The sequence below is a fragment of the Streptomyces sp. NPDC016851 genome (assembly GCF_055562795.1).
The window spans coordinates 1-55,503 of record NZ_JBVHEP010000011.1 but is presented as its reverse complement, the minus strand read 5'-3'; the positions used below and the strand labels follow the sequence as shown (position 1 = coordinate 55,503).

General features: G+C 70.9%; 54 protein-coding genes and 4 pseudogenes (1 of these 58 only partly in view). 20 read left to right on the top strand and 38 right to left on the bottom strand.

Annotated features, from left to right (window positions below; genetic code table 11):
* On the top strand, positions 1–645 hold the 3' portion of the coding sequence (locus tag ACZ3I3_RS19185; RefSeq protein WP_467366532.1) for a hypothetical protein. 267 nt of this gene lie to the left of the window's left edge; the window shows 645 of its 912 coding nt (coding positions 268–912); the start codon falls outside the window, past its left edge; the stop codon is at positions 643–645.
* Here ACZ3I3_RS19185 and ACZ3I3_RS19180 read toward each other — a convergent pair.
* Genes ACZ3I3_RS19180 through ACZ3I3_RS19165 form a run of 4 tightly spaced genes read right to left on the bottom strand, consistent with a single transcriptional unit; the run spans position 615 to position 3,081 of the window.
* The gene (locus ACZ3I3_RS19180) at positions 615–2,465 is read right to left on the bottom strand and encodes an HEXXH motif domain-containing protein (protein ID WP_467366530.1); all 1,851 of its coding nucleotides are present in this window, start codon (positions 2,463–2,465) and stop codon (positions 615–617) included. The two genes, ACZ3I3_RS19185 and ACZ3I3_RS19180, sit on opposite strands and share 31 nt — an antisense overlap.
* Positions 2,462–2,638 (bottom strand): hypothetical protein, encoded by a 177-nt coding sequence (locus ACZ3I3_RS19175; RefSeq protein WP_467366529.1) that lies wholly within the window; start codon positions 2,636–2,638, stop codon positions 2,462–2,464. The genes ACZ3I3_RS19180 and ACZ3I3_RS19175 overlap by 4 nt, the downstream gene beginning before the upstream one ends.
* Positions 2,639–2,681: 43 nt before the next feature.
* Positions 2,682–2,858: a hypothetical protein gene (locus ACZ3I3_RS19170; RefSeq protein ID WP_467366527.1), complete on the bottom strand. Its 177-nt coding sequence runs from the start codon at positions 2,856–2,858 to the stop codon at positions 2,682–2,684.
* A 52-nt stretch (positions 2,859–2,910) separates the two neighbouring features.
* On the bottom strand, positions 2,911–3,081 hold the full coding sequence (locus ACZ3I3_RS19165) for a hypothetical protein (protein ID WP_467366525.1): 171 nt from the start codon (positions 3,079–3,081) through the stop codon (positions 2,911–2,913).
* Between the two features lie 114 nt (positions 3,082–3,195).
* Between ACZ3I3_RS19165 and ACZ3I3_RS19160 the strand changes: the two genes are divergently transcribed.
* Positions 3,196–4,404 carry a hypothetical protein gene (locus tag ACZ3I3_RS19160; protein ID WP_467366523.1) on the top strand — a complete coding sequence of 403 codons (1,209 nt, stop codon included), beginning with the start codon at positions 3,196–3,198 and terminating at the stop codon, positions 4,402–4,404.
* A gap of 36 nt (positions 4,405–4,440) precedes the next feature.
* Here the strand turns inward: ACZ3I3_RS19160 and ACZ3I3_RS19155 are convergent, their stop codons facing one another.
* A complete protein-coding gene (locus ACZ3I3_RS19155) occupies positions 4,441–5,175 on the bottom strand; it encodes a TetR/AcrR family transcriptional regulator (protein WP_467366521.1) in 735 nt (244 codons plus the stop codon).
* Positions 5,176–5,357: 182 nt separating this feature from the next.
* On the opposite strand from ACZ3I3_RS19155, the gene ACZ3I3_RS19150 reads away from it, so the two are divergent.
* Complete coding sequence (locus ACZ3I3_RS19150) at positions 5,358–5,807, top strand: nitroreductase family deazaflavin-dependent oxidoreductase (protein WP_467366519.1); 450 nt, start codon at positions 5,358–5,360, stop codon at positions 5,805–5,807.
* Here the strand turns inward: ACZ3I3_RS19150 and ACZ3I3_RS19145 are convergent.
* Positions 5,791–7,035 (bottom strand): geranylgeranyl reductase family protein, encoded by a 1,245-nt coding sequence (locus ACZ3I3_RS19145; protein ID WP_467366517.1) that lies wholly within the window; start codon positions 7,033–7,035, stop codon positions 5,791–5,793. The two genes, ACZ3I3_RS19150 and ACZ3I3_RS19145, sit on opposite strands and share 17 nt — an antisense overlap.
* Positions 7,036–7,169: 134 nt before the next feature.
* On the opposite strand from ACZ3I3_RS19145, the gene ACZ3I3_RS19140 reads away from it, so the two are divergent.
* The gene (locus tag ACZ3I3_RS19140) at positions 7,170–8,525 is read left to right on the top strand and encodes a M20/M25/M40 family metallo-hydrolase (RefSeq protein WP_467366515.1); all 1,356 of its coding nucleotides are present in this window, start codon (positions 7,170–7,172) and stop codon (positions 8,523–8,525) included.
* 60 nt (positions 8,526–8,585) lie between these two features.
* Positions 8,586–9,304: pseudogene (locus ACZ3I3_RS19135) on the top strand (MBL fold metallo-hydrolase).
* 18 nt (positions 9,305–9,322) lie between these two features.
* Here the strand turns inward: ACZ3I3_RS19135 and ACZ3I3_RS19130 are convergent.
* From ACZ3I3_RS19130 to ACZ3I3_RS19070, 13 genes are all read right to left on the bottom strand, one after another.
* Positions 9,323–10,408, bottom strand: coding sequence for an ABC transporter ATP-binding protein (locus ACZ3I3_RS19130; protein ID WP_467366513.1), 1,086 nt, complete (start codon positions 10,406–10,408; stop codon positions 9,323–9,325).
* 26 nt (positions 10,409–10,434) lie between these two features.
* On the bottom strand, positions 10,435–11,535 hold the full coding sequence (locus ACZ3I3_RS19125) for an ABC transporter ATP-binding protein (protein WP_467366511.1): 1,101 nt from the start codon (positions 11,533–11,535) through the stop codon (positions 10,435–10,437).
* A gap of 28 nt (positions 11,536–11,563) precedes the next feature.
* Entirely contained in the window at positions 11,564–12,556 is a 993-nt protein-coding gene (locus ACZ3I3_RS19120; protein ID WP_356927105.1) for an ABC transporter permease, read from the bottom strand.
* Between the two features lie 74 nt (positions 12,557–12,630).
* Positions 12,631–14,307, bottom strand: coding sequence for an ABC transporter substrate-binding protein (locus ACZ3I3_RS19115; RefSeq protein WP_467366509.1), 1,677 nt, complete (start codon positions 14,305–14,307; stop codon positions 12,631–12,633).
* Positions 14,308–14,384: 77 nt separating this feature from the next.
* On the bottom strand, positions 14,385–15,416 hold the full coding sequence (locus ACZ3I3_RS19110) for an ABC transporter permease (protein ID WP_467366508.1): 1,032 nt from the start codon (positions 15,414–15,416) through the stop codon (positions 14,385–14,387).
* A gap of 304 nt (positions 15,417–15,720) precedes the next feature.
* Positions 15,721–16,764: an NUDIX hydrolase gene (locus ACZ3I3_RS19105; protein WP_467366506.1), complete on the bottom strand. Its 1,044-nt coding sequence runs from the start codon at positions 16,762–16,764 to the stop codon at positions 15,721–15,723.
* A 144-nt stretch (positions 16,765–16,908) separates the two neighbouring features.
* A complete protein-coding gene (locus ACZ3I3_RS19100) occupies positions 16,909–17,109 on the bottom strand; it encodes a hypothetical protein (RefSeq protein ID WP_467366504.1) in 201 nt (66 codons plus the stop codon).
* Positions 17,110–17,176: 67 nt separating this feature from the next.
* A complete protein-coding gene (locus ACZ3I3_RS19095; protein ID WP_467366502.1) occupies positions 17,177–17,413 on the bottom strand; it encodes a hypothetical protein in 237 nt (78 codons plus the stop codon).
* 50 nt (positions 17,414–17,463) lie between these two features.
* Positions 17,464–17,739, bottom strand: a complete 276-nt coding sequence (locus ACZ3I3_RS19090; RefSeq protein ID WP_466200165.1) for a hypothetical protein — start codon at positions 17,737–17,739, stop codon at positions 17,464–17,466.
* Positions 17,740–17,897: 158 nt separating this feature from the next.
* Entirely contained in the window at positions 17,898–20,291 is a 2,394-nt protein-coding gene (locus ACZ3I3_RS19085; protein ID WP_467366500.1) for an ATP-binding cassette domain-containing protein, read from the bottom strand.
* Positions 20,292–20,409: 118 nt separating this feature from the next.
* Positions 20,410–20,823: a VOC family protein gene (locus ACZ3I3_RS19080; RefSeq protein ID WP_467366498.1), complete on the bottom strand. Its 414-nt coding sequence runs from the start codon at positions 20,821–20,823 to the stop codon at positions 20,410–20,412.
* Between the two features lie 10 nt (positions 20,824–20,833).
* Positions 20,834–21,307 (bottom strand): helix-turn-helix transcriptional regulator, encoded by a 474-nt coding sequence (locus tag ACZ3I3_RS19075; RefSeq protein WP_467366496.1) that lies wholly within the window; start codon positions 21,305–21,307, stop codon positions 20,834–20,836.
* Between the two features lie 407 nt (positions 21,308–21,714).
* Positions 21,715–22,668: an ROK family protein gene (locus ACZ3I3_RS19070; RefSeq protein ID WP_467366494.1), complete on the bottom strand. Its 954-nt coding sequence runs from the start codon at positions 22,666–22,668 to the stop codon at positions 21,715–21,717.
* Between the two features lie 160 nt (positions 22,669–22,828).
* On the opposite strand from ACZ3I3_RS19070, the gene ACZ3I3_RS19065 reads away from it, so the two are divergent.
* A complete protein-coding gene (locus ACZ3I3_RS19065; protein WP_467366492.1) occupies positions 22,829–23,893 on the top strand; it encodes a LacI family DNA-binding transcriptional regulator in 1,065 nt (354 codons plus the stop codon).
* A 37-nt stretch (positions 23,894–23,930) separates the two neighbouring features.
* On the top strand, positions 23,931–24,746 hold the full coding sequence (locus ACZ3I3_RS19060; protein ID WP_467366925.1) for a hypothetical protein: 816 nt from the start codon (positions 23,931–23,933) through the stop codon (positions 24,744–24,746).
* Here ACZ3I3_RS19060 and ACZ3I3_RS19055 read toward each other — a convergent pair.
* Positions 24,692–26,782, bottom strand: coding sequence for a serine/threonine-protein kinase (locus tag ACZ3I3_RS19055; RefSeq protein ID WP_467366491.1), 2,091 nt, complete (start codon positions 26,780–26,782; stop codon positions 24,692–24,694). The genes ACZ3I3_RS19060 and ACZ3I3_RS19055 overlap by 55 nt on opposite strands.
* A gap of 154 nt (positions 26,783–26,936) precedes the next feature.
* A complete protein-coding gene (locus ACZ3I3_RS19050; protein ID WP_467366489.1) occupies positions 26,937–28,238 on the bottom strand; it encodes a DUF6986 family protein in 1,302 nt (433 codons plus the stop codon).
* Between the two features lie 194 nt (positions 28,239–28,432).
* Between ACZ3I3_RS19050 and ACZ3I3_RS19045 the strand changes: the two genes are divergently transcribed.
* On the top strand, positions 28,433–29,338 hold the full coding sequence (locus tag ACZ3I3_RS19045; protein ID WP_467366487.1) for an endonuclease/exonuclease/phosphatase family protein: 906 nt from the start codon (positions 28,433–28,435) through the stop codon (positions 29,336–29,338).
* A gap of 56 nt (positions 29,339–29,394) precedes the next feature.
* On the opposite strand, the gene ACZ3I3_RS19040 is transcribed toward ACZ3I3_RS19045, so the two are convergent.
* The 4 genes from ACZ3I3_RS19040 to ACZ3I3_RS19025 form a co-directional block, all read right to left on the bottom strand.
* A complete protein-coding gene (locus ACZ3I3_RS19040; protein WP_467366485.1) occupies positions 29,395–30,357 on the bottom strand; it encodes an electron transfer flavoprotein subunit alpha/FixB family protein in 963 nt (320 codons plus the stop codon).
* A 55-nt stretch (positions 30,358–30,412) separates the two neighbouring features.
* A complete protein-coding gene (locus ACZ3I3_RS19035) occupies positions 30,413–31,201 on the bottom strand; it encodes an electron transfer flavoprotein subunit beta/FixA family protein (RefSeq protein WP_037668292.1) in 789 nt (262 codons plus the stop codon).
* Positions 31,202–31,420: 219 nt separating this feature from the next.
* Positions 31,421–31,912, bottom strand: a complete 492-nt coding sequence (locus ACZ3I3_RS19030) for a flavin reductase family protein (protein ID WP_467366483.1) — start codon at positions 31,910–31,912, stop codon at positions 31,421–31,423.
* A gap of 83 nt (positions 31,913–31,995) precedes the next feature.
* On the bottom strand, positions 31,996–32,409 hold the full coding sequence (locus ACZ3I3_RS19025; RefSeq protein WP_467366923.1) for a thioredoxin family protein: 414 nt from the start codon (positions 32,407–32,409) through the stop codon (positions 31,996–31,998).
* Between the two features lie 78 nt (positions 32,410–32,487).
* Here ACZ3I3_RS19025 and ACZ3I3_RS19020 point away from each other — a divergent pair, with 78 nt between their 5' ends.
* Both ACZ3I3_RS19020 and ACZ3I3_RS19015 read left to right on the top strand, forming a co-directional pair.
* Positions 32,488–32,904, top strand: a complete 417-nt coding sequence (locus ACZ3I3_RS19020) for a DUF4395 domain-containing protein (protein ID WP_467366482.1) — start codon at positions 32,488–32,490, stop codon at positions 32,902–32,904.
* Between the two features lie 184 nt (positions 32,905–33,088).
* Positions 33,089–33,817, top strand: coding sequence for a lysophospholipid acyltransferase family protein (locus ACZ3I3_RS19015; protein WP_467366481.1), 729 nt, complete (start codon positions 33,089–33,091; stop codon positions 33,815–33,817).
* Positions 33,818–33,846: 29 nt separating this feature from the next.
* On the opposite strand, the pseudogene ACZ3I3_RS19010 reads toward ACZ3I3_RS19015, so the two are convergent.
* The 3 genes and pseudogenes from ACZ3I3_RS19010 to ACZ3I3_RS19000 all read right to left on the bottom strand — a co-directional run.
* Positions 33,847–34,113 (bottom strand): annotated as a pseudogene (locus ACZ3I3_RS19010) (telomere-associated protein Tap); the annotation flags it as partial.
* A gap of 285 nt (positions 34,114–34,398) precedes the next feature.
* Positions 34,399–35,121, bottom strand: coding sequence for an alpha/beta fold hydrolase (locus ACZ3I3_RS19005; RefSeq protein ID WP_467366480.1), 723 nt, complete (start codon positions 35,119–35,121; stop codon positions 34,399–34,401).
* A 20-nt stretch (positions 35,122–35,141) separates the two neighbouring features.
* Entirely contained in the window at positions 35,142–36,113 is a 972-nt protein-coding gene (locus tag ACZ3I3_RS19000) for an alpha/beta hydrolase (RefSeq protein ID WP_467366478.1), read from the bottom strand.
* A gap of 317 nt (positions 36,114–36,430) precedes the next feature.
* Between ACZ3I3_RS19000 and ACZ3I3_RS18995 the strand changes: the two genes are divergently transcribed.
* The 4 genes from ACZ3I3_RS18995 (at position 36,431) to ACZ3I3_RS18980 (ending at position 40,428) form a co-directional block, all read left to right on the top strand.
* Complete coding sequence (locus ACZ3I3_RS18995; RefSeq protein ID WP_467366476.1) at positions 36,431–38,323, top strand: amidohydrolase; 1,893 nt, start codon at positions 36,431–36,433, stop codon at positions 38,321–38,323.
* Between the two features lie 146 nt (positions 38,324–38,469).
* The gene (locus tag ACZ3I3_RS18990; protein ID WP_467366474.1) at positions 38,470–39,132 is read left to right on the top strand and encodes a hydrolase; all 663 of its coding nucleotides are present in this window, start codon (positions 38,470–38,472) and stop codon (positions 39,130–39,132) included.
* 53 nt (positions 39,133–39,185) lie between these two features.
* On the top strand, positions 39,186–39,710 hold the full coding sequence (locus tag ACZ3I3_RS18985; RefSeq protein ID WP_467366472.1) for a DoxX family protein: 525 nt from the start codon (positions 39,186–39,188) through the stop codon (positions 39,708–39,710).
* Positions 39,691–40,428: a YoaK family protein gene (locus ACZ3I3_RS18980; RefSeq protein ID WP_467366470.1), complete on the top strand. Its 738-nt coding sequence runs from the start codon at positions 39,691–39,693 to the stop codon at positions 40,426–40,428. The genes ACZ3I3_RS18985 and ACZ3I3_RS18980 overlap by 20 nt, the downstream gene beginning before the upstream one ends.
* Positions 40,429–40,489: 61 nt before the next feature.
* On the opposite strand, the gene ACZ3I3_RS18975 is transcribed toward ACZ3I3_RS18980, so the two are convergent.
* Both ACZ3I3_RS18975 and ACZ3I3_RS18970 read right to left on the bottom strand, forming a co-directional pair.
* Positions 40,490–41,299 carry a helix-turn-helix domain-containing protein gene (locus ACZ3I3_RS18975; RefSeq protein ID WP_467366921.1) on the bottom strand — a complete coding sequence of 270 codons (810 nt, stop codon included), beginning with the start codon at positions 41,297–41,299 and terminating at the stop codon, positions 40,490–40,492.
* 208 nt (positions 41,300–41,507) lie between these two features.
* On the bottom strand, positions 41,508–42,758 hold the full coding sequence (locus tag ACZ3I3_RS18970; RefSeq protein ID WP_467366468.1) for a PucR family transcriptional regulator: 1,251 nt from the start codon (positions 42,756–42,758) through the stop codon (positions 41,508–41,510).
* A 285-nt stretch (positions 42,759–43,043) separates the two neighbouring features.
* On the opposite strand from ACZ3I3_RS18970, the gene ACZ3I3_RS18965 reads away from it, so the two are divergent.
* Positions 43,044–45,851 (top strand): helix-turn-helix transcriptional regulator, encoded by a 2,808-nt coding sequence (locus ACZ3I3_RS18965; RefSeq protein WP_467366466.1) that lies wholly within the window; start codon positions 43,044–43,046, stop codon positions 45,849–45,851.
* Between the two features lie 9 nt (positions 45,852–45,860).
* On the opposite strand, the pseudogene ACZ3I3_RS18960 reads toward ACZ3I3_RS18965, so the two are convergent.
* Positions 45,861–46,034 (bottom strand): annotated as a pseudogene (locus ACZ3I3_RS18960) (IS5/IS1182 family transposase); the annotation flags it as partial.
* A 117-nt stretch (positions 46,035–46,151) separates the two neighbouring features.
* Positions 46,152–46,294 (bottom strand): annotated as a pseudogene (locus tag ACZ3I3_RS18955) (IS701 family transposase); the annotation flags it as partial.
* A gap of 134 nt (positions 46,295–46,428) precedes the next feature.
* On the opposite strand from ACZ3I3_RS18955, the gene ACZ3I3_RS18950 reads away from it, so the two are divergent.
* The 3 genes from ACZ3I3_RS18950 (at position 46,429) to ACZ3I3_RS18940 (ending at position 48,198) form a co-directional block, all read left to right on the top strand.
* Complete coding sequence (locus tag ACZ3I3_RS18950) at positions 46,429–46,737, top strand: type II toxin-antitoxin system PemK/MazF family toxin (RefSeq protein ID WP_369482375.1); 309 nt, start codon at positions 46,429–46,431, stop codon at positions 46,735–46,737.
* Between the two features lie 163 nt (positions 46,738–46,900).
* Positions 46,901–47,257: a PadR family transcriptional regulator gene (locus ACZ3I3_RS18945; RefSeq protein ID WP_086855123.1), complete on the top strand. Its 357-nt coding sequence runs from the start codon at positions 46,901–46,903 to the stop codon at positions 47,255–47,257.
* Complete coding sequence (locus tag ACZ3I3_RS18940; protein ID WP_467366463.1) at positions 47,254–48,198, top strand: hypothetical protein; 945 nt, start codon at positions 47,254–47,256, stop codon at positions 48,196–48,198. The genes ACZ3I3_RS18945 and ACZ3I3_RS18940 overlap by 4 nt, the downstream gene beginning before the upstream one ends.
* A 256-nt stretch (positions 48,199–48,454) precedes the next feature.
* Here the strand turns inward: ACZ3I3_RS18940 and ACZ3I3_RS18935 are convergent, their stop codons facing one another.
* The gene (locus ACZ3I3_RS18935; RefSeq protein WP_467366461.1) at positions 48,455–49,027 is read right to left on the bottom strand and encodes a transglutaminase domain-containing protein; all 573 of its coding nucleotides are present in this window, start codon (positions 49,025–49,027) and stop codon (positions 48,455–48,457) included.
* 172 nt (positions 49,028–49,199) lie between these two features.
* Between ACZ3I3_RS18935 and ACZ3I3_RS18930 the strand changes: the two genes are divergently transcribed.
* Positions 49,200–50,570: a hypothetical protein gene (locus tag ACZ3I3_RS18930; protein ID WP_467366459.1), complete on the top strand. Its 1,371-nt coding sequence runs from the start codon at positions 49,200–49,202 to the stop codon at positions 50,568–50,570.
* Positions 50,571–50,593: 23 nt separating this feature from the next.
* Here the strand turns inward: ACZ3I3_RS18930 and ACZ3I3_RS18925 are convergent, their stop codons facing one another.
* The 3 genes from ACZ3I3_RS18925 to ACZ3I3_RS18915 are packed head-to-tail and all read right to left on the bottom strand — an operon-like array spanning position 50,594 to position 53,849.
* Complete coding sequence (locus tag ACZ3I3_RS18925; RefSeq protein ID WP_467366457.1) at positions 50,594–51,664, bottom strand: threonine aldolase family protein; 1,071 nt, start codon at positions 51,662–51,664, stop codon at positions 50,594–50,596.
* On the bottom strand, positions 51,661–52,410 hold the full coding sequence (locus ACZ3I3_RS18920) for an SDR family NAD(P)-dependent oxidoreductase (protein ID WP_467366919.1): 750 nt from the start codon (positions 52,408–52,410) through the stop codon (positions 51,661–51,663). The genes ACZ3I3_RS18925 and ACZ3I3_RS18920 overlap by 4 nt, the downstream gene beginning before the upstream one ends.
* Before the next feature lie 41 nt (positions 52,411–52,451).
* Entirely contained in the window at positions 52,452–53,849 is a 1,398-nt protein-coding gene (locus ACZ3I3_RS18915; protein WP_467366455.1) for a DUF6421 family protein, read from the bottom strand.
* Positions 53,850–54,098: 249 nt separating this feature from the next.
* Between ACZ3I3_RS18915 and ACZ3I3_RS18910 the strand changes: the two genes are divergently transcribed.
* Entirely contained in the window at positions 54,099–54,782 is a 684-nt protein-coding gene (locus tag ACZ3I3_RS18910) for a glycerophosphodiester phosphodiesterase (RefSeq protein WP_467366453.1), read from the top strand.
* Positions 54,783–54,798: 16 nt separating this feature from the next.
* On the opposite strand, the gene ACZ3I3_RS18905 is transcribed toward ACZ3I3_RS18910, so the two are convergent.
* Both ACZ3I3_RS18905 and ACZ3I3_RS18900 read right to left on the bottom strand, forming a co-directional pair.
* Complete coding sequence (locus ACZ3I3_RS18905; protein WP_467366451.1) at positions 54,799–55,338, bottom strand: GNAT family N-acetyltransferase; 540 nt, start codon at positions 55,336–55,338, stop codon at positions 54,799–54,801.
* 56 nt (positions 55,339–55,394) lie between these two features.
* Positions 55,395–55,503: integrase core domain-containing protein (locus ACZ3I3_RS18900; RefSeq protein ID WP_375916611.1), on the bottom strand; the 109-nt coding region annotated here is incomplete at its 5' end.

The following is a 55,503-nucleotide window of genomic DNA, read 5'->3' as shown; positions in this document are numbered from 1 at the left end:
CTCATCCGCTTCCGCCATCGACACGACACCTTCGTCATCTCGGGCGACGGGAATGCGACGTTGAGGATTTCGTGCGATGTCGAATCGCCGAATGCCGCGGTGGTGCCGTGGATCTCCTTCCCGGTGATCGCGGAGGTACCTCCGGAGAATCCGGCATGGACGAGCGTTTCGGTGCTTCGCGTCAGCGTGGACGGTGTGGAGTCCGATCCGTCCATCGCCTTCATACGCAGGGAGCGCAAGATACCGGCCGACCCGACAGCCCTCGACGGACGGCTGGTCGAGTCGGGCGCCGTTCGCGTACCCGTTTCTCTGGATCCGGGCCGCACTCGTTGCTCCTTCACGGTCGAGCTGGAACTCTGCGGTGCTTTCGGTTTTGTCGAGCGTGAGGAAAAGTGCTACACCGACGTCTCATACGTCACCGAGAGCCTCGAAGTCACGATCACCGGCCGCGACGGCCTCACCATTTCCTCTTCGCCGTATGCGCAGAACCGTGTGGAAGCGCAGCAGTTGGGCATGGAAATGCCCGACGCCCCCGAGTCGCAGTTGCAGTCCCGGTTCTGCCGGACCGCCGACGGCGTGCGATGGAAGACTGCGCAGGCCAAACTCGGATACCGCTACGCCATTCCCGTACGCGGACGCTCATAGCCGTCGTCGCCCGTGGAGAGACGGTCTGCGAGCCAGGTGGCGAGCGTGTCTGGTTGCGGCGTTTCCGTCCCGGCCCGCAACAACCGGTGGACCGCTCGTACGAGTTGGGGTCGTTGCAGCAACAGCGTGGGCCCGGGCCCGGACGCGAGGCAGGACCAGGCCAACGCGAAGCCGATCCAGGACGGGGGGTCGTCCGGGTCACCTGCGATCTCCGCGCGGTAGCTGTCCAGGGCGTCGGCGTAACGGCCGTCGGCGAGCGCGAGGTCGGCGACTGTCGCTCCGGTCGACTCGGCCAGAATCGGGTTCACGGAGGACGAGCCCTCCCGGACCGCGCACCGCAGGAGATCGACGCGAGCGAGGGACCACGAGCCGTCGGGCTGGGACACGAGTGATTCCGTGCATCGGCCTGGTGCGCCATCCTCATCCGGCTCCTGCCATGCGCGGGCCAGACCGGCCACGACACCAGGATCGGGTCGCAGATGGCGCAGGCGCCATCCGGCCCGGTGATCGGCGGTCACGACCTCCGCCACACGATGCTGCGGAGAGGCGTCTCCCCAGGTGACGAGCTGTTCCGCGATCCCATCGAGAAAGCGACGGCCGGCTTCGGTCACAGTCGGTTCGGCCAGCAGGGCACGAGCGGCCTCCAGCGTCGGCTGCAGCCACCGCGCGCAGGTGAACGCGGCGAAGTCGGCGATCGCGTCGTCTCCGGACCTGGCCGCGGCCCGCCAGAACTCCGTCACTCCGAAAAAGGCGTAGACGCCCTGCAGCAACCCTGCGGCAGGGCGCGGGTCGTTACGCCAAGGGGCGTAGAAGAGTCGCCCCTCGTCCTGCCGCGTCAAGGGGACCAAGTGGAGGAGGCCACCCAGCAAGACGTGTTGATACTCGTGAACGAGGATCTCCGCGAGATCCTCGGCCGCGTGGGGCCGGGCAACGTTGATACCCGCGAAGGCCTCGCCACTGGAGGCGGAGATCAGCGGAAAGCGGCTGGTGGAAGGACGTGGGACCACGACGTCCAGACCGGCGCTCATCGCATCCGCCTTGTCGGGAAGGTGACGGCACACGAGGTGCCAGGCCTCGTCGAGCATGCCCTGCCACCTGGTGACCTCGGCATCGTCGAGGCGATGTGGATCGAGCGTCTCGTACAGTCCGCGGTACGGATCCAGGTCGTCCAGCCGCAAGGACAGAACGTGTGAGCCCTCCCGGCACGTGAGGCGTCGCAGTGCCCACCACCCGGTGGCGTCCCGCGAGAGGTCAGGCGGCAGCCGTACCGTGGTGTCGCCGATGTCGATACGGCGATCCCGATCGCAGGACCGGATTCGGGCCACGGACCACTGATCGACGCGGCCGGCCGGCGAGAAGGCCGCGCCCAGGGTGGGCAGCGAGACAGTCCCGCTCCTGGCCGGCACCCGTACGTCCACATCGATCCCTGCGTGCAGGGCGGCCGCGGCGGCGATGCTGTGCAGTTGACCGAGGTGGACCCACGCCGGGGTGGGATCCGTCGGGTGCCCGCGACGCAGATGGCGCAACGTGAAGCCGGCCCACCCGGCGACATACGGGTACGACAGGACCGTCTCCAGCGCCGCTGGTGCGCTCTGCTGGACGCGATCCAGCACCTGCCAGGCCGACTCGGTCGACGGGAGAGGACCTCGGGTCTTCGCAGATGAGGCGGCTTCGTCCCGAATGGCACGTAACAACAACAGCGTACGGCTGCGCTCGGCCTTCCTGACCTCGTGAACGACTTCGGGACCCGCGGCTCCGCGGGCGATGGCGTCGAGGGTGCTCAGGGAGATGCGATGACGGGTAATCCCTGTGCCCGTCAACCGATACGCTCCGCCCCACCGCCGGGTCCCCCCTCGCCGGACGCGGCGATCGCCTGCACCCCCTCAACCTGCAAACCGACCCATTCGGCCCCGCGCCGCACAGCGGTGTCGTCAGTGCCGAGGACATCACCAAGTCGAACAGCCGTGAGATCCGGCAACTGCGATTCGATCACGTCAGCTCCCCTACCAGGAATGCGGTGAGGCGGTTATGGACAATCAGCCGATGCGCTCCGCGCCGCCACCGCCCGTGTCGTCGTTGGACACGGCGACCGCCGGCACCTCGTCAACCTGCGTACCGACCCACACAAGCCCACGACGCACCGCGATATCGTCAATGCCGAGGACATCTCGGAGTCGAACAACCGTGAGATCCGGCAACTGCGATTCGATCACGTCAGCTCCCCTACGCGTAATGGCGGTGAGGCGGTGAGGCGGTGATGGACGGTCAGCCGATGCGCTCTGCTCCCCCGCCCGGTTCACCGCCACCGGAACAGACGGACGGCGTACGATCGCACTGCCCGATCACCCAGTTGAGGCCGGCCATCGTTTGTTCATCGCTGGCATGGGCAAGATCGGTCATCATCACACCGCTCAAATCGGGCAGTTGAGTTTCCAAAGGATTCTCCGTCCTTCTGGGCGAGCGGTCCGAGGTCGCTCATCATCCGAGTATGACTCCACCCACGAAAGCCCGGAAGCCCTGTCGTCGGCCACACATCGGAGCCGCACTCCCATGAGCGAGACTCTGTACGAGGCGCTGGAGCAAGTTCTTCGCGGTTGGCACCGATTCGAGACGGAGCGGGGAAACTCGCCGGTCATCGACTTCGACTGCGCGCCCGCGCCGGCCCCGGCGGCGCTGGGCAGGCTCGAAGCACTGCGGCGTCTGCGTTCGCTCCTCGATGCCGCTCGGAAGGTGGCCGACGGCCGTCTTGTGCGGGAGATCCAGGCTCAACTCGCCTACCTCTCCACACTGCTCGGCGAGCACCTCGCCTTTGACACCTACGTGCGCCGGACCCAGGGCTGCGGCACACGAGGCTGGCCGGCCGACTACGTCACGGAGCGCGGTGATGAGGTTCGCCGTCTTCTGGCCGACGCCGGGATCGCCTGGGGGCCGAATACCGCCCACGACCTCAATCGCGCCGAGGGCATCATCGCCCCTGAAGCGGCGGCCGAAGCGGTCAGCCGTGAGGCGGCCTCGTTCGAGCCGCGCGTACGTGCTGCGGTTGGTGCGACGGCGCCGTACGACTTGACGATCGAAGCGGTTCGGGTCGATGCCTACTGGTCATACTGGCTGGATGGAGCCGGGCGGTCCGTACGACTGCGCATCAATCTCGAACGGGCGGCCCTCACCGTCGTTCAGTCCAGGCTGTTCGCGCTCCATGAGGTTCTCGGCCACGGGCTGCAGAGCGCGGGGTTCCACGCGGCCTTCGCGAGGGGCAAGCAGGAGTGGCTGCCGCTGCTCACGGTGCACTCGCCCTGTCAGGTGGTTCTCGAAGGGCTGGCACAGTCGCTGCCTCTGTTCGTCGCCGCCGACGACCACCAGCTGATGACACGCGTGCGCCTGGAGCACTATCTGCAACTGGTGTGCGCGGAGTTGCACGTGGCCATCCACTCCGGCGTGAGTGCCGATGCCTGCGCGGCCCACGCTGTGAAACGGGTGCCCTTCTGGGACGACACCCAGATCGCGGACATGCTCTCCGACCGGGGCGCGGATCCGCTGCTGCGGACCTACCTGTGGGCGTATCCGGCCGGCTTCGACTGGTTCATGGCCCTGGCCGAGGCTGCTCCCGCGACGGCTGCCGACGTTCTGCGAGCTGCTTATCACCGGCCCCTCCATCCGGCCGACCTCGCTGATCTGTGGCCCGACGGCCCGGTGATCGGAGGCCCCGGCCCCCGCGCGTGGTGGGCCCCCGAGCCCCGCCGGCCTTCCGGCAGTGCATAGTGCTGCGGGCCCGAGGAGTGCGCGGCCGCCGCCGGCTCAGTCGTTGTGAGGTGCGGGGCTCTTCGCGGCAGGCCCCCGCTGCGGATACACCAGCCCCACCCCATGGGCGAGTTGCCCCACCGCATGGCGGAAGAACGCCTCCCGGTCCTCCACCACCCGGTTGAACTGCCCGAACAGCTCGAAGCCGACCAGCCCGTACAGCTGGGCCCAGGCCGCGACGAGCACCGTCACCACCTCAGGCGGGAGGTCCGGCGCGAGGTCGGCGGCCATCCGCTCGGCCTCCGGGCGCAGGTCCGCCGGGAGCGAGGGCCGGGCCAGGCCGAGGCCGCGGTACGCGTCGCGCACGACGCCGATGAGCAGGAGACCGACGCGGGCGGCGGCCGGGACGGTGGTGTCGGGGGCGGTGTAGCCCGGGACGGGCGATCCGTAGATGAGGGCGTACTCGTGCGGATGGCCGAGCGCCCAGGTCCGTACCGCCTCGCACACCGCGATCCAGCGCTGCAGGGGGCCGGAGCCGGCGGCGGCCTCGTGGGCGGCCTCGGCGGCCTCGCCGAGGGAGTCGTAGGCGTCGATGATGAGGGCGGTCAGCAGGTCGTCACGGCTGGGGAAGTAGCGGTACAGCGCGGAGGAGACCATGCCGAGCTCGCGGGCGACGGCCCGCAGCGAGAGCCGGGCGGCGCCGTCGGCCGCGAGCTGTCTGCGGGCCTCGTCCTTGATGGCCGCGGTGACTTCGATCCTGGCCCGGGCCCGGGCGCCGTGTGCGGTGCTCATGCGTGTCATCGTGCCACGAAAGCAGAGCAGTGCACACAAACGAGAGCAGTAATCAAAAAAGAGAGCAGTGCTCTTGCCAACCGGCGCCGACCTCGTAGAGACTGGCACCAGAGAGCGAGAGCAGCGCTCACAAAAGAGAGCACCGCTCCACACCGCCGCTCCACATCGACCAGGGGGACCCCATGTCCGCACACGTCCGCAAGCCCGGCTGGTTCACCGTCAACGTCTTCAACCGGCTCGTCGCCTGGCTGACCCGCCGCGGCATCAGCGTCTGGGGCTCCCGCGTCCTCGCCGTCCGCGGCCGCAAGAGCGGCCAGTGGCGCACCACCCCGGTCAACCTGCTGACCCTGGACGGCCGGCAGTATCTGGTCGCGCCCCGCGGCCACGTCCAGTGGACGCACAACATGCGTGCGGCGGGCGGCGGCGAGCTGCACCTCGGCAAGCACGTGGACACCTTCACCGCGACCGAGGTGGCCGACGACGACAAGACCCCGGTCCTGCGCGCCTACCTCAAGCGCTGGAAGGCGGAGGTCGGGGTCTTCTTCAACGGCGTCGGCCCCGACTCCCCGGACGACCAGCTGCGTCGGATCGCCCCCGACCACCCCGTCTTCGAGATCACTCTGAAGAGCTGATCTCCCCGCCCGTCGCGGCGGGACGGCGGTCCAGCGCGGTCAGGGCCCGCTGGGCCACCGGATACGTGCGGACGATCTCGCCCAGCGACGTCGAGCCCTGCGTGATCTCCTTGAACGCCCGCCAGGCCGGAGGGAAGCTCGTCAGCGCCGCGTGGAACAGGCCGGGGCGGCGCTCGAACACGGTCAGCAGCCGCTTGCCGACGCTCATCTCCACCCCGAGCCCGGCCTTGACCGCGAAGGCGTAGTTGAGGGCCTGCCGGCGGGTGTCCACGGCGTCATGCGCCTCGGCGAGCCGCACCGCCCACTCCCCCGCGAGCCGCCCGGACCGCAGCGCGAAGGAGATGCCCTCGCGGGTCCAGGGCTCCAGCAGCCCCGCCGCGTCACCGCACACCAGCACCCGCCCGCGCGAGAGCGGCGAGTCGTCGGCGCGGCAGCGGGTCAAGTGCCCGGAGGAGATGCTCGGTTCGAAGCCGGCGAGGCCGAGCCGCCCGACGAAGTCCTCCAAGTACCGCTTCGTCGCGGCGCCTTCGCCCCGGGCCGAGATCACCCCGACCGTCAGGGTGTCGCCCTTGGGGAAGACCCAGCCGTAACTGCCGGGCATCGGGCCCCAGTCGAGGAGCACCCGCCCCTTCCAGTCCTCGGCGACGGTCTCCGGCACCGGGATCTCCACCTCGAGGCCGAGGTCCACCTGGTCGACCTTGACCCCGACATGCGCCCCTATGCGGCTGGCGCTGCCGTCCGCGCCGACCACGGCCCGCGCGAGCAGGACCTCGCCGCCCTGGAGGAGCACGGCGACCGTGCGCCGGTCGGGCACCGCCGAGCCGTGCTGCTCGACGCGCTGGACCGTGACACCGGTGCGCAGCTCGGCGCCCGCCTTCTGCGCGTGCTCGACGAGCTGCTGGTCGAACTCGGGCCGGTTGATCAGCCCGAACAGCATCTGCTTGGACCGGCGGGTACGCGTGAAGCGGCCGTTGTTGGAGAACGTCACCGCGTGCACCCGGTCCCTGAGCGGAAGCTCGAAGCCGGGCGGGAGGGCGTCGCGCGAGGGGCCGATGATGCCGCCGCCGCACGTCTTGTACCGCGGCAGCTCGGCCTTCTCCAGCAACAGCACGCGTCTGCCGGCGACCGCCGCCGCGTACGCGGCCGAAGCGCCCGCGGGTCCCGCGCCCACCACGACGACGTCCCACACCTGTCGCACGTCGTCGCCCGAAGAGTTCTCGCTGCTCACGATGGTCTACTGCTCCCGATCAAGCCGCCTGCCCCTGCTGTCTCACGCATCCTACGGCGGACCTGGCCACAGGCCGCTGTGGGAGGATCTACGGCACTCACCGCTACAACGTCGCACCCACGAGGAGCGTGCCCATGTCGTCGCATCCGGTCGCCGAGACCGTCGCCTCTCTGATGCCCAGGGCGAGGGAAGAGCTCACCGAACTGGTGGCCTTCCGGTCGGTGGCGGACTTCGACCAGTTCCCCAGGAGCGAGAGCGAGGGCGCCGCCCGCTGGGTCGCGGACGCGCTCGCCGCCGAGGGGTTCCAGGACGTGGCCCTGCTCGACACCCCCGACGGCACGCAGTCGGTCTACGGCTACCTGCCCGGCCCCGAGGGCGCGAAGACGGTCCTGCTGTACGCGCACTACGACGTGCAGCCGCCGCTGGACGAGGCCGGCTGGGCGACCCCGCCGTTCGAGCTGACCGAGCGGGACGGACGCTGGTACGGACGCGGGGCCGCCGACTGCAAGGGCGGTGTCATCATGCACCTGCTGGCGTTGCGCGCGCTGAAGGCGAACGGCGGTGTCCCGGTCCATGTGAAGGTGATCGCCGAGGGCTCGGAGGAGCAGGGCACGGGCGGTCTGGAGCGGTACGCGGAGGAGCACCCGGACCTGCTGGAGGCCGACACGATCGTCATCGGCGACGCGGGCAACTTCCGGGTCGGGCTGCCGACGGTCACCTCCACCCTGCGCGGTATGACGCTCGTCCGCGTGCGGATCGACACGCTCGCCGGCAATCTGCACTCGGGCCAGTTCGGCGGTGCCGCGCCCGACGCGCTGGCCGCCCTGATCCGGGTCCTGGACTCGCTGCGCGCCGAGGACGGTTCGACGACCGTCGACGGACTCACCGGTGACTCGGCCTGGGAGGGCCTCCAGTACGACGAGGAGCGGTTCCGGCAGGACGCCAAGGTGCTGGACGGCGTGGAGCTGATCGGCTCCGGGACGGTCGCCGACCGCATCTGGGCGCGCCCGGCCGTGACGGTGCTCGGCATCGACTGCCCGCCCGTCGTCGGCGCCACCCCGTCCGTGCAGGCGAGCGCCCGGGCGCTGATCAGCCTGCGGGTGCCGCCGGGCGTGGACGCGGCCGAGGCGACCAAGCTGCTCCAGGCGCACTTGGAGGCGCACACGCCGTGGGGCGCGCGGGTGAGCACCGAGCAGATCGGCCAGGGCCAGGCCTTCCGCGCCGACACCACCAGCCCGGCGTACCAGGCCATGGCGGACGCGATGGCGGTGGCGTACCCGGGGCAGGAGATGCAGTACGCGGGGCAGGGCGGCTCCATCCCGCTGTGCAACACGCTCGCCGCGCTGTATCCGCGTGCGGAGATCCTGCTCATCGGGCTGAGCGAGCCGGAGGCCCAGATCCACGCGGTGAACGAGAGCGTGTCCCCCGAGGAACTGGAGCGGCTGTCGGTGGCGGAGGCGCTGTTCCTGAGCAACTACGCGGCGAGCTGACCGCTCTGCCGACAGCCAAGGCCCTCGTCCTCTGACGGGGGCCTTGCCTACGGTCGTCCGATGGACGTCATCCAGCTCCTCCCCCGCCTCCACTTACTGCGTTTCCCCGTCGGCCAGGCCTACCTGTGGCGCGACGGCGACGACCACGCCGGCCAATCCGAGCTGACGCTGATCGACGCCAGGCCGCCCGGCTCCGGCGCCCCGATCGCCGAGGCCGTGACGCGCTCGGCCGTGATCCGCGGGACGTACGGCGGATCGTGCTCACCCACTTCCACTGGGACCACGCGGGCGGGGCGGGCGAGTTCGCCGCGCTCAGCGGTGCGGAGGTGCTGGCGCATCGGCTGGAGGCGCCCGTCGTACGGGGCGAAGTCCCGGGCCCGGAGCCGGTGTTCGAGGACTGGGAGCGGCCCCTGCGCGAGCAGGCGCTCAGGCACCTGCCCGAGGGCGACCACGTCCGGCCCCGGGCGGTCACCGCGGTGTCGGGCGGGGACGTGCTGGACGTGGGCGGCGGCGCGCACGTCGTCCACGTACCGGGCCACACGCCGGGCAGCATCGCGCTCCATCTCCCGGAGCACGGCGTGCTGTTCACGGGTGACACGGTCGCGGCGTCACCCGTGGACGGCTCGGTGATCCCCGGTGTGTTCAACCTCGATCGCGGTCAGGTCCTCGCCGCCTGCGGGCGACTGGCGGAGCTCGACGCGGAGGTGGCCTGCTTCGGTCACGGGGATCCGGCGCTGGGGCAGGCGGCCCGGGCGCTGCGGAACGCGGCGCGGGGGTAGCCGGCCCCAGGGCGGGACCTAGCCGAGCGCCGGATCGAGGACGATGTCCTCCTCGCGCGGCGCGACCGTCGGCTCCTCGGGGAAGTGGCAGGCGGTGAGATGGCCCGAGGGGCTGCCCTCGGCCCGTACCAGCCGCGGTTCCTCGGTGGCGCACTTGTCCTGGGCCTTCCAGCAGCGGGTGCGGAAGCGGCAGCCGGAGGGCGGGTCGATCGGTGAGGGCACGTCGCCGGCCAGCCGGATGCGTTCGCGTCGCTCGGTGGCGTCCGGGTCGGCTTCGGGCACGGCGGACAGCAGCGCGTGCGTGTAGGGGTGGCGTGGCCGGGTGTAGAGCGACTCCCGGTCGGCGACCTCGACGATCTTGCCGAGGTACATCACGGCGACGCGTTCGGAGAAGTGCCGTACGACGGCGAGGTCGTGGGCGATGAAGAGGAAGGCGATGCCGAACTCCCGCTGGAGGTCCTGGAGCAGGTTGACGACCTGCGCCTGGATGGACACGTCCAGCGCGGAGACGGGTTCGTCGGCCACGATCAGCTTGGGCCGCAGGGCGAGGGCGCGGGCGATGCCGATGCGCTGGCGCTGGCCGCCGGAGAACTCGTTCGGGTAGCGGTTGTAGTGCTCGGGGTTGAGCCCGACCGTCTCCAGGAGTTCCTGGGCGCGCCGCTTGTGGCCCTGGGGCGGGTTGATGCCGTTGAGCCGCATCGGCGTCTCGATGATGGTGCCGACGGTGTGCCGGGGGTTCAGCGAGGAGTACGGGTCCTGGAAGATCATCTGGAGGTTGCGGCGGGCCTGCTGCATCCGTCCGGGGGGCCGGTGGGTGATGTCCTCGCCGTCGAACACGACGGAGCCGCCGGTGGGTTCGAGGAGCCGGGTGATCAGGCGGCCGGTGGTCGACTTGCCGCAGCCGGACTCGCCGACCAGGCCCAGCGACTCGGCCGGTCCGACCGAGAAGTCGATGCCGTCGACGGCTCGTACGGCTCCGATCTGCCGCTGGAAGATGATGCCCTGCCGGAGGGGGAAGTGCTTCTGGAGACCGCGCACTTCGAGGAGGTTCTCGCCGGTGGGGCGGTCGGTGGCCGGCCCGGTGAGGGGCTGGGTGGTGCTCACGGCATGCTCCCTTTCGTCCGCCGCCGTCACTGCGCGGCCCGTGCGGCTGCGGCGCCGCGGTCGTCCGGGCCGGTCCCGCCGCGGATCTCCTGTTTGGCCTCGTCGCTGAGATGGCACGCGGCGAGGTGCCCTGCGGTGCCGGGGACGAGGCGCAGTTCGGGCCGCTCCACGGTGCAACGTCCCTCCGTGGCCCAGCCCTTGTAGGCGCAGCGGGGGTGGAAGGAGCAGCCGTCCGGCAGGTTGATCAGGCTCGGCGGTGTGCCGGGGATCGGGTCGAGCCGTTCGCCGACGTCGCCGGTGAGGTGCGGCATGGACTGCAACAGGCCCCAGGTGTAGGGGTGCTGGGGCTGCTTGAGGACCTCGCGGGTGGTGCCGTACTCGATGCGGCGGCCCCCGTACATCACCAGGATGTCGTCGGCGATGTCGGAGACCACGCCGAGGTCGTGCGTGATGATGACGACGGCGGAGCCGAACTCCTCCTGGAGATCGCGGATCAGGTCCAGGATCTGCGCCTGGACGGTGACGTCCAGGGCGGTGGTGGGCTCGTCGGCGATGAGCAGGGCGGGGTCGCAGACCAGGGACATGGCGATCATGGCGCGTTGTCGCATGCCGCCGGAGAACTGGTGCGGGTAGTCCCTGACCCGGCGTTCGGGCTGCGGGATGCCGACCCGCTTCAGCATCTCCACCGCGCGGTCCTTGGCCTCCTTCTTGGAGACCTTGTGGTGGACGCGGTAGGCCTCGGCGATCTGGGAGCCGACGGTGAAGAAGGGGTGCAGCGCGGACAGCGGGTCCTGGAAGATCATGGAGACCGTGCGGCCGCGCAGTGCGCGCGTCTCGGCCTCGGGCAGGGCGACGAGTTCCCTGCCTTCCAGCCAGATCTCGCCGGAGACCTGTGCGCGGGTGCCCTTGTGCAGTCCGAGCAGGGCCAGCGAGGTCACCGACTTGCCGGAGCCGGACTCGCCGACGATGCCGAGGGTGCTGCCCTTCTCCAGGGTGAAGGAGACGCCGTCGACGGACTTGACGAGGCCGTCCTCGGTGGGGAAGTGCACCCTCAGGTCGCGTACGTCGAGGAAGGGGGCGGGCGCGGGGGTGACGTCCGCGGGCTGCGGTGAGGTCTGAACGGACACGGGTGTTCCTAAGGACGAAAAGAGGGGCTCAGGCGAGGCGGACGCGCGGGTCGACGAGGCCGTACACCAGGTCGACGACCACGTTGGCGAGGACGACGAACGTCGCGGCGAAGAGGGTGGTGCCGAGGATGACCGGCAGGTCGGAGTTCTGGACGGAGTCGACCGCGAGCTTGCCGATGCCGTTGATGCCGAACACGGACTCGGTGATGACCGCGGAGCCGCCGATCAGGGAGCCGACGTCCATGCCGAAGATGGTGATGATCGGGGTGATGGCGGCCCGCAGTCCGTGCTTGAGGACGACGGTGGCGGCCGGCAGGCCCTTGGCGCGGGCGGTGCGCATGTAGTCCTCGGCGAAGACCTCCAGCATGGAGGAGCGGGTGAGCCGGGTGTACATCGCGAGGTAGACGATGACCAGGGTGGCCCACGGCAGGATCAGGCCCTTGAACCAGCCGGCCGGGTCCTCGGTGATCGAGGTGTAGCCGGAGGTCGGCAGGATCTGGAACTTGTCGACGAAGAGGTACAGCAGGAGCAGACCGATGAAGTAGATCTGCACCGACACACCGAACAGGGCCAGCCCGACCGCCGCCTTGTCGGCGGCCTTGCCCCTGCGGACCGCGGCGACGGTGCCGAGGCCCACGCCCAGGACGAGGAACGCCACCGCGGCGCCGAGTCCGAGGGAGAGGTCCGCCGGGAAGTCCTGGAGGAGCGTCGTCAGCACGGGGGTGTCGGTCTGGAAGGAGATGCCGAGGCAAGGCGCCGCGCAGTGGATGCGGACGCTCTGGTCGCCGTAGTCACGGCCCACGACCAGTCCCTTGACGAACTCCCAGTACTGCGTCAGGTAGCTCTGGTCCAGGCCCAGCGAGTGCTTGATCTCCGCGAGACGGGAGGGCGAGCAGGTCTTTCCGCAGGCCAGGAGCGCGGGGTTGGACGGCAGCGCGAAGAAGATGAAGAACGTGATCGTCGTGATCACCAGCATGATCACGGCCGCTGCCAGCAGGCGTCTGATGAGGTAACGAAACATGGGGTGCCGGGACCTGACGTGAGTGGGGTGCCCGCCGGCGGACCGGGCCGCCGGCGGGGTTCAGAGGGGGTGCGTCACTGCTTGATGTAGGCGTGCACCAGGCTGGGTTCGGCCATGATCGAGTCGTCGATGACACCGCCGACCTTCGAGCCGCTGACCTCACTGAAGTTCATGTACATCAGTGGGACCACGGCGGCGTCCTTCAGGATCTGCTCGTCCAGCTCCCCGTAGGCGGCGTTGCGCTTCTCGATGTCGGTCATCTTGCCGATCTTGTCGATCTGCGCGTTGACCTTCGGGTCGTTCAGGTACGAGATGTCGTTGTTGGACTGCGGGAGCTTCTTGATCTGGCGCCCGTCGAAGAGGGTGGGCAGCACGGTGGAGGCGTTCGGCCAGTCCGCGATCCAGTCGCCCCATGTCAGGTCGTACTGGTTCTTCACGTTGTCCACGGTGCTGAAGTAGTTGTTCTTGTCGATCGGGGTGATGTTCACCGTGATGCCGATCTTCGCCAGCGCGGTCTTCACGGCGTCGGCGAAGTGCTCGTGCGTGGGGATGTTCTCCACCGCGAGCGACATCGTCGGCTTGGGGCTGCCGGCCTGCTTCATCAGGGCCTTGGCCTTGGTGAGGTCACCGGCGGGGTTGCTGCTGTAGAGGTTGAAGTCCTTGTGGCCGTCGATACCGGGGGCGAGCATCGTGGTGGCGTAGTTGCCGTAGGCCGAGCCGCCGAAGGCGCCGCGTACGGTGGTCTTGTCGACGGCGTACTCGATCGCCTGGCGGACCTTGATGTCCTTGACCCGGTTCATGTTGATCGCCATGTAGTTGATGCCCGGGGCCGGGATCTTGTAGTAGCGCGACTTGAGTGACGGGTCGTTCGCCATCGTCGTCAGGTCGGAGCCGGCGATCGGCGTCTGTGTGATCGCGGTCTGGGCGGAGCCGCCGTCGGACTTGATCTGCTGGTCGATCGCGGCTTGGTCCTGCCCGAACTTCGCGTCGATCTCGTCCAGGTTCTGCTGCCGGATCGGGTCGGTCGTCCGGCTCCAGTTCTTGTTCCGGACGAGGACCATTTCCTTGTTCTTGGCGTACGACTTGATCATGTAGGGCCCGTCGGACCAGACGTGCGTGTCGTAGGTGGCGCCGGTGTCATGGGCCTTGGGGACCGCCGACCACCCGGTCATGGTGGTGGTCTCGTTGAAGTCGGCGACGGGCTGATTGAGATGGAAGACGAGGGTGTACTTGTCCGGTGTCTGGATCGAGGCCAGCTGCTTGCCCTGGTACGGGCCCTTGTAGGAGTCGCCGCCGACCAGCCACTGACTGGCGTACGGCGGGCCGCCGTTGATGTCCGGGGAGAAGGCCCGCTCGACGCCGTACTTGACGTCCTGCGCGGTGACCTCCGTGCCGTCCTGCCACTTGACCCCGTGGCGCAGGTGGAACGTCCACACCGTGGCGCCCTTGCTGGGCGTGCCCGTGTCGGTGGCCAGGTCGCCGACCAGCTTGGGCGCGGACCCCGTCTCGTTCCATCCGGTCAGGGTGCGCACGAGTTCGTAGTCCATGCTCGAACCCTCGGTGGTGTACGTCCGCTGAGGGTCGATGTGGTTGAAGTCGGCGTCGTCGAGGATCGTCAGCGTGCCGCCCTTGGACGGGGAGCCGCCGGCGCTGTTGCCGGAGGACCCCCCGCATGCGGTGGCCCCCAGGGCGATCACCACGGCAGAGGCCGTGAGAGCGACCGTGCGCGATCTGCGCGTGCTGCGCGTCATTGAGGAAACTCCGTTTCTTACTACGGGCTCGGCGGCCGTTCGTGGGGCCGCCGGGCCGACACTCGGGGGGTGGCTCGTCAGCCGCGCCGGGCGCGGGGATCCAGGGCGTCCCGGACGCCGTCCCCGAGGAGATTGAGCGCCAGGACCAGGAGGAAGAGCAGGACACCGGGCACGAAGAGGTACATCGGGTCCTGGAGGAAGAACTGGGAGGCGTCCGACAGCAGCGATCCCCAGTCGGGGTTGGGCGGGATGACGCCGACGCCCAGGTACGACAGGGCCGCCTCGGTGGTGATGTTCTGCGGGACGGCGAGGGCGAAGGAGATCAGGATCGGCGCCCACAGGTTGGGCAGCAGCTGCCGGAAGAGGATGTGCCGCCGGCCGGCGCTCATCAGCCGCGCGGCGTCGACGAACTCCCGCTCGCGCAGGGACAGCACCTGTCCGCGCACCAGACGGGCGGTGTACGCCCAGGCGAAGACGGCGATGTTGAGGACGAGGACGAGCAGCCGGAGGTTCTCGTCGGTGCCGCCGTGGCTGTTGGTCTGCAGGGCGTTCTGGATCACCGGGGTGAGCGCGATGATGAACAGCAACTGCGGGAAGGCCAGCATGACGTCCATGACCCGGGACAGCAGGGAGTCGACCCAGCCGCCGAAGTACCCGGCCGCGAGCCCCGCCACGACACCGACCGCGGTGGACAGCAAGGCCGAGGCGAAACCCACGTAGAGGGAGGTGCGCAGGCCGTAGACGATGCGGGCGAACAGGTCGTAGCCGGTGCCCGGTTCGACGCCGAGGAGGTGCTGGGCGCTGATGCCGCCCAGGGATCCGTAGGGGAAGTTGCCCGTGTCGGGGTTGATCGCCTTGTTGTCGGGGGTGATCGGTCCCCAGCTGGTCAGCGCGGTGAGGACCGGTGCGAGGAGTGCGACCGCGATGAACAGGAGGGTGGCCGCCAGGGCGGCCGTGGTGACCTTGTCCCGCCTGATCCGCTTCCAGGCCATGCGGGCCGGTGAGCGGCCGGCGACGGCCGTGCCGGCGGGGCGGGGGTCCTGCGTCGACGGCTCGGCCAGCAGGGCGGTGCCGCCGCCGGCGTCGGCCGGCTGGTGTTGCGTGGTCATCGTACGGACATCCCGGATCTGCCCCTGAGGCAAGGAAATTGGGTGGCGGTCGAAAGTGCCGCCGTGAGACTCTGCGGACTTTCGCAATGGCGTGCGAGTCCGGTCAAGCCGAGCAGGGGCCGGAAAAGGGATTGTTTGCGGTCATGGAAAAGTGTTGACGAGCACGGGGAATGTGATTACCCGCCGCGTGAGGGAGTGCGGGAGATTCCTTGGGGAGCGGTTGGCAGTGGCTCCGTGGACGTTTCCTTTTGCTTTTCCCTCGGAATCCCCCGCGCCGGGTAAAGGGCGAGCGGAAAGCTCGGCGTCAGCCGACCGGCACCCCGGCTTCCAGGTAGAACGCCGCTCCGCGTTCGCGGGCCCGCAGGGCCCAGCGCAGCCGCTCGTAGCGCACCGGTGGCAGCAGGTCGGCGGCCTCCTCCTCGGTGACGAACCGCCAGTCGCGCAGCTCCGGCCCGGGCAGCAGCAGCCGCCCGGCCTCGGAGGAGTCGAGGACGCCGCCGTCGAAGAGGAGCCGCAGTCCGCCGAATCCGGGGGGCGAGGGACGCTCCCAGTCGACGACGAGGAGGCTCGGTACCTCGTCGAGGTGGATGCCGGTCTCCTCGGCGACCTCCCGCACTCCGGCGCGCGCGGGCGCCTCACCGGGCTCGACGACCCCTCCGGGGAACTCCCAGCCGGCCTTGTAGGTGGGGTCCACGAGCAGCACCCGGTCCTGTTCGTCGAAGAGGAGCACTCCGGCGGCGAGCGTCTCGGCGGTGGGCTCGGGCGTCTGCACGATGTCACAAGCGGGCACGGACCCGCTGGTGACGGCATCGGCTATCCGGGCGGCGGTCTCGCGGGGCGTGAGGTCGCTGCTGTCGACGAGGTGGGCGTCGGCGGTGAGCCAGGAGGCGAGGGCGGCGCGGTACGGCTCGATGTGGTCGAAGGACCACCGGCGTATTCGCAGCTCGCCGTCCGGCAGGTCCGGCGGAACCTCGCGGCCCGCTATCCGCTCCCGCAGTATCGTTTCGGCCGGGGCGAGCAGGATGTGGCTGACCGGAATCCTGCGGGCGGCCAGACCGCCGAAGATCTCGTCGCGGTACTCCTGGCGCAGCAGGGTCATGGGAACCACCAGGGTCCCGCCGAGCTCGGCGAGCATCGCGGCCGCCGTGTCGATCACGAGCCGTCGCCAGATCGGCAGGTCCTGGAAGTCGCCGACCTCGGCGAGGTGTTTGGGCGGCAGCAGGTACCGGAGCGCTCCGCCGATGACCTCGGGGTCGAAGAGCGTGCTGTTCGGGATCAGTTCGATCAGTTCCTGTGCGGTGGTGGTCTTCCCCGCACCGAACGCGCCGTTGATCCAGACGACGGTCACAGGTCCCCCTCTTCTGTTGGCCCCCTGAGGCTTGCCCGCTCCACCCTGCCACGGAAACCAGCCGCAGTTGAGGGCGCATGACGACGGCGCCGGCGCCCCCTTGCTCGGGTGCGCCGGCGCCGTGGGCCGGGGACGGGCAAGCCGTCAGCCCTTCTCCTTCTCCTGGGCGCCGTCCTCCCTGTCCAGGGACAGGCTGTCCTTGGCGACGGTGTCGGGGAGGGTGCGGAGGGTCTCGTCCACATTGAGCGGGCCGAGGTTCTCTCCGAGGGCGTGCGACGGGGTGACCGCCGCGACGACGAACCCGGTGGCGAGGGAGGCGATGGCGAGCATGCTGCGCTTCTTCATGCCCTGCTCAACTGCCGGACCCGCCGCGCGGTCACGCACCCGGACCCGACCGGGCGAAGCCGGGGCGTCACGCCGGGTCGTCGTCCGGGGCGGTGCCCCAGGCGGCGGGGCCGCCGCCACGCCACTCGATCAGCCCGGACGCCGTCACGTACGCCTCGTCCGCGTCCTCGATCCCCGCCCGCCGCAGGAACTCGGCGACGTCCAGCAACCCGTAGGCGATCCCGAGGAACTGGTCGTCCACGCGCACCCGCCGGCCACCGTCCGCGGCGGGCGGGTAGACGACGACGGGTTTCACGGACGCCATGGCACCAGCGTGCGCGGGAACGGCGCCGGGCGCTCGCCGGAGTGGGCCGTTCAGCCCGCCTTCTGCGTCTGGCGGAACTCGTGGACGTCGGCGGTGAGCGTGCCGTCCTGCTGTTCGTAGTGGGACAGGGCGAGTCCGAGACCGAAGAAGGTGGGCGCCCATTCGCCGACGAAGATGCCCCAGCGGTCGGCGCGGGCGACGTTGACGCCGGGTTCCATCTTCAGGGAGCCCACCCAGGCGGCGACACTGAGGCCGATGGACGCCATGGCGGCGATGTAGGCGTGCTCGCTCCGGACGCCCATCTCGTGCATCTTCTTGATGATCATCAGCGGCTCCGTTCTGTGGGGGGGGGAGTCAGGGGACGGAGTGCCCTCGAAGAGTGCCGATATTCACACTTTTGCCGCTTATGTCCAAAAAGGCAGGGCAAAGGTAGGGGCCGTGCGACGAGTTCGGTGTACTCGTCTCACGGCCCCGCTGAACGTCGTCAGGCGCCCACGTACGCCGCCAGGTGCTCCCCGGTCAGCGTGGAGCGGGCCGCCACGAGGTCGGCCGGTGTGCCCTCGAAGACGATCCGGCCGCCGTCGTGGCCGGCGCCGGGGCCGAGGTCGATGATCCAGTCGGCGTGGGCCATGACCGCCTGGTGATGCTCGATGACGACGACCGACTTGCCGGAGTCGACGAGCCGGTCGAGCAGGCCGAGCAGCTGCTCCACGTCCGCGAGGTGGAGGCCGGTGGTGGGCTCGTCGAGGACGTAGACACCGCCCTTCTCCGCCATGTGCGTGGCCAGCTTGAGGCGCTGCCGCTCGCCGCCGGAGAGGGTGGTGAGCGGCTGGCCGAGAGTGAGGTAGCCGAGCCCGACGTCGGCGAGCCGCTCCAGGATCTTGTGCGCGGCCGGGGTGCGTGCCTCGCCCGCGCCGAAGAACTCCTCGGCCTCGGCCACCGACATCGCCAGCACCTCGCTGATGTCCCGGCCGCCGAGGTGGTACTCCAGCACCGAGGCCTGGAACCGCTTGCCCTCGCAGTCCTCACAGGGGGTGTCGACGCCGGCCATCATGCCCAGGTCGAGGTAGACGACTCCGGCGCCGTTGCAGGTGGGGCAAGCGCCCTCGGAGTTGGCGCTGAACAGGGCCGGCTTCACGCCGTTGACCTTCGCGAAGGCCTTGCGGATCGGGTCGGCCAGCCCGGTGTAGGTCGCGGGGTTGCTGCGCCGCGAGCCCTTGATCGGGCTCTGGTCCACCGAGACGACCCCCGCGTCGGCCGGGATCGACCCGTGCAGCAGCGAGCTCTTGCCGGAGCCGGCGACACCGGTGACGACGGTGAGCACCCCGAGCGGGATGTCGACGTCGACGTCCCGGAGGTTGTTCGCCGAGGCGCCCCGGATCTCCAGCGCGCCGGTGGCCTTGCGCACCGTCTCCTTGAGGGTGGCCCGGTCGTCGAGATGACGGCCGGTGACGGTGTCCGCGGCCCGCAGCCCCTCGAGCGTGCCCTCGAAGCAGACGGTGCCGCCCGCCGTACCGGCGCCGGGACCGAGGTCGACGACGTGGTCGGCGATCGCGATCGCCTCCGGCTTGTGCTCCACGACGAGCACCGTGTTGCCCTTGTCCCGCAACCGCAGCAGCAGGTCGTTCATCCGCTGGATGTCATGGGGGTGCAGGCCGATGGTCGGTTCGTCGAAGACGTAGGTGACGTCCGTGAGCGAGGAGCCGAGGTGGCGGATCATCTTCACGCGTTGCGCCTCACCGCCGGACAGCGTGCCCGCCGGCCGGTCGAGCGAGAGATAGCCCAGGCCGATCTCCACGAACGAGTCGAGCGTCCCCTGCAACGCGGTGAGCAGCGGCGCCACGGACGGCTCCGAGAGTTTCCGGACCCACTCGGCCAGGTCCCTGATCTCCATCGCGCAGGCGTCGGCGATGCTGATGCCGTCGATCTTCGAGGATCTGGCGCCCTCGCTCAGCCGGGTGCCGTCGCACTCGGGACAGACGGTGAAGGTGACCGCCCGCTCCACGAACGCCCGGATGTGCGGCTGCATCGCCTCCTTGTCCTTGGCCAGGAAGGACTTCTGGATCTTGGGGATCAGTCCCTCGTAGGTGAGGTTGATGCCGTTGACCTTGATCTTGACCGGTTCCCCGTAGAGAAAGGCGTGCAGCTCCTTCTTGGTGTACTCGCGGATCGGCTTGTCCGGGTCGACGAAGCCCGACTGGGCGTAGAGCTGCACGGTCCACTGGCTGTCCGACTTCCAGCCGGGGATGGTGAACGCGCCCTCGGACAGCGACTTGGAGTCGTCGTAGAGCTGGGTGAGGTCGATGTCGGAGACCTTGCCGCGGCCCTCGCAGCGGTTGCACATGCCGCCGGTGCGCTCGAAGGTCGCCTTCTGGGCCTTGGTCTTGGCGCCGCGCTCGACGGTGATCGCGCCGCTCGCCCGGACCGAGGCGGTGTTGAAGGAGTACGCGCTGGGCGGGCCGATGTGCGGCTTGCCGAGCCGGCTGAAGAGGATGCGCAGCATCGCGTTGGCGTCGGTGGCGGTGCCGACCGTGGAGCGGGGGTCGCCGCCCATCCGCTGCTGGTCCACGGCGATCGCGGTCGTCAGCCCGTCGAGCACGTCGACCTCGGGCCGGGCCCGGTTCGGCATGAAGCCCTGGAGGAAGGCGCTGTAGGTCTCGTTGATCAGCCGCTGTGACTCCGCGGCGATCGTGTCGAACACGAGCGAGCTCTTGCCCGATCCGGACACGCCGGTGAACACCGTCAGCCGGCGCTTGGGGATCTCGATGCTGACGTCCTTGAGGTTGTTCTCGCGCGCGCCGTGCACACGGATCACATCGTGGCTGTCGGCGACGTGCGGTCCGGACGACTCTCTGTCCGTCCTCGTGGCCATGCTCATCGGTCTCCCTCTGTCGGGCGGCGCTGCCGCGGTCGGGCGATCTGGTCTCCCCGCGCCGGCCCGGAGGCGCGGCGCGGGGGTGGTGCGGGTGGATCCGTGGGCCGGCGCTACCGGGCCGTCACGGCTTGAGCTGCTGGATGCGGACCATGTTGCCCGCGGGGTCGCGGAAGGCGCAGTCGCGAACGCCGTAGGGCTGGTCCACGGGCTCCTGGACCACCTCTGCGTCGCCCGCCTGCACCTGTTCGAACACGGCGTCGACGTCGCGGGTGGCCAGCACGATGCTGGCGTAGGTGCCCTTGGCCATCATCTCGGCGATGGTCTTGCGCTCGTCCTCGGTGATGCCGGGGTCGGCCGCCGGCGGATGCAGCACGATGTTCGTGCCGGGCTGGCCGACGGGGCCGACCGTGATCCAGCGCATGCCCTGGTACCCGACGTCGTTGCGGACTTCGAAGCCGAGGGTGTCGCGGTAGAACGCCAGGGCGGCGTCCGGGTCGTCGTGCGGAAGGAAGCTGGCGTGAATGGTGAGGTCCATGGCCATCACGCTAGTTTCGGCCCGGGGCGGGCGCTTCTCGATTCCTGATCGGTCTGGTCACCTGTTTCGCCACGCACGACGGAATGCCCGCGGTGGCGAGGACCGCCTGGCGCCGGAAAGCGCTGGGCGGCATGCCGACCAGTTCCGTGAAGCGGGTGCTGAACGTGCCCAGCGACGAGCAGCCGACTTCGAAACACACCTCGGTGACGCTGAGGTCCCCACGGCGCAGCAGCGCCATGGCGCGCTCGATGCGGCGCGTCATGAGATAGCTGTACGGCGACTCGCCGTAGGCGCGCTTGAATTCGCGGCTGAGATGCCCGGCCGACATGTGCACACCCCGGGCCAGCGCCTCGACGTCCAACGGCCGTGCGTACTCCCGGTCGATCCGGTCCTTGACCCGGCGCAGGAGGGCGAGGTCGCGCAGGTGCTGCGCCGGGGCGGGTCTGCTGCTCACATGCGCGATCGTGCCACATCGCACTGACATTCGGCCGCTTTCCGCGGGAAAGCGTGTATTCCGGATCGGCGCCCGTCACGTGTAGTAGGTGTCGAACGTTCCGATCCACCATGCGGCGAGCGGCAGGACGCCCACCTGCACACCGGCCGTGATCCAGCACCGGCCGAGGACCGGTCCTCCGGCCGGACACGGACGAGGGTGACGACGGCGTACACCAGCCCGCCGATCGCCGCCGCCCATCCGCCCATCCGCCCATCCGCCCATGAAGGCGAGCCCGAAGAACAAGATTCCGACACCCATGCCGGGCCAGATGCCGCCCACCCCGGAGCAGTTCCCTCCGCATCAGCGACCTGCCGGGGTCAGGAACGCTCCGGGCTCATGCGTTCAGGAACGTGCCGGGCTCCGGAGATACCCCGCATGAACGTTCCTGCCGGGTCTTACACCCCCGCCGCGGCCGCGTCCGTCCGCTTCGCCAGCGCTGCCGCCGCAGCGCCCACCAGCCCGGCGTCGGTGCCCATCTGGGCCGGGGCCACGGTCAGGTGCCGGACGAAGGACAGCGTCGCGTAGGCGCTCAGGGCTTTGCGCAGGGGGGCGAACAGGACATCGCCCGCCTTGCCCACTCCCCCGCCGATCACGGCGATGTCGATCTCCACGAGGGTCGCGGTCGCGGCGATCCCGGCGGCCAGGGCCTGGGCGGCCCGCTCGAAGGACGCGACGGCGACCGCGTCGCCGGCCCGGGCCGCGGCGGCCACCGCGGCGGCGGAGGTGTCGCCGTCGGGGCCGGGCCGCCAGCCGTTCTCCAGGGCGCGCCGGGCGATGTTGGGGCCGCTCGCGATGCGCTCCACGCAGCCGTGCGAGCCGCACGGGCACAGATCGCCGTCGAGGTCCACGCTGATGTGGCCGATGTGACCGGCGTTGCCGGTGGGTCCTGCGTGCAGCCGGCCGTCGAGCACCAGGCCGCCGCCGACGCCCGTGGAGACGACCATGCACAGCGCGTTGTCGTGGCCGCGGGCGGCGCCCTGCCAGTGTTCGGCCGCCGTGATCGCCACACCGTCGCCGATCAGCTCGACGGGCAGGTCCCCGGCCGCGGCCCGCACGCGCCCGACGAGCGGGTAGTCGCGCCAACCGGGCACGTTCACCGGGCTCACCGTGCCCGCCGACCGGTCGACCGGACCGGCGCTGCCGATGCCCACAGCCGTGACCCGCGCCCACAGGGGCGCCCCGGTGAGTTCGCCGAGCACCTGCTCCACGGCCCGCATCACGGTGTCGCCGTCCTCCCGGGCGGGCGTCGGCCGCTGGGCGCGGACCAGGATCCGTCCCTGGCCGTCCACCAGAGCGCCGGCGATCTTGGTACCGCCGATGTCGAGCGCGGCCACGAGGTCGGTGTGCATGAGTGTCGGAACTCCCCGTCTACGGTGGAAGAACTGGCCGGCCAGCAGCGGAGCACGGTCCGGAGATTGCGGTGGACAGTCTCCCCCGAGCCTGACAACGTTGTCCAGGCTCTATGCTCGACGCCACATCCTCATACAAACCCAGGACCGCCGCACCCCCGTGGACGACAGGACAGGACACCGCACCGTGCCCCAGACCAACCTCCGATCCGCAGCGCGCTACGGCACCCGGCCGACCATGAAGGACGTGGCGGCACGGGCCGGGGTCGGACTGAAGACGGTCTCCCGCGTCGTGAACGGGGAGCCGGGCGTGACCCCGGAGACGGAGCGGCGTGTCCAGGAGGCGATCGAGGCGCTCGGATTCCGCCGCAACGACAGCGCGCGGGTGCTGCGCAAGGGCCGGACGGCGAGCATCGGCCTGGTGCTGGAGGACCTCGCGGACCCGTTCTACGGGCCGCTGAGCCGGTCGGTCGAGGAGGTGGCCCGCGCGCACGGCGCCCTGCTGATCAACGGCTCCAGCGCCGAGGACCCGGACCGCGAGCAGGAGCTGGTGCTGGCCCTGTGCGCGCGGCGGGTGGACGGGCTGGTGGTGATCCCGGCCGGTGACGACCACCGGTATCTGGGGCCGGAGCTCAAGGCGGGTGTGGCCACGGTGTTCGTGGACCGGCCGGCCGGGCACATCGACGCCGACGTGGTGCTGTCGGACAACTTCGGCGGTGCCCGGGACGGCGTCGCCCACCTCATCGCGCACGGGCACCGCCGGATCGGCTTCATCGGCGACATGCCCCGCATCCACACCGCCGCCGAGCGGCTGCGCGGCTACCGCGCCGCGATGGAGGACGCGGGCATACCGGTGGCGGACTCCTGGATGTCCCTCGGTGTCACCGATCCCGAGCGAGTGCGCAGGGCGGCCGAGGAGATGCTGTCCGGCCCGGAGCCGGTCACCGCAATCTTCGCGGGCAACAACCGGGTGACGGTCACCGTGATCCGCGTGCTCGCCGAGCACCCCCGCCGCATCGCCCTGGTCGGCTTCGACGACATCGAGCTCGCCGACCTGCTCGAGCCGGGCGTCACCGTCGTCGCCCAGGACGCGGCGGCCATCGGCCGTACCGCGGCGGAACGCCTCTTCCAGCAGCTGGACGGCACTCTCGTCGCCCCCGAACGCATCGAGCTGCCGACCCGGCTGATCACCCGCGGCTCGGGCGAGCTGCCCCCGGCGGACTGAGCGGCTCATGGACCATCCCACGGAACATACGGAGCACATGGAGCACCTCACCGATCGCACGCTGCCCGCACTCGGCCTGGCCGAGGCCCCGCGCGAGCACCCCCTGCTCTACCCGGGCGCGTGGCCCGCCGACTCCGGGCTCCTCGACGGGGACCGCTACCTGCCGCTCGACCGGCTCGTGCACGAGGACCGCACCCCCGTTCTCGCCATCGGCTCCAACGCCTGCCCAGGGCAACTGCGGCACAAGATGGAGGAGTTCGGGATCATGTCGCCGATCCCGATGGTGAAGGCGCGGGTGACGGGCGTCGACGCCGGCGTGTCGGCGCATGTGAGCCGCATGGGGTACGTGTCGGCCTCGCCGGTCAGCGCCCCGGACACGGTGCGGGAGCTGTTCGTCATCTGGCTCGACGCCGAGCAGCTCGCGGTGATCGACGCGAGCGAGGGCGTGCCGGTGCCGACGGGCAACTACGACCGTGCCTGGCTGCCCTCGCCCGACGTGCGCATCGACCTCGAGGACGGCACCCGCCTGCCGGGCGCGTACGCGTACGTCAACCGGCACGGCGTCCTGCACGACGGCACGGGCGTGCCGCGCACCCACCCGGGCCAGCGGGTGCTGCTTACCGAGCTGCTCGTCGGCCTGCCGCGCTTCCGGGAGCTGTTCGGTGTCGTGCCCGAGGAGTTCTGCGCACGGGCCCGCTCCGACCGGCGGCTGTGCGAGCGGGGCACGCGGCTGTTCGTCGAGGAGAAGCTGGTGACGGCCTCCGGGCTGGAGCGGTACGCGGCGGTGTCGCTGCGCGCTCAGCAGACGGGGAGCCCGGGGACGGGCGCGTCGTTGTCGCCGCCCTTGATGTAGACGTCGCTGACCCAGACGTCCGTGTTGCCGCTGTCGTCGTCCGTCCTGGCCCACCAGATGTTGGTCCACCGGCCGTCGGTCTCCCGCCGGCCCAGGTTCTGCTGGCAGTAGAAGTAGTTGGTGCCGGCGTTGAGGACGCCGACCTCGGTGCCGGAGGCGGTGTACGACTTGGCGGTCTTCCAGACGGTGCAGTTGTACTTGCCGCCGCCGATGGGGTCGCAGACCGGTGCGGGCGTGGTGGAGCCGCCACCTGTCGTGCCGCCGTCGCCGGAACCGCCAGTGGTGGTGCCACCGCCGGTGGTACCACCACCCGACGTGTCGCCGGTGGTGCCGCCGGAGGACTTCTCCGGGGCCGGGGTGGAGGGCCGGCCGGAGGACTCGGGCTTCTTGTCGTCCTCGGCCCCCTCGGAGGGGGACTTGCTCTGCTCGTCGCCCTGGGGGGTGGGCCTCTGCTCGTTCGAGCCGTCGTCGGTGCGGCCGGGCTCGGAGGAGGCCGCCGCGTCCACGCCTGCGGCGTCGGTCCGGTTGCCGGGGTCCGTGTCGTCCGAGCCTCTGAGCACGGCGACCGTGGTGCCGGCCGCTGCGAGGACGACCGTGACGGCCGCGGCGGCCAGCAGGGCGCGGGTCTTCTTGCGGCGGGGGGCAGGGCTCGGGTTCATGGGGCTGGTCGGCGAGGTGCTGCCCGGGTCGGCCGGGCCGAAGGCCTGAGTGCCGCGACCCGAGGCTTGGGTGCCGGGGCCCGAGGCCTGATTGCTGGGACCCAAGGCCTGATTGCCGGGACCCGGGCCTTGCGGTCCTGACATCTGTGCGCCGGGGCCCGAGGCCTCGGTGCCGGGGTTCGGAGTCTGCGGTCCCGACGCCTGTGGACCGGTCCCCGGGACCTGAAGGCCGGAGTTCGGGCCCTGCGGGCCGGAGCCTGCTTGCGCCGGCTGCCCGGTGCCCGGCCCGTCGGCTCCAGGCCGCTGTCCTGCCGCTCCTGGTGCTCCAGCGGCTCCGGAGGCCGCCGCCGGGCCGAACCCGGGCGTGCTCCGGCTCTCGTGCGGCCCGGCAGCGCCCGGCCGCGCCTGCTGCGGCGGCCCGAACCCCGGCGGCACCGACGGGACACCGTGCTCCGTCTCCGGGCGCGGGGAGGGAGCGGGCACCGGCCCTCGCAGCGATGACGTCGGCGTGTCCGTGCCGCCCGAGTCCGCGACGGCCTGGAGCGTCTCGCGGGCCTGTTCCGCCTCCGGGCGGCCCTCTGGGCGCTTGTCCAGCAACTGCTTGAGGACGGGGGCGAGGGGCCCGGCGCGGCGGGGCTCGGGCAGCGGCTCGGTGACGATCGCGGTGAGCGTCGAGAACGTGGACGTACGGCGGAAGGGCGAGGAACCCTCGACGGCCGCGTACAGCGTGGCGCCCAGGGCCCAGACGTCGGAGGCGGGGCCCGGGACGGCGCCCTGGGCCCGCTCGGGGGCGAGGTAGTCGAGGGAGCCGACGAGTTCGCCGCTGCGGGTGAGGTGGGTGGCCGAGCCGTCGCCGGGGTCGTCCATCGTGGCGATACCGAAGTCGGTGAGGACGACCCGCCCCGAGCGGTCGAGCAGGATGTTGCCGGGCTTCACGTCGCGGTGCAGGACGCCCGCCCGGTGGGCGGCGGCCAGGGCGTCCATGACCTTGGCGCCGATCCCGGCCGCCTCGCGCGCGTCCAGCGTGCCGCGCTCGCGCAGGACGTCGTCCAGGGACGGCCCGTCGACCAGCTCCATGACGATGAGGGGGCGGCCGTCGACCTCGGCGATGTCGTGCACGGCGATGACGCCGGGGTGGCGCACGCGGGCCGCCGCACGCGCCTCGCGCTGCATCCGCAGTCGCAGACCGGCCAGTTCGGGACCGGCCGTGTCGGTGTAGGTGCGCAGTTCCTTGACGGCCACCTCACGGCCGAGGACCTCGTCGACGGCCTTCCAGACGACACCCATGCCGCCGCGCCCCAGCTGGGCCGTGACGCGATAACGGCCTGCCAGCAGCCGACCGGTCCCGTCGGCCTGCCCGTACTCCCCCGTCGACACCGCTGCCCCGTTCTCGTGACACCACTGGATCACTGACACGTCAGTATGTGGCGTACAGCGTACGGGGCAGCGGTGACACGGACAGCCGGTGGTGGCCGCTGTGACAGGGCCGGTACGTGGGACGGAACCTCCGGGCGGGCCCGGGGAGAAGCGGTCAGGCGGACGCCGTCAGGTCGCCCCGCCGGGGCACCGCGAAGCTCTCCAGGTCGGCGCGGGTCAGGCCGGTCAGCCGGGCGACCTCCCCGATGTCCAGGGCGCCGCAGTCCAGGCCGCGCAGCAGGTAGCCGCTGAGGGCCTTGGCGGTGGCGGGTTCGTCCATGACGTCGCCGCCGGTGCGGTTGGCGTAGCGGGCGAGGCGTGCGGCGGCCTGCTCGAAGCCCTCGCGGTAGAAGGCGAAGACGGCCGCGTAGCGGGTGGGGATGTGGCCGGGGTGCATGTCCCAGCCCTGGTAGTAGGCGCGGGCCAGGGCGCGGCGGGTGAGGCCGTAGTGCAGGCGCCAGGCGGCGTGCACCTTCTCGGTCGGGCCGATGGGCAGGACGTTGGTGGAGCCGTCGGAGACGCGGACGCCGGTGCCGGCCGCGGCGACCTGCATGACGGCCTTGGCGTGGTCGGCGGCCGGGTGGTCACTCGCCTGGTGGGCGGCGGAGACGCCGAGGCAGGCGCTGTAGTCGAAGGTGCCGTAGTGCAGGCCGGTGGCGCGGCCCTCGGCGGCCTGGATCATGCGGGCGACGGTGGCGGTGCCGTCGGCGGCGAGGATGGACTGGCTGGTCTCGATCTGTATCTCGAAGCCGATCCGGCCGGGCTCCAGGCCGTGCGTCTTCTCGAAGGCGTCCAGCAGCCGTGCCATGGCGGTGACCTGCTCGGCGTAGGTCACCTTCGGCAGGGTGAGGACCAGGCCGCCGGGCAGGCCGCCGGCCTCCATCAGGCCGGTGAGGAAGATGTCGAGCGTGCGGATGCCCCGGGCCCGTACGGGCGCCTCCATGCACTTCATGCGGATGCCCATGTACGGAGCCGCGGTGCCGTCCTCGTACGACTCGGCGATCAGCCGGGCGGCGCGTGCGGCGGCCTCGTCCTCCTCGGCGTCGGGACGGTTGCCGTAGCCGTCCTCGAAGTCGACGCGCAGGTCCTCGATCGGCTCGCGCTCCAGCTTGGCGCGCACGCGCGCGTGGACGGGCTCGGCGAGTTCGTCCGAGAGGCCGAGGACGGCGGCGAAGGACGCGGCGTCCGGGGCGTGCTCGTCGAGGGCGGCCAGGGCACGGTCGCCCCAGGAGCGGAGGGTGTCGGCGGCGAAGACGTCGCCGGGGACGTAGACGGTGTGGACGGGCTGGCGGGTGCCGGGGTCTCCGGGGTAGCGGCGCTCCAGTTCGGCGTCGACCGGCGCGAGGGAGGCGCTGATCTCCTCGCTGACGGCGCCCGCGAGGCTCGTCGCAACCTTCTCCTGCTGGCCCTGACCCATTCCCAGACCCTCCTGTTTTCCGCTGTACGGAATCAACAATCCGTAGAGCGAAGTTATCGGCCACCCTTCCGCCTGGTCAACACCGTCTTGCAGTGGTGTTCCCCATCCTTCACCCTTGGTCACTGCCGACCCGCCCTCTTCTTCCGTATTCAGAAGGCAAGCTTCATCCTGACGTGCAAGGGGAGGGAGATCACGTGCCGAACGAGGTCGGAGTGACGCGCCGCCACGGGCTCAAGGCGGCGGCGGCCGCCGCCATCGCAGGACCGCTGCTCACCAGCGCGGGCCCCACACAGACCGCTTCCGCCGGCGAGCACCCGGGTGCCCTGAACGTCATGACGTTCAACGTGCGCTTCGGGACCGTCGTCGACACGACACCCCGCTGGGACGTGCGCCGACCGGTGATGCGAGAACTGCTGCGCCGCGAGCGACCGCACGTCATCGGCACCCAGGAAGGGCTCTACCGGCAAGTGCGCGCGATCGAGAAGGATCTCGGCGGGCACTACGACTGGATCGGCACCGGACGCGGGGGCGGCAGCAAGGACGAGTTCATGGCGATCTTCTACGACACGCGCAGACTCGACCCGATCGAGTTCGATCACTTCTGGCTCTCCGACACCCCGTACACGATCGCCTCGAACACCTGGGGCGCGGACTGGCTGCGCATGGTGACCTGGGTCCGTTTCGCCGATCGCGCCGACGGGGCGCGGGAGTTCTACGTCCTCAACACCCACCTGGACAGCGTCAGCCAGTACGCCCGGGAACGCTCGGCGGGGCTCATCGGCGAGACGATCGCCGGGTGGGACCGGTCGTTACCGGTCATCGTCACCGGCGACTTCAACGCGGACGCCCACGACAACCGGGTGCACGACATGATGCTGGACATCGGACTGGTGGACGCCTGGGACGCGGCGGCCTCGCGGAGTCCGGCGTACGGGACGCACCACGGCTACCGGGGGCCCAAGCCCGGCGGGCGGCGCATCGACTGGATCCTCACCACGCCCGGGGTGACGACGCACTGGGCCGGGATGAACCCCTTCTCCATGGGCGGGACGTACCCGAGCGACCACCTGCCGGTGCAGGCCTCGATGACCCTGGGATGAGAAGAGGCCCCCGTGACCGTCGTGCGGTCACGGGGGCCTCCCACAGCCGGGGTCGATCAGCCCTTGCGGGTCTTGATCTCCTCGGTCAGGGCCGGGACGACGTCGAAGAGGTCGCCGACGACGCCGTAGTCGACGAGGTCGAAGATCGGGGCCTCGGCGTCCTTGTTGATCGCCACGATCGTCTTCGAGGTCTGCATACCGGCACGGTGCTGGATCGCACCGGAGATGCCGGAGGCGATGTACAGCTGCGGGGACACGCTCTTGCCGGTCTGGCCGACCTGGTTGGTGTGCGGGTACCAGCCGGCGTCCACCGCGGCACGCGAGGCGCCGACGGCCGCGCCGAGCGAGTCGGCGAGGGCCTCGATGATCGCGAAGTTCTCCGCGCCGTTGACGCCTCGGCCACCGGAGACCACGATCGCGGCCTCGGTCAGCTCCGGACGGCCCGTCGACTCACGCGGCGTGCGACCGGTGACCTTGGTGCCGGTGGCCTTGTCGGAGAAGGTCACGGACAGGGCCTCGACCGCACCGGCGGCCGGAGCCGGCTCGACGGCGGCACTGTTCGGCTTGACCGTGATGACCGGGGTGCCCTTGGAGACACGGGACTTGGTGGTGAAGGACGCGGCGAACACCGACTGCGTGGCCACCGGGCCCTCGTCGCCGGCCTCCAGGTCGACGGCGTCGGTGATGATGCCGGAGCCCAGACGCAGCGCCAGACGGGCGGCGATCTCCTTGCCCTCGGCGGAGGAGGGGACCAGCACGGCGGCCGGGGACACGGCCTCGTGGGCGGCCTGGAGGGCGTCCACCTTCGGTACGACCAGGTAGTCGGCGTACTCGGACGCCTCGTGCGTGAGCACCTTGACGGCGCCGTGCTCGGCGAGCGTGGCGGCGGTGTCGGCGGCGCCGTTGCCCAGCGCGACGGCGACCGGCTCGCCGATGCGGCGGGCCAGGGTCAGCAGCTCAAGGGTGGGCTTGCGGACGGCACCGTCCACGTGGTCGACGTAGACGAGAACTTCAGCCATGGGACTTCTTCTCTCCTGCTTGCGAAAGATGAGGGGCGGTCAGCGAATGCGGGGCTCAGATGAACTTCTGGCCCGCGAGGAACTCAGCGAGCTGCTTGCCGCCCTCGCCCTCGTCCTTGACGATCGTGCCCGCGGTACGGGCCGGACGCTCGGCCGCGTTGTCGACCGTGGTGTACGCGCCCGCCAGGCCGACCTCCTCCGCCTCGATGTCGAGGTCGGACAGGTCCCAGGACTCCACCGGCTTCTTCTTGGCCGCCATGATGCCCTTGAAGGACGGGTAACGCGCCTCGCCCGACTGGTCGGTGACCGACACGACCGCCGGCAGGGAGGCCTCCAGGTTCTCGGAGGCGGCGTCGCCGTCGCGGCGGCCCTTGACCGTGCCGTCCTCGACCGACACCTCGGAGAGCAGGGTCACCTGCGGCACGCCCAGACGCTCTGCGAGCAGCGCGGGGACGACGCCCATGGTGCCGTCGGTGGAGGCCATGCCGGAGATCACCAGGTCGTAGCCGGCCTTCTCGATCGCCTTGGCCAGGACCAGGGAGGTGCCGATGGCGTCGGTGCCGTGAATGTCGTCGTCCTCGACGTGGATCGCCTTGTCGGCGCCCATGGACAGCGCCTTGCGCAGGGCGTCCTTGGCGTCCTCGGGGCCCACCGTCAGGACGGTGATCTCCACGTCGTCGTCGGAGTTCTCGGAGATCTGCAGCGCCTGCTCGACCGCGTACTCGTCGAGCTCGGAGAGCAGACCGTCCACGTCGTCCCGGTCGACGGTCAGGTCATCGGCGAAGTGCCGGTCGCCAGTGGCGTCGGGCACGTACTTCACAGTGACAACGATCCTCAAGCTCACGCCGGCTCTCCTACTGCATCGTCATTTCCATGCTGCCTACTCGCAGGCAGCATAGGCGCCTCAAGCGGCCGATCCCGGTCGGGGGCGACCCGTGCTCCGAGCGAAATATTACTCGTCAGTACACCCAGTTCGTTCCCGCTAAGCAAGCGCTTTGAACTGTGACCTTCGCAACGCAGCGTAACCGGAACTCGACGGTCCCGCAGCCCGGGGAACAGGTGATCAATCGCGCAGGCGGTTGAAACGTCCCTGGTGGTAAAGGAGCGGCCGGCCGGTGCCCGTAGGGTCGCCGAGCACGACCTCCGCGATCACGATCCGATGGTCCCCGGCGGGCACGCGCGTGACGACCCGGCCCACCAGCCAGGCCAGCACCCCGTCGAGCACGGGGACTCCCTCGGGCCCCTCATGCCAGGCGGTGGGCGCCGCGAAACGGTCGGCGCCGCTGCGGGCGAAGGTGGCGGCCAGCTCCTGCTGGTGCTCGCCGAGGATGTGCACGCCGACATGGTCCGCCGCCGCTATCGCGGGCCAACTGGAGGAGCCGGTGCCGACCCCGAAGGACAGCAGGGGCGGCTCGGCGGAGACGGAGGCGAGGGAGGTGGCGGTGAAGCCCACCGGACCGGCGTCGCCACGGGCGGTGATCACGGCGACCCCTGCCGCGTGCCGCCGGAAGACCGAGCGCAGGAGGTCGGGCGTGGCGAGAAGGTCCGCAGGCATGGGGTCAGGCTGACGATAAATGGTTGGCGCAGTCAAGTTCGTTCCCGGATGTGGGAGATGGCTCACTGACCGGGTGGCGTCCCTCACACCGCCTCCCCCAGCGCGGCGATCACATCCGCCTTGCGGGGCTGGCCGGTGGCCCGCCGCACCACCCGGCCGTCGGCGTCGAGGACCAGCACGGTCGGGGTCTTGAGGATGTCCAGCCGTCGCACGAGGTCCAGATGGGCCTCGGCGTCGATCTCGACGTGGGTCACGCCCGGGACCATGCCGGCGACCTCGCCGAGGACCCGCCGGGTCGCCCGGCAGGGCGCGCAGAACGCGCTGGAGAACTGCACGAGTGTGGCCCGCTCCCCCAGGGCCGCGCCCAGCTCGCCCGCGTCCAGCCGCTTGCCGTCGTCCCGCCCGCGCACCCGCACTCTCCCGCTCCGCCGCCGTTGCAGCACTCCGTAGGCGCTCGCCGCCGCGAGCACCAGTACGCACACCACCAGTCCGGTCATCACCTGCTGCAAGCGTTCACGAGACCGCAAAGATTCCCGCCCACCCCAGCGGCCCGTGGTGCGGAATGCTTGGTTCCCATGGACATCGATGCACGAGGGCCGCGTTTCGGCGCGGCGGTGACGACCGTCGTCCTGGCGGTCGTCCTGGTCACGGGGAGCACGTGGCTGCTGGCCTGGCAGACGCTGGCGTTCCTGCTGGGCGCCGCCGGCGGGGTGGCCCGGTCGCCCTACGGGCTGCTGTTCGCCAAGGCCGTACGGCCGCGACTCGGGCCGCCGAGCGCGTTCGAGGCGCCCGAACCGCCCCGTTTCGCCCAGGCGGTGGGGCTGGTCTTCGCCGGAATCGGGCTCGTCGGCTACGCCCTGGGGCCCGGCTGGCTGGGTCTCGCGGCGACCGGCGCCGCGCTCGCGGCCGCCTTCCTGAACGCCGCGTTCGGGTACTGCATGGGATGCGAGATGTACCTGCTCATGCGGCGGGTGACGGTACGCGCGGAGTAATGGGGGCGTAAAAGCACGAGGTGGGATCGGCGACTACGTGACGAGAATCTCCTCCCGCGCGGGCACGGGGGCTGGCTACCCGGCCGTTCTTGGGGCACGATCTGCGACAAGCCGTAAACCTACGGCTGCGTAACTTCCACTGGGAATCCCTTCCCAGGCAGAGCAGGAAGGGTCCGACCCGCCCATGGCAGAGCTCGTCTACCGTCCCGTCGTCGGTTTCGCCCGCACGCTGTTCAAGGCGTGGGACCTCAAGATCGACTGTCAGGGTTCGGAGAACATCCCGCGCTCGGGCGGCGCCGTGCTGGTGAGCAACCACATCAGCTATCTGGACTTCGTCTTCAACGGCCTGGCGGCACTGCCCCAGAAGCGTCTCGTGCGCTTCATGGCGAAGGAGTCCGTCTTCCGCCACAAGATCTCGGGCCCGCTGATGCGCGGGATGAAGCACATCCCGGTGGACCGCAAGCAGGGCGAGGCGGCCTACGCGCACGCCCTCGACTCGCTGCGGTCGGGAGAGATCGTCGGGGTCTTCCCGGAGGCGACCATCTCGCAGTCGTTCACGCTGAAGAGCTTCAAGTCGGGTGCCGCGCGCATGGCGCAGGAGGCCGGCGTCCCGCTGATCCCGATGGCGGTGTGGGGCACGCAGCGACTGTGGACCAAGGGTCACCCCCGCAACTTCAAGCGCAGCCACATCCCCATCACCATCCGGGTCGGCGAGGCGATCGAGGCCTCCCGCGACAAGTACGCGGGGGCGATCACCCGCCAGCTGCGCGAGCGCGTCCAGGAGCTCCTGGAGGCCGCCCAGCGCGCCTACCCCGTACGCCCGAAGGGTCCGGAGGACACCTGGTGGATGCCGGCCCACCTCGGCGGCACGGCTCCGACGCCGGAGCAGGTGCGAGAGGCCGAGGCACTCTGACGCCCGGGGCCGGCCGGCCCGGCCGCGGCTGCTGGCAGCGGGTGCCCGTCCGGGGCCTCGCACGGGGCACAGTCCACCGGGTCGTTGCCCAGGCTGCCGGGGTTGTACTCGGAGTGCCGCTTACCGCCGGCGTCCGGCTCGGAGGCACGGGTCGGCGGGTGCAGCGCGGTCATCAGCTCCAGGCCAGTGACGGCGGTGGAGCCGCGCGGCGTCATCTCCCGGGACGCGTACACGCCCAGCACGCGGGCGAGTTCCGTCGGCGGCAGTTGCCCGGCCTCGCCCCAGTGGCGGGAGTCACCCTTGGAGGCACTGCGGCCGTGCAGCGCCGCGAAGTCAGGCCGCCCCGTTAGCCGAGTCCGATGTCTTCAGTGGTCGTACGCGTAGTCGAGCGCACTTACATCCGGGCGAAGACCCTCGAAGGCCGGACCATCACCGCCTCCAGGCTCGACCCCGGCGGCCTGGGGACGGTGGGGCTGCGCTGCTGAACTTCATGGCCTCCGTCGACTGACAACCGGTCGCCGAGCGGCGCCCCGGCCGCGCGGAACGAGGCGACTCGGTCCGCGCGGCCGGGGTGTCCGGGGTCAGCTCGTCGCCCGTACCGCGTCGCGGATCAGGTCGGCGACGTCCTTCGGCCGGGAGACGGCGACCGCGTGCGACGCTCCCTCAACCTCCACGACGGTGGCCCCGGCGCGCTCGGCGCCGAACCGCTCGACGTCGGGGTTGATCGCCTGGTCCGCTCCGGCCACCAGGGCCCAGGACGGCTTGGTCTTCCACGCGGCCGCCGTCGCCTTCTCCTCGAACGCCGCGGCGGCCAGCGGCCGCTGGGAGACTGCCAGCACCCGGGTGACGTCGGCGGCCACGTCGGCGGCGAAGACCGACGGGAAGGCGTCGGGGGCGATGGTGACCTCGGTCGCGGTGTCACCGCCCTCGACGGGGTACGCCCACTGCTTCAGGTTGCTCACCAGCGGGGAGTCGGGGAAGCGGCCCTGCAACTCGCCGAGGCTTTCGCCCTCTTCGAGGACGTAGGCGGCGACGTAGACCAGCCCGACGACGTTCTCGGCGGTGCCGGCCACGGTGATGAGCGCGCCGCCGTAGGAGTGTCCGACCAGGATGACGGGGCCGTCGATCTGGGCGGTCACGGAGGCGACGTACGCGGCGTCGGCGGCGAGTCCGCGCAGCGGGTTGGGCGGTGCGATCACCGGGATGCCGTGGCTCTGCAGTTCGGCGATGACCCCGATCCAGCCGGCCGCGTCGGCGAACGCGCCGTGGACGAGGACGACGGTAGGGGTGGTGGAGGCGGTCATGGTGGGGTCTCTCCTCGTTGTCAGACGGTGTGCAGGGCGGCGCGCAGGGTGCCGGCGGCCAGCGTGATGGCGGCCTCGGCGGCGTGGGTGCCGCGCAGGGCGTCGAGCATCACGAAGTCGTGGATGATGCCCTGGAAGCGCACAGCGGTGACCGGGACGCCGGCCTGACGGAGCTTGCCCGCGTACGCCTCGCCCTCGTCGCGCAGCACGTCGGCCTCGCCGGTGATGACCAGGGCCGGGGGCAGACCCGTGAGTTGCTCGATGGTGGCGCGCAGCGGGGAGGCGGTGATCTGGGCCCGCTCGGCCTCGTCGGTCGTGTACTGGTCCCAGAACCACTGCATGCCGTCACGGCGCAGGAAGTAGCCGGTGGCGAACTGGTGGTAGGAGCCGGTGTCGAAGTTCGCGTCGGTGACCGGGTAGAACAGCACCTGCTGCACCAGGGGTACGTCGCCGCGTTCCTTGGCCATCAGCGTCAGCGCCGCGGACATGTTGCCGCCGACGGAGTCACCGGCGACCGCGATGCGGGTGGCGTCCAGTCCCTTCGCCGCGCCCTGCTCCACGATCCACCGCGCCACGGCGTAGTTCTGCTCGATGGCGACCGGGTAGCGGGCCTCGGGCGACAGGTCGTACTCGGGGAACACCACGGCGGCGCCCGCTCCGTGGGCCAGTTCGCGGACCAGGCGGTCATGGGTGTGGGCATTGCCGAACACCCAGCCCGCGCCGTGGATATAGAGGATCACCGGGAGGGTGCCGCCGGCGCCGGCGGGCTTGACGATCCGCGCACGGACGCTGCCCGTGGGCCCGCCGGACACAGTGATCCACTCCTCGTCGACCGCGGGCTTGCCGATCTCTCCGGACTGCACCTCGTCGACGGCCTTACGCCCTTCCGCCGGAGGCAGCTCGAACAGATAGGGGGGATGAGCGGTGGCCTCCGCGAAAGCGGCTGCCGCGGGTTCCAGCACCGGCTGCACCGGCTCGACGGAATCGGACATGATTATCTCCTGGTGAATTCTCCGCTGGACGCCGGTATTCCGGCAAGGGCCCGGAAACCGCACGCACTGCGCTTTCCGATGCCACTGTTCGCAACGCTAGATCCGCAGGGTGCGCGGCAATTGCCCACGTGTGCACCGCTGTCGGCCTCACAGCGCACGCCCTGTTCAGTCAGTGCGCTGTGAGGACATGACCAGTGCGTCGGCAGGACATGGATTTCCCTCGGCCATGTCTAATGTGGTGGTGAAACAGCCGCGGTTCGCAGGGGAATTCACATACCACTGGGCCGACGTCGCTTTTCCAGGGGAGTTTTCAAGAGATGTCAACCATGCCGGTCGGCGGGCTCGTTCCGTCAGCCACCGACGATGCCGCGGACCTGGTCGTCCGCAACGCGAAGATCCACACCGGTGATCCGCGCCACCCGTACGCGGAGGCGCTGGCCGCCCGCGACGGCGTCATCACGCTCGTCGGTGACGACAAGGACGTGGCCCCCCGGATCGGCGCGGGCACACAGGTGGTGGACGCGCTCGGGCGCCGGGTGATCCCCGGCCTCAACGACGCCCATCTGCACGTGATCCGCGGGGGCCTCAACTACGTACTGGAACTGCGCTGGGACGGGGTGCGCAGCCTGCGTCAGGGCCTGGCGATGCTGCGTGAGCAGGCCGCCCGCACCCCGAAGGGCCAGTGGGTGCGGGTGGTGGGGGGCTGGTCGGCCGAGCAGTTCGCCGAACGCCGGCTGCCGACCGTCGCCGAGCTGAACGCCGCCGCCCCGGACACTCCGGTGTTCGTCCTGCACCTGTACCAGTCGGCCGTGCTGAACCGGGCGGCGCTCAAGGCCGCCGGCTTCACCCGGGAAACGCCCGACCCCAGGGGCGGCCGGATCGTCCGGGGCCGGGACGGAGAACCGACGGGCATGCTCCTGGCCGCCCCCAGCGCACTCGTCCTCTATTCGACCCTGGCGAAGGCCCCCGTGCTGGAGAGCGAGGAGGACAGGAAAACCTCCACCCGGCATTTCCTGCGCGAGCTGAACCGGTTCGGACTGACCTCGGCGATCGACGCCGCCGGCGGTTTCCAGAACTTCCCCGACAACTACGCCACCGTCGTCGAGCTGGCCAAGGCCGGGCAGTTGTCGTTGCGTATCGCTTATCACCTGTTTCCGCAGACTCCCGGTCAGGAGATCGACGACCTCGCCCGCTGGATCGAAATGGCCGGCCCCGACGACGGTGACGAATGGCTGCGTCTGAACGGCGCGGGTGAGAATCTCACCTGGGCCGCCGCCGACTTCGAGAACTTCACCCAGCCGCGTCCGGAACTGGCCTCCGGCTACGAGGTGGAGTTCGAGAAGGCCGTGCGCCTGCTGATGGAGAACGGCTGGGGGTTCCGGCTGCACGCCACGTACGACGAGACGATCCGCCGTGATCTCGCGGTGTTCGAGAAGCTCGCCGCGGAAGGACTCTTCCCGGCCGGGAACCGGTGGCTGTTCGACCACGCGGAGACCGTATCGCCGGACAGCCTCGACCGCATCACCGCCCTCGGCGGCGCGATGTCCGTACAGAACCGTCTCTCCTTCCAGGGCGAGGCGTTCCTACGGCGCTACGGCCCCGGAGCGGCCGCGGACGCCCCGCCGATCAGGGCCATGCTGGACCGCGGCCTCACCGTGGGTGCCGGCACCGATGCCACCCGGGTCTCGTCGTACAACCCCTGGGTCGCCCTGCACTGGCTCGTCAGCGGCCGCACCGTCGGCGATCTGGCGCTGCGTCCGCCGGAGAACCGCGTCGACCGGCACACGGCGCTGGCGATGTACACGCGCGCCGGCGCCGAACTGACCGGCGAGGCCGACGTCAAGGGCGTCCTGCGGCCGGGGTGCTACGCGGACCTGGCGATCCTGTCCCGGGACTACTTCGACGTGCCCGAGCCGGACATCGCGCACATCGAGTCGCTGCTGACGGTGACGGGTGGCCGGATCGTCTACGCCACCGCCGAGTACGAGGGGCTCGACGAGGAGCTGCCCCCGGTCGGCCCGGCATGGAGCCCGGTGGCGCACTTCGGCGGCTACCAGCCGTCGGGCCGGGCTGTCGTCCCCGGCGCCCGCCAGGCGGAGTCGCTCGGCCAGGCCATCGCCGAGTCGGAGGAGCACCGCCAGTGGCGCGTCGCGCGGGGCCTCGTCACGGACGCCGCGAGCGCCCCCTTCGACCCCTGCTTCGTCCTCTGAACTCCCGGAACCCGAACTCCCGGAAGCGGACCCGCCCTTGTCGCCGGCCCTCCCGGGACACCCCCTCGACTCCGTCCGACCGGACGGGTTCTTCCCACGGCACGGACAGCCGTCCGCGCCACGCCTACCCAGAAAGGCCGACACTCATGGTCGACATCGCCGAGGTCACCGCGGCCCCCAGCCCCGACCTGCTCACTCCGGACAACTGCGCGGTGCTGTTCGTGGACCACCAGCCGCAGATGTTCTTCGGCACCGGCAGCGGCGACCGCACCGCGATCATCAACGCCACCGTGGGCCTGGCGAAGGCCGCCAGGACCTTCGAGGTGCCGGTCGTGCTGAGCACCGTGGCCGCCGAGTCCTTCTCCGGCCCCCTCCTGCCGCAGCTGGCGGACGTCTTCCCCGAGCAGAAGATCATCGACCGCACCACGATGAACGCCTGGGAGGACCTGGACTTCGTCGAGGCGGTCAAGTCCACCGGCCGCGGGAAACTCGTCCTCGCCGGCCTGTGGACCGAGGTCTGCGTCGTCCTTCCCACCCTCTCCGCCCTCGCCCAGGGCTACGAGGTGTACGTCGTCACCGACGCCTCCGGCGGTGTCAGCCCGCAGGCCCACGAGCACGCCGTCCAGCGCATGGTCCAGGCCGGGGCGGTCCCGGTGACCTGGGTGCAGGTGCTCCTGGAGCTCCAGCGCGACTGGGCCCGGACCGAGACGTACGCCGCGACGACGGACGTGGTGAAGGAGCACGCCGGGGCATACGGCCTCGGCATCGTCTACGCGCACGCCATGATCGGCACCCACGCCGCCGGCTGATCCCCGCACCGGCACAGGAACGTCAGGAACGGACAGGAACAGGCAGGAACACGATGGACGCTGGACTGCTGGTCCTCCGGCTGGTGGTGGGTTTGCTCATCGCCGGGCACGGGGTGCAGAAGGTGAGCTTCCGGCTCGGAGGAGACGGCTTGGCGGGCGGGACCGAGGAGTTCCGCCGTGACGGATTCCGCGGCGGCCGGCTCACCGCGCTCGTCGCGGGCGCCAGTCAGATCGGTTCCGGCCTGTTCCTGGCGGCCGGTCTGCTCACGCCCCTGGCGGCAATGGCCGCGATGGGCGTGATGACGGTCGCGGGCAGCGTGAAGTGGCCCAAGGGGCTGTGGGTGCAGCACGACGGCTACGAGTATCCGCTGGTCCTCGTCGTCGTCTGCGCCGCGCTGGCCCTCACCGGGCCCGGACGGTGGTCCGTGGACCACGCGGTGGGCATCGTCCCCTGGCCGGAGTGGGCCGCCGTCGCCGCCCTCGTGCTGGGACCGGTGAGCGGGTTGCTCACCCGTCTGGTCCTGCACCGGCCGGCCACCGCACGGGAAGGGATGCGGCATGCGCAGGCTACTGAGTGACGCGGCCCGCACCCTGGTGCCGCGTCACGAGGAGCGGCACGGTCCGCTGCCTCCCCTGTTGCTGGCCCTGACGGTGACCACCGGCATGGTCGACGCCGTCAGTTACCTGGCGCTCGGGCATGTCTTCGTCGCCAACATGACCGGCAACGTGGTCTTCCTGGGGTTCGCCCTGGCGGGTGCCGGGAGCCTGTCCGCGCTCGCGTCCGTCGTCTCGATGGCCGCGTTCCTCGTCGGCGCGTTCGCCGGTGGCGGGCTCGGCACGCGGTTCGCCGCGCACCGCGGCCGTCTGCTGCGCACCGCGACGGCGGTACAGACGGCCCTGGTCGCCGTGACCGTGGTGGTCGCCGTGGTAGCGGACGACCGGGTCACCACCGGCGTCCGGTACACCCTGATCGTGTGCCTGGGGCTCGCCATGGGCCTGCAGAACGCGGTCGCCCGCCGGCTCGGCGTACCGGATCTCACCACGACCGTCCTGACCCTGACCCTGACGGGGCTGGCCGCCGACTCCACCCGGGCGGGCGGCTCGGCGCCGCGCCCCGGGCGCCGGGTCCTCTCCGTGCTCGCCATGTTCCTGGGCGCCCTCGCCGGCGCCGGGATCATCCTGCACGGCCGCCTCTCCTTCGCGCTGGGTCTGACGCTGCTGCTGCTCGCGGTCACCACCGTGACGACGCACCGGCTGTCGGCCACCGATGCCCCCTGGGTCCGCCCCCGGCCCTGAGCGGCACGCGTGTTCACCTCGTCGAGGACCGGTCGGCACCCCGCGCGTCGTCGGTGATCGGCTAGGGGGCGCCCGGCGCCGCCAGTGCCTGCCACTCACTGGGGGACATGCCGTAGGCGTCCCGGAAGGTGCGGCTGAAGTGCGAGGGGCTGCTGAAGCCCCAGCGGTGTGCCACGGCGGCCACGGTCGTCCTGCCCTTCGACGTCCGGCCCAGCTCGTGTCTGCACGAGTCCAGCCTGCGCTGCCGTACCCATTGGCCCACTGTGGTGCCGTCGTCCTGGAAGAGCTTGTGCAGATAGCGGACGGAGATGTGATGCGCGCGTGCGATCGATTCCGGCGACAGCGCCGGCTCCGTCAGATGCTCCTCGATGTAGGCCCGGATCCGCGACAGCATCTCGCCGCCGACCTTCGACGCGGCGGTCGTCTCCTGTCCCGTCTCCGCCTGAAGGAGTTCCATGACGAGGACGGCGAGGAGGTCCACGGCGCTGCGGGCGAGCCGGTCGCCGATCGCCGACCGGTGGAGTTCCGCCTCGGCGGCGAGCGCGGACAGGAAGCCCGACACCAGCGCCCCCATACCGGCACCGTGCCGCACCGGCACGCCCACGACCCGGTCCAGGTCCGACTCCGCGACGCCCAGGTAGCGGCGGGTCGTCCGGAAGTACGTCATCAGGCAGTCCTCACCGAACCGGAGGAGGTCACGCCGGGCCGGATCGCAGAAGACCATGTCGCCCGGCTCCAGCGAGGCCCCGTCCTCCCCGGCCCGGGTGAGCGCGACCGTCCCCCGGACGTGCAGGCCCAGGTACAGGAATTCGCCCTCCCCCTCGTCGGGCATCGCGGACAGCATCTGAACCAGATCGGACACACGAGTCATCACTAACTCGGTCATGAGAACTCCAACCGTTTCGCTCAACCGGCAGCCGAGAGCTGGACTTCCGCCTGCTCCGCTCTGGACGACATCGTCGTGCAGCCGCGGTTTCACCCGCCACCGCGCGCCGTGGGAATCCGGCCGAGAGCTTTTCTCGGTCTGTAGGAAGGCCCCGTGAGCCGGCGGAGCCCCCGACGTCCAGCGGCGGCCGAGGTCAGACTCGTGCCTGTTGACCAGGCCTGACGAGGAGTTCCTCGACCCGGAGCCCCATGTGCAGGACCAGCCGGTCGGCGCCGTTGTCCAGGTCGAGGCCGGTGATCTCCCGTATCTGCCGCAGCCGGTAGTACAGCGACGTCCGGTGGAGTCGCAGGGCGTCCGCCGTCCTGGGGATCGAGCCGGCGTTGTCCAGGAAGCACCGCAGGGTGTCCCGCAGCCGGGCTCCGCCATGAGCCTCGGCCAGGGCGCGCAGCGGCCTGGGGAGCAGCGACGCGTTCAAGGTGTACTCCGGCAGTTGCAGGAGCACGGCGAACTCCCCCAGTTCCGCCCAGTCGCCAAGGCCCTTCAGGTCCGGCAGCCGACGCGCCGCACGGACCGCCACGAGTGCCTGCTCGTACGAGGTCCACGCGTCGGCGAGACCGCTCTGCCGCCCGCCGATGCCGACCACCGGAGCGGCCGACGGGTCGAGGAAGGTGCCGAGTTCCTCGATGATGCGCCGGGACTGCTCGCCCAGTTCGTCCGGGCCCGGGGGCCGGTCCCGTACCTGGAGCAGCACCGCCCGGTCCTGCTCGATCGCCATGACGCCGTGTGCCGAACGCGTCTGCCGGAAGCCCTCCACCGCGCCCCTGAGGGCCACCTCGGTCCGTCCCGGCGGCTCCTCGCCCCGCGACACCTGGACGACGCTGACGACGACGTGCGGCGTCTCCCTCAGCAGCCCGCCGTCCAGCGCCTGTCGCCGCGCGGCGTCGCGCGCCGCAGGGCTGGCGCCGAGCAGGCCGAGCAGCAGGTCTCGTACGCCGGACTCCTCGGTGTCGGCCGCGAGGTGTTCCGCGTACAGCTGCGCGGACATGGGGCGGGCGGCTCGCGCGATGGTCTCCTTCTCCCGCTCGGTCAGTTGCCGCTGCGGCGCGACGATCACCATGTGACCGAGGAGGTCACCGCGCTCCCGGAGCGGCATGAGGTAGCGGGGCAGCAGCCCGAGGTCGTCCCGGCCGTCGACGAATCCGGGCCTGCACCACTGGGTGACGCCCTGCGCGAGGACGTACCGGATCCCCTCGCTGTCGGCTCGGCCCTGGAGCAGGGTGCGGATGCGCACGGGGTCCTCGTCGCCGAAGTGCCGGCTCGTGCAGATCATTCTGACCAAGGGGTCGACGATCGCCACGGACCGGCCGAGTTCCTCCGCCAGTTCGTCGACGAGTGCATGGAGCGCAGCGCTGCCGGGGCGGGCTCGCTGGACTCTTTCGGTCATCCGGAATTCCTTCGGAGTGATGTCGCGTTCGACGCAGGCGCACCGCGGCCGTGCACCAGGTCCCATCGGGTTCCGAGCCGGTCGGCCGCGGAGCCGCCTGAACGGATCCGGATGCTGTCAGAGCGTCGGGAGAACGCGCTTATGTCATGTGACCAGTCATGCGCCCCACCGGCGGGAACCGGCCGGACCAGCCCGGGTGACCTGGCAGGATGATCACCGGAATGACGAGCGGGTGCCTCGGCCGGGCGCCGTTCGTCGGGGGGGACGGCCGGACGGAGGCAGCGCATGGACGTCGGCGCCGGACAGGCACACGCGCCGGAGATCCTCGGCAGGGACGGGGAGTTGGCGCGGATCGCCCAGCTGGTCCACGCCGGGGACGACGGCGGTCCGAAGGTGCTCGTGCTGGTCGGTGAGCCGGGGGCGGGCAAGAGCACCCTGGTGGACCGGGCCGCGTCGCAGGCCGCGGCGCACGGTCGGCGGGTGCTTCGGGTGCGCGGCAGCGAAGGCGAGGAGGACCTGGGTTTCGCGGGCGTGCACCAGTTGCTCCGCCCGGTCCTCGCCGGGGTGGAGCGGCTTGCCCCGCGGCAACGCGACGCCCTGCGCCGCGCGTTCGGCACGGACGAGATCGACACGGAGCGGACGCCCGACCAACTGCTCATCAGGCTCGGTGTGCTGACCCTGCTCTCCGACGCGGCGTCGGAGCGCCCGCTGCTGATCGCCGTCGACGACGCCCAGTGGCTGGACGTCGGCTCGCTGGACGTGCTGGCGTTCGTCGCCCGGCGCCTGGAGGGCGAACCCGCGGTGATGCTGCTCGCCGCACGCGACGAGGCGGTGCCGGCGCGCTTCGACCACGACTTCCCGCATCTGACGGCCGGTCCGCTGGACCGGGCCGCGGCCGGCCTCCTGCTGGACGCGCAGCCGCATCCTCCGAAGGGCCGGGTCCGGTCGCAGATCCTGCGGCAGGCGGCCGGGAACCCGCTGGCCCTCATCGAGCTGACACGGGCCTTCGCCAGGGATCCGGCCGGACGTGACATCGGCTCGGTCGACACGCTCCCCGTGACCGCCCGGCTGGAGCGCCTCTTCGCCGCCGACCTGCCCACCCTGCCGGAACCCACCCGCCGGGTCCTGCTCCTCGCGGCAGCCGCCGGCACCGAGCGGCTCTCGGACGTCCTGCACGCCGCGCCGGGTCTGGACGGCGTACAGGTCTGGCGGCCCGCCGAGGAGGCCGGTCTGGTGCGCGTCGAGGGCGGCCAGGTGCGTCTGCGCCACCCGCTGGTCCGCTCCGCGATCTACCAGGCCGCCTCCTTCGCCGAACGTCGCGAGGCCCATCTGGCGCTCGCCGCCACGTTCGCGAAGGAGCCCGATCGCCGGGCCTGGCATCTGGCCGCGGCCGCGCTCGGCCCGGACGAACCGGTCGCCACCGCCCTGGCGGACAGCGCGGAACGCTCCCGGCAGCGCGGCGGTCACGCGGCTGCGGCCGCCGCTCTGGAGCGCGCCGCGGAACTCACCCCGGAGCCGGAGCAGCGGGCCCGGCGGCTGCTCGGCGCCGCCGCGTCGGCCATGTTCGCGGGGCACCCGCAGTGGGTCGGGGACATCGCGACCCGGGTCGACACGCTGACGAACGACGCGCGGTTGCTCGCCGAGGCGTCCCTGCGCGCCGGGTGGTCACTGGCGGTCACCCTCCGGCACGACGATTCCCTGGCGTTCCTGCTGCACGTGGCCGAGGCCATGGCCACGCAGGCTCCCGCCCTCGCCCTGGACGCGCTGGGAACGGCCGCCACTCCGGCGTACAACTCCGGCGACCCCTTCTATCGGGCCGAACTCGAGCGGATCAACGCCCTCATCGCGCCGCAGCCGGACGAGGACGGCAGCGACCGCCTCTGGGTGAGCGCGGTCAGCAACCCCTTCGCCGCGCGGGAGCGGGCTCTGGAGAGGCTGGCCCGTGCCGTGGACGCCCTGCCGGACGGCTCGCTGTCCGCCCTCGTCGTGCTCGGTGCCGCCGCAACAGTGCTGGACGCCACCGACCAGGCCGTGCGGCTGTACGGCCAGGCCATGGATCATCTGCGCCGGACGGCGACCGCCGGGACCAACGCGACCCTCGCGCGTGCCCTCGCCCTCGCCCTGTTCGACAGCGGCGCCTGGACCGCTGCCCAGTCCGCCGCCGAGGACGCCTTCTGGATGGCAACCGAGGCAGGAGCGGACAACGTCACCGTGGGAGCGCAGCTCCTCCAGGCCACACTGCGCGCCGCGCAGGGGGACCACGCGGCGGCGCACGCACGGGCGAGCGGCGCGGTGCGCGGCCTCGATCTGCGCAAGTCGCGCAGCTTGTACGTGCGTTACCGTCAGGCACGCGGGACGGCGTTCCTCGCCGAGGGCGATCACCAGTCGGCGTACGAGCAGCTCCGCCGGGCCTTCACCCGCGACTTCCACCCGGAGCCCGTGCACTACCACGTCTCCCTGTACTGCCTCTCCGATCTGGCCGCGGCCGCCGTCCGCGCCGGGCAGGTCGCCGACGCCCGTGTCGTGCTGCACGCCGCCGAACGGGCCATGGGCCCATCCCGCTCCGTCCGTCTGGACGCGGTCGTGCACCGCGCCTCAGCCCTGCTTGCCGATCCCGACTCCGGGCCTGCCGAGGCGGAGGCCCATTTCCGCGCGGCGACGGACCCGGTCACCGCCCGCTGGCCGTTCGAGCACGCCCTCGCGCACCTGAACCACGGTGAATGGCTGCGGCGCCGCCGGCGGTCCGTCGAGGCACGGCCTCCGCTCGGCACGGCCCTGGAGATCTTCGAACGGCTGGACGCCCGGCCCTGGGTGGAGCGCACCGCCGCCGAACTCCGCGCAGCGGGCGTGGCGGTGACACCCGCCGCAGCGCCGGAAGCCGTGGCCGACCTGACGCCGCAGGAACTGCAGATCGCCCAACTGGCGGCCGAGGGCCTGACCAACCGGGACATCGGTGCCCGGCTCTACCTGTCTCCGCGCACGATCGGCTTTCACCTGCACAAGATCTTCCCCAAGCTCGGCATCACCGGCCGCGCCCAACTGCGCGACGCCCTCGCGTCGCAACCGTCACGCGCATGGTCCCCGGAGCCCTGAAAAGGCGTTTCAGTTGGTGAGCCGGCGGTAGCTGATGAGGGCTGCGGCGATGCCGACGAAGGCCAGGAAGTGTTCGGTCTCGCGCTCGTAGCGGCGGTGCAGGTGGTCGTAGTCGTCACCCTCATCACCCTCATCGGCGTGGAGCTTGGCCGGTCTCCGGCGACGCGGACCGCGCCGCGAGCGGTAGCGAGCGTTCCGGAGCGCAAGAGGTCCAGGCCGACGGTGTCCATCCGGTACTGGTCCTCCACGTCGAGCAGCAGGTAGCCGACCAGCTGCCAGGCTTAGGCTTGGCGGAGCGTGCGGCAGATCCGACAGCGGTCCGAGCACCAACTTCCGGACCCGGAACCGGGGTTCGACCCGTGTGAACCGTCCCGCTATCCGGCTCATCAGGCCCTCGAACGCCTCCTGCCAGCGGGCAGGTCTACGCTGTGACGTGCGGTCACCGCGTGATCGTTTGTCTTCACACGCCGGTGATCAACGGGTGCCGGCACCCGTCTCCACAGCGCGTCGGGGTCGTGCGGCGTCCGCCCGCCGTCCTGTGTCAGGAGGACATGTGCAACGTGGCGAAGTCTGGTGGGTGGAGTTCGACGAGCGGCGGCCGGTCGTGCTGCTGTCGGGAGACGACGCGTCCGGGATCCGGGTGATGCAGGTCGTCGCTCGGGCGGGTGTCGACATCACCGGTCTGGGCGTCGAAGTGGCAGTAGGCGCCGTGGAAGGACTGCCCTTTGAAGGCGTGCTTCGGTTCGCGTTGCCGCGTCCGGGCTTTACCCCTTGCACGTGGCTGACCACCGTGTCCCGGGACGACCTGATCGAGCGGGCGGGCGCGCTGTCCTCCGCGAAACTCAGCGAGATCGAGAACGCCCTCCGTCTCGGTGGACTCGGGTAGGCGGATAAGGAAACGGATGCTCGCGACGGCGTGGTCGGTCTCGTCCCCGCTGACGTGCCGCCGCCACAGCGGCGCAGACCCCCGGGCAGCGGATCGGGCTGCCGGGCGGCAGAACGATGAATCGATCGACAGCATATGTCGGTCGCTGATATATATAGGTGGCATGAATGAGCGACCGCTTCAGGAGCCGACGCTGCTCCTGCTCACCGCCCTGGCCGACGAGCCCAGGCACGGCTATGGACTGATTCAGGAGATCGACGCGATCTCCCAGGGCCGTGTGCGGATGCGCACCGGTACTCTCTACGGCGCGCTGGACCGGCTGGTCCAGCAGGGCCTGATCCGGGTCGAGCGCGAGGAGGTCGTGGACGGTCGGGCGCGCAAGGTCTACGCCCTCGCCGAGGCCGGCCGAGACGTGCTGGCCGCCGAGACGGAGCGGCTTCGTACTGTCGTCGCCGAGGCGGAGCGTCGACTGGCCGCCCGTCGCGCCCACGCCATCCGCCCGAAGGGGGCCCTGGCATGACGCAGCAGCACAGCTCACTCGCGTTCCGCTGGGCGCTGCGCCTCCATCCGGCCGCCTACCGCGCTGAGCACGAAGCCGAGTTGACCGCGATCTATGCCGAGGCGACGCAGCATGCCGGCCCGCTCGGTCGGTTGCGCGAGGCGCTCGATGTCGCAGGCCATGGCCTGCGGCGGCGCACCGGCCTGGGTTCCGACCGGATGGCGGGTCAGGTCCTTGCGCAGGCGGCCCCGCTGGCTGTCGCCGTGGCGGCGGGTAGCTTCGCGGCGGGCCTGCTGTGGCTCTTCGCCCCCGGCGTCCGGACCTTGCCGGCGCCCTCGCCCCCGAATGTGCTGAGCCTGGCCAACTCGGGCCTCACGCCGCTGCTCTGGCTGGCGGCGCTCGCGGCTGTCTGGACCGGGCGCTGGGGCGTGGCCCGTGCACTGGTCGTGCCGGCGATGGTGCTGTGCCTGGCCGACGTCCTGGTGGCCGCGTTCGCCTCCTCCGGCTTCCACGGCACCCCCTCGATCGCAGTGATCCGACTGGCCGTGCCGCTGCTCACCGGCGCCGTCGTCCTCGCCGCACCCAGGGATCTGCTCGGCCCCTCCCTGTCACAACGCCGCATGATCATGGGAACCACCGCCCTGGCGGCCGTCCTGGTGTCGGGCGTGCAGCTCGTCGACCTGTACTACCCCTTTACGCTGGGCGTTCTCAGCGTCATCGGCCCGCTGTGGGCCGGGGTCCTGTGGGCCGGGGTCCTCGCGATCGCCCTGCTCTTCGGCACGCGTAACCGGTTGACCGTCGCGGGCGTGGCGGTGGCCGTGCTGCCCACCACGCTGGAGGTGACGGTCCAGCTCACCCCCGCGGGCGTGGTTGTCCTGCTCCTGGTCCTGCTCAGCAGCACGGTGCCCTTCCTCCGCGCGCGCCGGCGCGACTTCCAGTCAACCCCGCCGAGCGCGGCATAGCCGGCTCCGGGCCCCCGGGCCGCACCCCGGATCGGCCCGGCGCTTCTACCGGGCCTCCTGCTAGCCGGAGACTTCACACATAGGGAGTTGGGTCCCCAGCCAGCGGGGGCGTGTCTCGTCGACGCCGAGGAGTTCAAGCAGGTGTGCTTGAACTCCTCGGTTGATGAGGCTCACAGGTGCGTCCGTCACCGAGGACTTCTCGGGGTGCGGGTGTAGCGCCGACCGCCAGGGCATGGAGTGAGTACCATTTCCCGCCTCAGAGCGCGGTGGGAAGCGTCCGCCACAAGTGGGGCCGGTCGACGGCCGACTTGAGCGTGTCGAGCACGGCCGGGTTAGGCGCGGCGTACAGAACCGGACAGTCGGTCTCGCCGAGTGCCGGATCGGGCGTGAAGGCGAGCCGCTCGCCGTCGAGGGAGAACCGCGCGTCCACCCCCGGTTTGTTGCCCCGGGGGTCCTGGCGGTGCCACGCCCCGTTGAACCGCACGGCGACCAGTCCGTGCACGACGTCGAACGTCTGGTAGCACAACGCGGTCGGGATGTCCTCGGCGCGGAGCAGCGCCGCGAGCGCGTGGGCCTTGGCGTAACAGATGCCGGTGCGCTGTTCCAGGACATCGGAGGCGCGCCAGGTGACGCGCGGGTCGCCCGCATCCTGCGAGTGCGGGATGGTGTCGCGCACGAACTCGAAGGCCTCTCGCGCATACTCATACGAGTTCGCCACACCCTTGGCCAGCGTGGCCGCCGTCTCGCGAACGAGCGGATGGTGATGGTCTATCGCCTCGTCTGCCGCCAAGTAGGCGGAGAGATCGGGGTTCTCCTGGATCAGTTGCATGCCCGCAGAGCATAGGGACAAGATCGGCATGTGGTCAATTTGTTTTCGACCAGCCGCATACCTATGCATGAGGCCGGAGAACGGCTGAACATCGCCGCAACCACTCGCCCGGTCGCAACCCTTCCCCGGCGCCACAGGTCGGCCTCCGCAGTTCCGTGACAAGGGGGAAGACATGAAGGACCCACGGCGCCTGCTCGGCGCCGCGCTCGTGAGTGGTGCCCTGGCGGTGGCCGGTGTCGGGGCCGGGCCCGCGTACGCCCAGGAGAACCGGTTGTGGATCAGCGCGCCGTACGAGACGGTGCTGCCGGGCGCGGACACGGACGGCGGCGCGCGCGAGCGCAGCCTGGCCGTGGAGATCAGCCGGGACGTCGCCGACGACCGGCTGCCGGCCGGGCGCCTGACCGTCGACGTCAGTGAGATCGCCTCTTTCGCGCGGGTGTCGTGGCCCGCGAACTGTGAACCCGAGTCGGAGGTCCGGGCGGTCTGCGACGTCCCCGAGATGCCCGCCGGGACGGAGCGCGTGCCGGCCGCGACGTTCGGGCTGCGCGCGCTGCCCGGAGCGGACACCGGCGCCTCCGGGTACGTGCGCTACTCGGCCGTCGCCGGAGAGGCGACGGCCCACCCGGCCGAGACCAGGGTCGGCGTGGGCAACGGCCCGGACCTCGGTCTCAGCCAGGCCGACTACCAGCACGACCTCAGGCCGGGCTCGAGGACGAGCGTGCGGGCCACGCTGTCCAACAGCGGCAACCGCACCGCGGAGCGCACGCTGCTGTGGCTCAACGCCTCGTACGGGCTGCGTTTCGAGCAGCGGCACGCCAACTGCGAGTACCGGGATCACGACACCGGCACGTCCGCCCTGTGCGTGCTGGACGAGGCGGTGGCGCCCGGGCAGGAGTACGCGCTGAACACCGGTCTCGGCGTGGGCCGCAAGGCGCTGTACGAGCGGTTCGACCACTCCGTCCACCCGTACTCCGACGAGGCGCTGGCGGAGATGCGCGGCGACTGGACGTGGGCCCGGGGCACGGGCGGCGAACTGGACCTGCGTCCCGTGGCCGCCGCCCGGGCCGCGGCGGCGGACCCCGACATCGACCCGCAGGACAATTACCGGGCCGTCATGCTGAACGCCCGGAACACCGCCGACCTGAAGCTCGGCGGCAGCAGGGTGCGCGGGGCCGCCGGTGACACCGTCACCGCCCGGGTCACCGTGCACAACCGCGGTCCGGCCTGGGTGGCGTCGCTGGGCGCTGGCGCCGCCGTGGCGACGGTGCGGTTCCAGGCGCCGGAGGGCACCACGGTGATGGTGCCCCCGGAGGAGGAGTGCTGGACCTCGGAGGATCCCGCGTCCCCCACGACGTACTACTGCAAGACGCCGATCTACCTGCACGACAAGGCGTCGTACACCTTCGAGATCCCGTTGCGGATCGACCGGGTGGTGCGCGGCGCGCGCACCACCGTCGCGACCGTCAACGACCATTCCGAGCTGAGCATCAGGGAGTTCGACCCGAACCTGCGCAACAACAGCGCGCGGATCGTCGTCAACTGACGCGGCACCTTGAGGAGATGGCCCTAGCGGGCCATCTCCTCCTTCAGTGCCGCGACGAACGCGTCCACGTCCTCCTCGGTCGTGTCGAAGGCGCACATCCAGCGGACTTCGCCGGCGGCCTCGTCCCAGAAGTAGAAGCGGAACCGCTTCTGGAGGCGCTCGGTCACGTCGTGCGGCAGGCGGGCGAACACCGCGTTGGCCTGCACCGGGTAGAGGATCTCCACACCGTGCACGGCGCGTACGCCCTCGGCGAGGCGCTGGGCCATCTCGTTGGAGTGGCGGGCGTTGCGCAGCCACAGGTCCCGGGCGAGCAGGGCCTCCAGCTGCACCGACACGAAGCGCATCTTGGAGGCGAGCTGCATGGACAGCTTCCGCAGGTGCTTCATGTGGCTGACGGCGTCCTGGTTCAGGACCACGACCGCCTCGCCGAACAGGGCGCCGTTCTTCGTGCCGCCCAGGGAGAGGAGGTCGACGCCGGCGGCGTTGGTGAGCGTGCGCATCGGGACGTCCAGGGTGGCCGCGGCGTTGGCCAGCCGGGAGCCGTCCAGGTGCACCTTCATGCCGTGCGCGTGGGCGTGCTCGCAGATGGCGCGTATCTCGTCCGGCGTGTAGACCGTGCCCAGCTCGGTGGCCTGGGCGATGGAGACGACCTGGGGCATCGCCCGGTGCTCGTCGTCCCAGCCGTACGCCTGCCGGTCGATCAGCTCGGGGGTGAGCTTGCCGTCGGGCGTGGGCACGGTGAGCAGCTTCAGGCCGCCGACCCGCTCGGGCGCCCCGCACTCGTCGACGTTGATGTGCGCGCTCTCGGCGCAGATCACCGCGCCCCAGCGGTCGGTGACCGCCTGGAGGGCGACGACGTTGGCGCCGGTGCCGTTGAAGACCGGGAACGCCTCGGCCGTGGGACCGAAGTGGCTGCGGACCAGGTGCTGGAGGTTCTCGGTGTACGCGTCCTCGCCGTAGGAGACCTGGTGCCCGCCGTTGGCCAGGGCCAGGGCGGCGAGCACCTCCGGGTGGGCGCCGGCGTAGTTGTCGCTGGCGAAACCGCGGACCTCGGGGTCGTGGTGGCGACGGGCGTCGGTCTTCGGCGGGTTCACGGCTTCTCGGTGAGCCACAGACGGTTTCCGTTCACTTCGGCGGCGGGCTTCTCCCAGATGCCGGTGATGGCCTCGGCCAGGTCCTTGACGTCGGTGAAGCCCGCGAACTTCGCGTTGGGGCGGTCGGCGCGCATGGCGTCGTGCACCAGCGCCTTCACCACCAGGATCGTAGCCGCCGAGGTCGGGCCCTCGGGGCCGCCGGCCTTGCGGAAGTAGTCGGCCATGGCCAGTGTCCACGCCTCGGCCGCCGCCTTGCCCGCGGCGTACGCGGCGTTGCCCGCGGTGGGCTTGCTGGCGCCCGCCGCGCTGATCAGCACGTACCGGCCGCGGTCGCTGCGCTGGAGTGCCTCGTGGAAGGCGAGGGACGTGTGCTGCACGGTACGCACCAGCAGCATCTCCAGGAAGTCCCAGTCGTCGAGGCTGGTCCGGGTGAAGGTCTCGCTGCCGCGCCAGCCGCCGACGAGGTGGACCAGGCCGTCGACGCGGCCGAAGTCCTTCTCGACGCGGGTGGCCCACTCGTGGGTGGCCCGCAGGTCGAGCAGGTCGACCGTGTCACCGGTGACGGTGGCGCCGCCGGTCGCGTAGCTCGCCGCGTCCACCGCCTCCGCCAGCCGCTCCGGATCGTTGTCCGAGCCGATGACGGTCGCCCCCGCCTCGGCCAGCCTGAGCAGTGCGGCCCGCCCCGCGGGTCCTCCCGCTCCGGCCACCGCGATCACCGCGCCGCTGAGCGCCCCGTTCCCCGCCATGTTCTTCGCCTCCTGAGCCGTGTTCTCGCCTCGCCGATCGCTCACGCGGCGATCCGCTCGGCGCCGTCCGCCGTGATGCCCTTGGTGGAGGCGATCACGTTCTTGAGCTTCTTGGACAGTGCCTCATAGAACATGCTCAGCGGAAACTCGTCCGGAAGCACGTCATCGACGAGTTTGCGCGGCGGCTGCGTCAGATCCAGGGCGTCCGGGCCCTTGGCCCACTTCGACCCCGGGTGCGGGGCGAGGTAGGTGGAGACGAGCTCGTACCCGGCGAACCAGTGGACGATCTTGGGTCGGTCGATGCCGTCGCGGTACAGCTGCTCGATATCGGCGCACAGCTGGTTGGTGACCTGCGGGGCGCGCTCCCAGTCGATGGAGAGCTTGTTGTCCCGCCAGCGGACGACGTCGTGCTTGTGCAGGTAGGCGAAGAGGAGCTGGCCGCCGAGGCCGTCGTAGTTGCGCACGCGCTCGCCGGTGACCGGGAAGCGGAACATCCGGTCGAAGAGCACCGCGACCTGCACGTCACGGGCCTGCGGGACACCGTCCTTCTCCAGCTTCACGGCCTCCTTGAAGGCGGTGAGGTCGCAGCGCAGCTCCTCCAGGCCGTACATCCAGAACGGCTGGCGCTGCTTGATCATGAACGGGTCGAACGGCAGGTCGCCGTGGCTGTGGGTGCGGTCGTGGACCATGTCCCACAGGACGAACGCCTCCTCGCAGCGCTTCTGGTCGTGGACCATCGCGGCGACGTCCTCGGGAAGCTCCAGGCCGAGGATCTCGACGGCGGCGTCGGTGACCCGGCGGAAGCGGGCGGCCTCGCGGTCGCAGAAGATGCCGCCCCAGCTGAACCGCTCGGGGGCCTCGCGCACGGCGATGGTCTCGGGGAAGAGCACGGCGGAGTTGGTGTCGTAGCCCGCCGTGAAGTCCTCGAACTTGATGCCGCAGAAGAGCGGGTTGTCGTAGCGGGTGCGCTCCAGTTCGGCCAGCCAGTCCGGCCAGACCATGCGCAGCACGACCGCTTCGAGGTTGCGGTCCGGGTTGCCGTTCTGCGTGTACATCGGGAAGACGACCAGGTGCTGGAGGCCGTCCGCGCGGTTGGCGGCGGGCTGGAAGGCCAGCAGCGAGTCGAGGAAGTCGGGCACCTGGAAGCCGCCGTCGGCCCACCGGGTCAGGTCCTTGGCCAGGGCCTCGTGGTAGGCGTGGTCGTGCGGGAGCAGCGGGGAGAGCTCCAGGACCGCGTCCGTGACCTGGCGGACGGCGAGCTCGGCGTCGGCCGGGTCGGGCGCGCCCTCGGCGTCGAAGTCGATCGACCCGTCCTTGGACTGCCATGGCCGGATCCGCTCCACGGCATCCTTGAGCACGGGCCATGCCGGGTGGTCCACCACCCGGGCCACGGGAGGAACCCGCTCCTCCGAACCCACCTGCACAAGAATTTCCGTCATGTCACACCTTCCACGGGAGAATCTCGCGTACACAGACCGTATACATACGAGGTTCCTCCCAGCAAGGGCCGCCTCGGGAAATTATCCTGCCTCACCCGGCCCTTCACCGCACTTTTTCCTGCCGGTCACCCTTCTGCCCGCACGCACGCCGACCATGCCCTCGCCCTCTGCACAGGGCGGGTGCAGGCGATAACGTCAGGTGGGCCGTGAGGCCCCCAGTGCCGCCTGTCGACGGAAGAGAGTCGCGTCTTGAACTTCCTCACCATCGGTCACCGCGGAGTCATGGGTGTGGAACCCGAGAACACCCTCCGGTCCTTCGTCGCCGCGCAAGAGGCCGGTCTCGACGCCATCGAACTCGATCTGCATCTGAGCAAGGACGGCGCGCTCGTCGTCATGCACGACACGGACGTGGACCGCACGACCGACGGCACCGGGCCGATCGCCGAGAAGACCCTCGCCGAGCTGCGGGCCCTGGACGCGGGCCGGGGCGAGCGGGTGCCGGTCTTCGAGGAGGTCCTGGACGCCGTGCGGACGCCGCTCCAGGCGGAGATCAAGGACGCGCAGGCCGCGCGGGCGCTGGCCGAGGTGATGAACCGGCGCGGGCTGGCCGGCCGGGTGGAGGTGTCCTCGTTCCACGACGAGGCGATCGCCGAGATCAAGCCACTGGTACCTGGTGTGCGCACGGCGCTGATCGCCAGCCGCTACAGCACCGACATCGTGGACCGCGCTGTCGCGGCCGGCGCCGAGACCGTCTGCCTGAACATCCGGCGGCTCACCCTGGAGATCGTGGAGCGGGCCCGCAAGGCCGACCTGAGGATCATCGGCTGGGTGGTGAACACGCAGGACCATCTGCGTCTCGCCCGCGCTTTCGGCCTGGACGGCGCGACCACCGACCACCCGGACATCAAGCGCACGGGCCGCTTCACGGCGTAGAAGCAGTCCCGGGTGGCTAGGCGAGCTCCTTGACCAGCAGCTCGAACTGCAGGTCGTCGCGCTGCGGGACGCCGAAGCGCTCGTCGCCGTACGGGAACGGGGTCATCCGTCCCGTACGGCGGTAGCCGCGCCGCTCGTACCAGGCGATGAGGTCGTCGCGTACGGAGATCACGGTCATGTGCATCTCCGTCGCGCCCCACGTCTCACGGGCCAGCCGCTCCGCCTCCGCGAGGATCACCTTGCCGACTCCCGCGCCCTGGAGCTTCGGGCTGACCGCGAACATGCCGAAGTAGGCGTGGTCTCCCCGGTGCTCCAGCTGGCAGCAGGCGACGATCCGCCCCTCCCGCTCCACCGTCAGCAGCCGGCCGTCGGGCGACTTGATGACGGCCAGCACCCCCTCCAGGTCGGTCCGCTGCCCCTGGAGGATGTCCGCCTCGGTGGTCCACCCGGCCCGGCTCGCGTCGCCCCGGTACGCCGACTCGATCAGCGCGACCAGCTCGTCCACGTCGGCGTCCGTGGCATCGCGGAAGGTCAGTCCGGTGGCTGCGGTGTCCATGGGCGGGGATCTCCGTTTCGTGGGGCGCGCGGGCAGGGATGAGCGTAACTCCGCCACTAGGTGTGCTGTCCGGACAGGTTGGTGACGCGGCTGGCTGGGGTGTGGCCGCCGATGCCGGTGTGGGGTCGGTGGTAGTTGTACCAGTCCAGCCAGTCGGGAAACGCC

Bases quoted from the DNA above. Each gene is read 5' to 3' on its own strand.
- ACZ3I3_RS19160 (WP_467366523.1), top strand. From the start codon at position 3,196: ATGAGCGAGACTCTGTACGAGGCGCTGGAGCAAGTTCTTCGCGGTTGG.
- ACZ3I3_RS19155 (WP_467366521.1), bottom strand. From the start codon at position 5,175: ATGAGCACCGCACACGGCGCCCGGGCCCGGGCCAGGATCGAAGTCACC.
- ACZ3I3_RS19150 (WP_467366519.1), top strand. From the start codon at position 5,358: ATGTCCGCACACGTCCGCAAGCCCGGCTGGTTCACCGTCAACGTCTTC.
- ACZ3I3_RS19140 (WP_467366515.1), top strand. From the start codon at position 7,170: ATGTCGTCGCATCCGGTCGCCGAGACCGTCGCCTCTCTGATGCCCAGG.
- ACZ3I3_RS19120 (WP_356927105.1), bottom strand. From the start codon at position 12,556: ATGTTTCGTTACCTCATCAGACGCCTGCTGGCAGCGGCCGTGATCATG.
- ACZ3I3_RS19115 (WP_467366509.1), bottom strand. From the start codon at position 14,307: ATGACGCGCAGCACGCGCAGATCGCGCACGGTCGCTCTCACGGCCTCT.
- ACZ3I3_RS19110 (WP_467366508.1), bottom strand. From the start codon at position 15,416: ATGACCACGCAACACCAGCCGGCCGACGCCGGCGGCGGCACCGCCCTG.
- ACZ3I3_RS19100 (WP_467366504.1), bottom strand. From the start codon at position 17,109: ATGAAGAAGCGCAGCATGCTCGCCATCGCCTCCCTCGCCACCGGGTTC.
- ACZ3I3_RS19095 (WP_467366502.1), bottom strand. From the start codon at position 17,413: ATGGCGTCCGTGAAACCCGTCGTCGTCTACCCGCCCGCCGCGGACGGT.
- ACZ3I3_RS19090 (WP_466200165.1), bottom strand. From the start codon at position 17,739: ATGATCATCAAGAAGATGCACGAGATGGGCGTCCGGAGCGAGCACGCC.
- ACZ3I3_RS19085 (WP_467366500.1), bottom strand. From the start codon at position 20,291: ATGAGCATGGCCACGAGGACGGACAGAGAGTCGTCCGGACCGCACGTC.
- ACZ3I3_RS19080 (WP_467366498.1), bottom strand. From the start codon at position 20,823: ATGGACCTCACCATTCACGCCAGCTTCCTTCCGCACGACGACCCGGAC.
- ACZ3I3_RS19075 (WP_467366496.1), bottom strand. From the start codon at position 21,307: ATGTCAGTGCGATGTGGCACGATCGCGCATGTGAGCAGCAGACCCGCC.
- ACZ3I3_RS19070 (WP_467366494.1), bottom strand. From the start codon at position 22,668: ATGCACACCGACCTCGTGGCCGCGCTCGACATCGGCGGTACCAAGATC.
- ACZ3I3_RS19060 (WP_467366925.1), top strand. From the start codon at position 23,931: ATGGAGCACCTCACCGATCGCACGCTGCCCGCACTCGGCCTGGCCGAG.
- ACZ3I3_RS19050 (WP_467366489.1), bottom strand. From the start codon at position 28,238: ATGGGTCAGGGCCAGCAGGAGAAGGTTGCGACGAGCCTCGCGGGCGCC.
- ACZ3I3_RS19040 (WP_467366485.1), bottom strand. From the start codon at position 30,357: ATGGCTGAAGTTCTCGTCTACGTCGACCACGTGGACGGTGCCGTCCGC.
- ACZ3I3_RS19030 (WP_467366483.1), bottom strand. From the start codon at position 31,912: ATGCCTGCGGACCTTCTCGCCACGCCCGACCTCCTGCGCTCGGTCTTC.
- ACZ3I3_RS19025 (WP_467366923.1), bottom strand. From the start codon at position 32,409: ATGACCGGACTGGTGGTGTGCGTACTGGTGCTCGCGGCGGCGAGCGCC.
- ACZ3I3_RS19020 (WP_467366482.1), top strand. From the start codon at position 32,488: ATGGACATCGATGCACGAGGGCCGCGTTTCGGCGCGGCGGTGACGACC.
- ACZ3I3_RS19015 (WP_467366481.1), top strand. From the start codon at position 33,089: ATGGCAGAGCTCGTCTACCGTCCCGTCGTCGGTTTCGCCCGCACGCTG.
- ACZ3I3_RS19005 (WP_467366480.1), bottom strand. From the start codon at position 35,121: ATGACCGCCTCCACCACCCCTACCGTCGTCCTCGTCCACGGCGCGTTC.
- ACZ3I3_RS19000 (WP_467366478.1), bottom strand. From the start codon at position 36,113: ATGTCCGATTCCGTCGAGCCGGTGCAGCCGGTGCTGGAACCCGCGGCA.
- ACZ3I3_RS18995 (WP_467366476.1), top strand. From the start codon at position 36,431: ATGTCAACCATGCCGGTCGGCGGGCTCGTTCCGTCAGCCACCGACGAT.
- ACZ3I3_RS18990 (WP_467366474.1), top strand. From the start codon at position 38,470: ATGGTCGACATCGCCGAGGTCACCGCGGCCCCCAGCCCCGACCTGCTC.
- ACZ3I3_RS18985 (WP_467366472.1), top strand. From the start codon at position 39,186: ATGGACGCTGGACTGCTGGTCCTCCGGCTGGTGGTGGGTTTGCTCATC.
- ACZ3I3_RS18980 (WP_467366470.1), top strand. From the start codon at position 39,691: ATGCGCAGGCTACTGAGTGACGCGGCCCGCACCCTGGTGCCGCGTCAC.
- ACZ3I3_RS18975 (WP_467366921.1), bottom strand. From the start codon at position 41,299: ATGACTCGTGTGTCCGATCTGGTTCAGATGCTGTCCGCGATGCCCGAC.
- ACZ3I3_RS18970 (WP_467366468.1), bottom strand. From the start codon at position 42,758: ATGACCGAAAGAGTCCAGCGAGCCCGCCCCGGCAGCGCTGCGCTCCAT.
- ACZ3I3_RS18965 (WP_467366466.1), top strand. From the start codon at position 43,044: ATGGACGTCGGCGCCGGACAGGCACACGCGCCGGAGATCCTCGGCAGG.
- ACZ3I3_RS18945 (WP_086855123.1), top strand. From the start codon at position 46,901: ATGAATGAGCGACCGCTTCAGGAGCCGACGCTGCTCCTGCTCACCGCC.
- ACZ3I3_RS18940 (WP_467366463.1), top strand. From the start codon at position 47,254: ATGACGCAGCAGCACAGCTCACTCGCGTTCCGCTGGGCGCTGCGCCTC.
- ACZ3I3_RS18935 (WP_467366461.1), bottom strand. From the start codon at position 49,027: ATGCAACTGATCCAGGAGAACCCCGATCTCTCCGCCTACTTGGCGGCA.
- ACZ3I3_RS18930 (WP_467366459.1), top strand. From the start codon at position 49,200: ATGAAGGACCCACGGCGCCTGCTCGGCGCCGCGCTCGTGAGTGGTGCC.
- ACZ3I3_RS18920 (WP_467366919.1), bottom strand. From the start codon at position 52,410: ATGGCGGGGAACGGGGCGCTCAGCGGCGCGGTGATCGCGGTGGCCGGA.
- ACZ3I3_RS18915 (WP_467366455.1), bottom strand. From the start codon at position 53,849: ATGACGGAAATTCTTGTGCAGGTGGGTTCGGAGGAGCGGGTTCCTCCC.
- ACZ3I3_RS18905 (WP_467366451.1), bottom strand. From the start codon at position 55,338: ATGGACACCGCAGCCACCGGACTGACCTTCCGCGATGCCACGGACGCC.